At 67.1% G+C, this 57,311-nt stretch carries 52 protein-coding genes and 1 tRNA gene (1 of these 53 running past the window's edge); 23 read left to right on the top strand and 30 right to left on the bottom strand.

The features are described 5' to 3' along the window. From ACIBK2_RS33445 to ACIBK2_RS33430, 4 genes are all read left to right on the top strand, one after another. Positions 1-563, top strand: partial view of a flavin-containing monooxygenase gene (locus ACIBK2_RS33445; RefSeq protein WP_396973173.1) — the 3' end only. 967 nt of this gene lie to the left of the window's left edge; 563 of the gene's 1,530 nt are visible here — the last part of the coding sequence; its start codon lies off the left edge, out of view; the stop codon is at positions 561-563. 25 nt (positions 564-588) lie between these two features. Next, positions 589-1,404, top strand: coding sequence for a mycofactocin-coupled SDR family oxidoreductase (locus ACIBK2_RS33440; protein ID WP_396973171.1), 816 nt, complete (start codon positions 589-591; stop codon positions 1,402-1,404). A 118-nt stretch (positions 1,405-1,522) separates the two neighbouring features. Then, a complete protein-coding gene (locus tag ACIBK2_RS33435) occupies positions 1,523-2,179 on the top strand; it encodes a VC0807 family protein (RefSeq protein WP_396973169.1) in 657 nt (218 codons plus the stop codon). Between the two features lie 120 nt (positions 2,180-2,299). Further along, entirely contained in the window at positions 2,300-2,653 is a 354-nt protein-coding gene (locus ACIBK2_RS33430; protein ID WP_396973167.1) for an HPF/RaiA family ribosome-associated protein, read from the top strand. Between the two features lie 3 nt (positions 2,654-2,656). Here the strand turns inward: ACIBK2_RS33430 and ACIBK2_RS33425 are convergent, their stop codons facing one another. Next, positions 2,657-3,106: a hypothetical protein gene (locus ACIBK2_RS33425; protein WP_396973165.1), complete on the bottom strand. Its 450-nt coding sequence runs from the start codon at positions 3,104-3,106 to the stop codon at positions 2,657-2,659. Between the two features lie 152 nt (positions 3,107-3,258). Here ACIBK2_RS33425 and ACIBK2_RS33420 point away from each other — a divergent pair, with 152 nt between their 5' ends. The 3 genes from ACIBK2_RS33420 to ACIBK2_RS33410 all read left to right on the top strand — a co-directional run bounded on the left by ACIBK2_RS33420 (position 3,259) and on the right by ACIBK2_RS33410 (position 5,726). Next, positions 3,259-4,215: a GlxA family transcriptional regulator gene (locus tag ACIBK2_RS33420; RefSeq protein WP_396973163.1), complete on the top strand. Its 957-nt coding sequence runs from the start codon at positions 3,259-3,261 to the stop codon at positions 4,213-4,215. A 108-nt stretch (positions 4,216-4,323) separates the two neighbouring features. Continuing rightward, on the top strand, positions 4,324-5,040 hold the full coding sequence (locus ACIBK2_RS33415) for a class I SAM-dependent methyltransferase (RefSeq protein ID WP_396973161.1): 717 nt from the start codon (positions 4,324-4,326) through the stop codon (positions 5,038-5,040). 77 nt (positions 5,041-5,117) lie between these two features. Next, positions 5,118-5,726 carry a dihydrofolate reductase family protein gene (locus ACIBK2_RS33410; RefSeq protein ID WP_379285238.1) on the top strand — a complete coding sequence of 203 codons (609 nt, stop codon included), beginning with the start codon at positions 5,118-5,120 and terminating at the stop codon, positions 5,724-5,726. On the opposite strand, the gene ACIBK2_RS33405 is transcribed toward ACIBK2_RS33410, so the two are convergent. Then, positions 5,723-6,436 (bottom strand): SGNH/GDSL hydrolase family protein, encoded by a 714-nt coding sequence (locus ACIBK2_RS33405; protein WP_396973159.1) that lies wholly within the window; start codon positions 6,434-6,436, stop codon positions 5,723-5,725. The genes ACIBK2_RS33410 and ACIBK2_RS33405 overlap by 4 nt on opposite strands. 44 nt (positions 6,437-6,480) lie before the next feature. After that, on the bottom strand, positions 6,481-6,918 hold the full coding sequence (locus ACIBK2_RS33400; RefSeq protein ID WP_396973158.1) for a MarR family winged helix-turn-helix transcriptional regulator: 438 nt from the start codon (positions 6,916-6,918) through the stop codon (positions 6,481-6,483). An 83-nt stretch (positions 6,919-7,001) separates the two neighbouring features. Here ACIBK2_RS33400 and ACIBK2_RS33395 point away from each other — a divergent pair, with 83 nt between their 5' ends. Beyond that, on the top strand, positions 7,002-8,180 hold the full coding sequence (locus tag ACIBK2_RS33395; protein WP_396973156.1) for an MFS transporter: 1,179 nt from the start codon (positions 7,002-7,004) through the stop codon (positions 8,178-8,180). On the opposite strand, the gene ACIBK2_RS33390 is transcribed toward ACIBK2_RS33395, so the two are convergent. The 5 genes from ACIBK2_RS33390 to ACIBK2_RS33370 form a co-directional block, all read right to left on the bottom strand. Beyond that, complete coding sequence (locus ACIBK2_RS33390; RefSeq protein WP_396973154.1) at positions 8,177-9,100, bottom strand: hypothetical protein; 924 nt, start codon at positions 9,098-9,100, stop codon at positions 8,177-8,179. The genes ACIBK2_RS33395 and ACIBK2_RS33390 overlap by 4 nt on opposite strands. Before the next feature lie 82 nt (positions 9,101-9,182). Continuing rightward, positions 9,183-9,728, bottom strand: coding sequence for a thioredoxin family protein (locus tag ACIBK2_RS33385; RefSeq protein ID WP_396973152.1), 546 nt, complete (start codon positions 9,726-9,728; stop codon positions 9,183-9,185). 88 nt (positions 9,729-9,816) lie between these two features. Beyond that, a complete protein-coding gene (locus tag ACIBK2_RS33380) occupies positions 9,817-10,746 on the bottom strand; it encodes a threonine/serine dehydratase (RefSeq protein WP_396973150.1) in 930 nt (309 codons plus the stop codon). Between the two features lie 8 nt (positions 10,747-10,754). Beyond that, positions 10,755-12,146, bottom strand: a complete 1,392-nt coding sequence (locus tag ACIBK2_RS33375; RefSeq protein WP_396973148.1) for a bifunctional lysylphosphatidylglycerol flippase/synthetase MprF — start codon at positions 12,144-12,146, stop codon at positions 10,755-10,757. A gap of 213 nt (positions 12,147-12,359) precedes the next feature. After that, positions 12,360-13,130, bottom strand: coding sequence for a dienelactone hydrolase family protein (locus tag ACIBK2_RS33370; protein ID WP_396973146.1), 771 nt, complete (start codon positions 13,128-13,130; stop codon positions 12,360-12,362). 228 nt (positions 13,131-13,358) lie between these two features. On the opposite strand from ACIBK2_RS33370, the gene ACIBK2_RS33365 reads away from it, so the two are divergent. Together ACIBK2_RS33365 and ACIBK2_RS33360 are read left to right on the top strand one after the other, a co-directional pair. Next, on the top strand, positions 13,359-13,865 hold the full coding sequence (locus ACIBK2_RS33365; protein WP_396973144.1) for a hypothetical protein: 507 nt from the start codon (positions 13,359-13,361) through the stop codon (positions 13,863-13,865). 81 nt (positions 13,866-13,946) lie between these two features. Then, positions 13,947-14,708 (top strand): helix-turn-helix domain-containing protein, encoded by a 762-nt coding sequence (locus ACIBK2_RS33360; RefSeq protein ID WP_396973142.1) that lies wholly within the window; start codon positions 13,947-13,949, stop codon positions 14,706-14,708. Here ACIBK2_RS33360 and ACIBK2_RS33355 read toward each other — a convergent pair whose 3' ends face one another. From ACIBK2_RS33355 to ACIBK2_RS33345, 3 genes are all read right to left on the bottom strand, one after another. Continuing rightward, positions 14,709-15,110, bottom strand: coding sequence for a VOC family protein (locus tag ACIBK2_RS33355; protein ID WP_396973140.1), 402 nt, complete (start codon positions 15,108-15,110; stop codon positions 14,709-14,711). It abuts the gene before it with no gap. A 122-nt stretch (positions 15,111-15,232) separates the two neighbouring features. Continuing rightward, complete coding sequence (locus ACIBK2_RS33350) at positions 15,233-15,646, bottom strand: arsenate reductase ArsC (RefSeq protein ID WP_396973138.1); 414 nt, start codon at positions 15,644-15,646, stop codon at positions 15,233-15,235. Between the two features lie 430 nt (positions 15,647-16,076). Then, a complete protein-coding gene (locus tag ACIBK2_RS33345) occupies positions 16,077-16,973 on the bottom strand; it encodes an oxygenase MpaB family protein (RefSeq protein ID WP_396973136.1) in 897 nt (298 codons plus the stop codon). A 127-nt stretch (positions 16,974-17,100) separates the two neighbouring features. Here ACIBK2_RS33345 and ACIBK2_RS33340 point away from each other — a divergent pair, with 127 nt between their 5' ends. After that, the gene (locus ACIBK2_RS33340; RefSeq protein WP_396973134.1) at positions 17,101-17,853 is read left to right on the top strand and encodes an SIR2 family NAD-dependent protein deacylase; all 753 of its coding nucleotides are present in this window, start codon (positions 17,101-17,103) and stop codon (positions 17,851-17,853) included. A gap of 79 nt (positions 17,854-17,932) precedes the next feature. On the opposite strand, the gene ACIBK2_RS33335 is transcribed toward ACIBK2_RS33340, so the two are convergent. Together ACIBK2_RS33335 and ACIBK2_RS33330 are read right to left on the bottom strand one after the other, a co-directional pair. After that, on the bottom strand, positions 17,933-19,231 hold the full coding sequence (locus tag ACIBK2_RS33335; RefSeq protein ID WP_396973132.1) for a D-arabinono-1,4-lactone oxidase: 1,299 nt from the start codon (positions 19,229-19,231) through the stop codon (positions 17,933-17,935). Between the two features lie 53 nt (positions 19,232-19,284). Further along, positions 19,285-19,956, bottom strand: coding sequence for a TetR/AcrR family transcriptional regulator (locus ACIBK2_RS33330; protein WP_396973130.1), 672 nt, complete (start codon positions 19,954-19,956; stop codon positions 19,285-19,287). A 117-nt stretch (positions 19,957-20,073) separates the two neighbouring features. Here ACIBK2_RS33330 and ACIBK2_RS33325 point away from each other — a divergent pair, with 117 nt between their 5' ends. Then, a complete protein-coding gene (locus tag ACIBK2_RS33325) occupies positions 20,074-21,573 on the top strand; it encodes an MFS transporter (RefSeq protein WP_396973128.1) in 1,500 nt (499 codons plus the stop codon). Between the two features lie 139 nt (positions 21,574-21,712). Here the strand turns inward: ACIBK2_RS33325 and ACIBK2_RS33320 are convergent, their stop codons facing one another. Then, positions 21,713-22,888 (bottom strand): lipase family protein, encoded by a 1,176-nt coding sequence (locus tag ACIBK2_RS33320; RefSeq protein ID WP_396973592.1) that lies wholly within the window; start codon positions 22,886-22,888, stop codon positions 21,713-21,715. 226 nt (positions 22,889-23,114) lie between these two features. Between ACIBK2_RS33320 and ACIBK2_RS33315 the strand changes: the two genes are divergently transcribed. The 4 genes from ACIBK2_RS33315 to ACIBK2_RS33300 are packed head-to-tail and all read left to right on the top strand — an operon-like array spanning position 23,115 to position 27,223. After that, positions 23,115-23,762: a DUF190 domain-containing protein gene (locus ACIBK2_RS33315; protein ID WP_396973590.1), complete on the top strand. Its 648-nt coding sequence runs from the start codon at positions 23,115-23,117 to the stop codon at positions 23,760-23,762. Next, a complete protein-coding gene (locus ACIBK2_RS33310) occupies positions 23,759-24,058 on the top strand; it encodes a fluoride efflux transporter FluC (protein ID WP_396973126.1) in 300 nt (99 codons plus the stop codon). The genes ACIBK2_RS33315 and ACIBK2_RS33310 overlap by 4 nt, the downstream gene beginning before the upstream one ends. Positions 24,059-24,105: 47 nt before the next feature. After that, on the top strand, positions 24,106-25,746 hold the full coding sequence (gene pgm / locus ACIBK2_RS33305; RefSeq protein WP_396973124.1) for a phosphoglucomutase (alpha-D-glucose-1,6-bisphosphate-dependent): 1,641 nt from the start codon (positions 24,106-24,108) through the stop codon (positions 25,744-25,746). Beyond that, a complete protein-coding gene (locus ACIBK2_RS33300) occupies positions 25,739-27,223 on the top strand; it encodes an MFS transporter (RefSeq protein ID WP_396973122.1) in 1,485 nt (494 codons plus the stop codon). The genes pgm and ACIBK2_RS33300 overlap by 8 nt, the downstream gene beginning before the upstream one ends. A 131-nt stretch (positions 27,224-27,354) precedes the next feature. Here the strand turns inward: ACIBK2_RS33300 and ACIBK2_RS33295 are convergent, their stop codons facing one another. The 11 genes from ACIBK2_RS33295 to ACIBK2_RS33245 form a co-directional block, all read right to left on the bottom strand. Further along, the gene (locus ACIBK2_RS33295) at positions 27,355-28,995 is read right to left on the bottom strand and encodes a long-chain-fatty-acid--CoA ligase (protein WP_396973120.1); all 1,641 of its coding nucleotides are present in this window, start codon (positions 28,993-28,995) and stop codon (positions 27,355-27,357) included. A 107-nt stretch (positions 28,996-29,102) separates the two neighbouring features. Further along, on the bottom strand, positions 29,103-30,395 hold the full coding sequence (locus ACIBK2_RS33290) for a wax ester/triacylglycerol synthase domain-containing protein (protein ID WP_396973118.1): 1,293 nt from the start codon (positions 30,393-30,395) through the stop codon (positions 29,103-29,105). Then, the gene (locus ACIBK2_RS33285) at positions 30,392-31,543 is read right to left on the bottom strand and encodes an acyl-CoA dehydrogenase family protein (protein WP_396973116.1); all 1,152 of its coding nucleotides are present in this window, start codon (positions 31,541-31,543) and stop codon (positions 30,392-30,394) included. The genes ACIBK2_RS33290 and ACIBK2_RS33285 overlap by 4 nt, the downstream gene beginning before the upstream one ends. A 95-nt stretch (positions 31,544-31,638) precedes the next feature. Then, positions 31,639-35,100, bottom strand: coding sequence for an amino acid adenylation domain-containing protein (locus ACIBK2_RS33280; protein ID WP_396973114.1), 3,462 nt, complete (start codon positions 35,098-35,100; stop codon positions 31,639-31,641). 128 nt (positions 35,101-35,228) lie between these two features. Then, positions 35,229-36,689: a condensation domain-containing protein gene (locus tag ACIBK2_RS33275; protein ID WP_396973112.1), complete on the bottom strand. Its 1,461-nt coding sequence runs from the start codon at positions 36,687-36,689 to the stop codon at positions 35,229-35,231. Positions 36,690-36,862: 173 nt separating this feature from the next. Then, positions 36,863-37,114 carry an acyl carrier protein gene (locus tag ACIBK2_RS33270; protein WP_396973110.1) on the bottom strand — a complete coding sequence of 84 codons (252 nt, stop codon included), beginning with the start codon at positions 37,112-37,114 and terminating at the stop codon, positions 36,863-36,865. A gap of 136 nt (positions 37,115-37,250) precedes the next feature. Next, a complete protein-coding gene (locus tag ACIBK2_RS33265; RefSeq protein WP_396973108.1) occupies positions 37,251-38,564 on the bottom strand; it encodes a lysine N(6)-hydroxylase/L-ornithine N(5)-oxygenase family protein in 1,314 nt (437 codons plus the stop codon). After that, positions 38,557-40,098 (bottom strand): pyridoxal phosphate-dependent decarboxylase family protein, encoded by a 1,542-nt coding sequence (locus ACIBK2_RS33260; protein ID WP_396973106.1) that lies wholly within the window; start codon positions 40,096-40,098, stop codon positions 38,557-38,559. The genes ACIBK2_RS33265 and ACIBK2_RS33260 overlap by 8 nt, the downstream gene beginning before the upstream one ends. Beyond that, positions 40,088-42,613, bottom strand: coding sequence for a penicillin acylase family protein (locus tag ACIBK2_RS33255; protein WP_396973104.1), 2,526 nt, complete (start codon positions 42,611-42,613; stop codon positions 40,088-40,090). The genes ACIBK2_RS33260 and ACIBK2_RS33255 overlap by 11 nt, the downstream gene beginning before the upstream one ends. Next, on the bottom strand, positions 42,610-44,427 hold the full coding sequence (locus ACIBK2_RS33250; protein ID WP_396973103.1) for an IucA/IucC family protein: 1,818 nt from the start codon (positions 44,425-44,427) through the stop codon (positions 42,610-42,612). The genes ACIBK2_RS33255 and ACIBK2_RS33250 overlap by 4 nt, the downstream gene beginning before the upstream one ends. Before the next feature lie 12 nt (positions 44,428-44,439). Next, a complete protein-coding gene (locus ACIBK2_RS33245) occupies positions 44,440-46,557 on the bottom strand; it encodes a GNAT family N-acetyltransferase (protein ID WP_396973101.1) in 2,118 nt (705 codons plus the stop codon). A gap of 412 nt (positions 46,558-46,969) precedes the next feature. Between ACIBK2_RS33245 and ACIBK2_RS33240 the strand changes: the two genes are divergently transcribed. Both ACIBK2_RS33240 and ACIBK2_RS33235 read left to right on the top strand, forming a co-directional pair. Beyond that, positions 46,970-47,707, top strand: coding sequence for a DsbA family protein (locus tag ACIBK2_RS33240; protein ID WP_396973099.1), 738 nt, complete (start codon positions 46,970-46,972; stop codon positions 47,705-47,707). A gap of 109 nt (positions 47,708-47,816) precedes the next feature. After that, positions 47,817-48,620: an SAM-dependent methyltransferase gene (locus ACIBK2_RS33235; protein ID WP_396973097.1), complete on the top strand. Its 804-nt coding sequence runs from the start codon at positions 47,817-47,819 to the stop codon at positions 48,618-48,620. Positions 48,621-49,015: 395 nt separating this feature from the next. On the opposite strand, the gene ACIBK2_RS33230 is transcribed toward ACIBK2_RS33235, so the two are convergent. Beyond that, positions 49,016-50,422, bottom strand: coding sequence for a DUF222 domain-containing protein (locus tag ACIBK2_RS33230; protein WP_396973095.1), 1,407 nt, complete (start codon positions 50,420-50,422; stop codon positions 49,016-49,018). 122 nt (positions 50,423-50,544) lie between these two features. Between ACIBK2_RS33230 and ACIBK2_RS33225 the strand changes: the two genes are divergently transcribed. Then, positions 50,545-50,617, top strand: a tRNA-Ala gene (locus ACIBK2_RS33225). Positions 50,618-50,715: 98 nt separating this feature from the next. On the opposite strand, the gene ACIBK2_RS33220 is transcribed toward ACIBK2_RS33225, so the two are convergent. After that, the gene (locus ACIBK2_RS33220; protein WP_396973093.1) at positions 50,716-50,883 is read right to left on the bottom strand and encodes a hypothetical protein; all 168 of its coding nucleotides are present in this window, start codon (positions 50,881-50,883) and stop codon (positions 50,716-50,718) included. A gap of 37 nt (positions 50,884-50,920) precedes the next feature. After that, positions 50,921-51,823, bottom strand: coding sequence for a LysR family transcriptional regulator (locus ACIBK2_RS33215; RefSeq protein WP_396973091.1), 903 nt, complete (start codon positions 51,821-51,823; stop codon positions 50,921-50,923). 152 nt (positions 51,824-51,975) lie between these two features. Between ACIBK2_RS33215 and ACIBK2_RS33210 the strand changes: the two genes are divergently transcribed. Next, positions 51,976-52,287, top strand: coding sequence for an EthD family reductase (locus ACIBK2_RS33210; RefSeq protein ID WP_396973089.1), 312 nt, complete (start codon positions 51,976-51,978; stop codon positions 52,285-52,287). A 260-nt stretch (positions 52,288-52,547) separates the two neighbouring features. After that, entirely contained in the window at positions 52,548-52,997 is a 450-nt protein-coding gene (locus tag ACIBK2_RS33205) for a GNAT family N-acetyltransferase (protein WP_396973087.1), read from the top strand. A gap of 55 nt (positions 52,998-53,052) precedes the next feature. Here ACIBK2_RS33205 and ACIBK2_RS33200 read toward each other — a convergent pair whose 3' ends face one another. Together ACIBK2_RS33200 and ACIBK2_RS33195 are read right to left on the bottom strand one after the other, a co-directional pair. Beyond that, on the bottom strand, positions 53,053-54,066 hold the full coding sequence (locus tag ACIBK2_RS33200; protein ID WP_396973085.1) for an NADPH:quinone reductase: 1,014 nt from the start codon (positions 54,064-54,066) through the stop codon (positions 53,053-53,055). After that, positions 54,063-54,965, bottom strand: coding sequence for an aldo/keto reductase (locus ACIBK2_RS33195; protein ID WP_396973588.1), 903 nt, complete (start codon positions 54,963-54,965; stop codon positions 54,063-54,065). The genes ACIBK2_RS33200 and ACIBK2_RS33195 overlap by 4 nt, the downstream gene beginning before the upstream one ends. A gap of 152 nt (positions 54,966-55,117) precedes the next feature. Between ACIBK2_RS33195 and ACIBK2_RS33190 the strand changes: the two genes are divergently transcribed. Further along, positions 55,118-55,705: a TetR family transcriptional regulator gene (locus ACIBK2_RS33190; RefSeq protein WP_396973083.1), complete on the top strand. Its 588-nt coding sequence runs from the start codon at positions 55,118-55,120 to the stop codon at positions 55,703-55,705. Between the two features lie 71 nt (positions 55,706-55,776). After that, entirely contained in the window at positions 55,777-56,070 is a 294-nt protein-coding gene (locus ACIBK2_RS33185) for a hypothetical protein (RefSeq protein ID WP_396973081.1), read from the top strand. The last annotated feature ends 1,241 nt before the right edge of the window (positions 56,071-57,311 follow it).

The raw sequence follows: 57,311 nt of genomic DNA, 5'->3' as shown, positions 1-57,311 counted from the left end.
ATCCGATCGAGCGAATCACCGCCGACGGCATTCGGACTGCCGACGGCACGCAACGTCCGTACGACCTCATCGTCTTGGCGACGGGCTATGAACTGTTCACCGATCCCGAGACCTACCAGGCCGGAAAAACTCTGGGCCCCAACGGTTTCGATCTAGCCGACGAATACCGCAGCAACGGACTGCGCAGCTACGGCGGCTCGGCCCACCCCGGCCTGCCCAACCGCTGGTCGCTGGTCGCGCCGCAGGGGTTCGTCGGCGCGGCCTGGCATACCTTCGTCGACCTCACCGCGCGCCATGCCGTCCGGGTCATCACCGAGGCCGGACGACGGAAAGCCACTGTGGCACAGGTCCGTACCGAAGCGTTCGGTCGCTGGGTCCGCAAGATGAACCGGCACGGCAAGCTCATCAGCACCTACACCGTCGACTGCAACCCCGGCCTGCGTACCTATTTCGTCAACTCGCAAGGCGAGGCGCTCTACTACCGGCCGCAAACCATCAGTGGCGCACTGTGGTTCAGCCGGTTCTCGCCCATCGACGACTACTCGTTCACAGCACACAACTGAATCCATCGAGAATCGAGGGAACACTATGACCGCACTCGCCGGAAAAGTCGCACTGGTGACCGGAGCCGCTCGCGGACAAGGACGTTCGCATGCGGTCCGGCTGGCCAGGGCCGGCGCCGATATCGTCGCCATCGACGTCTGCGCGCAGGCCGCGCCGTTCAGCGGATATCCGATGGCCGAGCCCGAGGACCTGGCCGAGACCGCCCGCCTGGTCGAGGGCGAGGGACGCAAGATTCTGACCAAGCAGGTGGACGTGCGCGACCTGGCCGGGCAGCAGGACGTCGTGGCCGACACCATCGCCGCCTTCGGCCGCCTCGACATCGTGGTCGCCAATGCCGGAGTGTGCAGTTGGGGTCGGCTCTGGGAGATCTCGGCCGAACAGTTCCAGGAGGCCATCGACGTGAACCTGGTCGGGGTATGGAACACGCTCAAGGCCGCGGTGCCCGCGATGATCGAGGCGGGCAACGGCGGATCCATCATCACCGTCAGTTCCGTGGCGGGCGTCAAGCCGCCCCCGGGCTGCGGCCATTACGCCGCAAGCAAATTCGGCGTCGTCGGCATGACGAAGTCGCTGGCGATCGAGCTCGGTGAATACGGCATCCGGGCGAACACGGTGCTGCCGTACGGCACCAACACCCCGCTCGGCAACGACACGTCGATGTACTCGATGTTCGAAAAGCACCCCACCTTCGTCTACAGCTTCCAGCCGAACCTGCTGAAGACCGACGCACTGGTGGAACCCGAGGAGATCTCCGAGGTGGTGGTGTGGCTGGCGGGCGATTCGTCGGGTGTCATCACCGGCGCCCAGATCCCCGTCGACAAGGGTTACCTGGCCAGGTAACCCCCCATGACATCTGTCATGCCGCAGTCGTGATGGTTGACAGATCTGCTCACTCGTCGGCGTCCGTAGCGTCAATTCTCATAGCGCACCGCCGAATACACCGACGAGGAGCACCCCGATGACCACCATCACCAACACCAGCACGGTCGATCAGCCCACCGAGTCGTCCGGCGGCGTGCGCACCTGGCTCGCGCCGCTCGCCCGCGATATCGCCATCCCGGTGGGCGCCTACTTCGCCATGCACAAGCTCGGTTACAGCGATTTCGCCGGCCTGCTGGCAGGCACCGTGCTCTCCGCCGCGATGCTGATCTTCCTGGCGATCCGGTCCCGGCGCCTCGAGGTGATGTCGGCAATCATCCTGTGCGGCTTCGTCGTTGGGCTTGTCCTCTCGTTGATCACCGGCGACCCCCGGCTGATGATCGCCAAGGATTCCGCGGCGACGGTGCTGATCGGTCTCGCCTTTCTGATCAGCGCCATGATCGGCAAACCGCTGATCTACCTGGCGGCGCGCAAGGGGATCGCCGCGGGCGGCCAGGCAAAGTTGGCCGAATTCGAAGAGGCCTACCGCACCAATCCCGACAAGCGCAGGGCGTTCACCGTGCTCTCCGTGATGTGGGGCGCGGGCCTGCTCGGCGAGGCCGTGCTGCGGATCGTGCTCGCCTACCAGCTGCCGATCCACACCATGGCGTGGCTGTCGCCGGTGCTGATGATCTGTGTGATCGCGCCGCTGTTCACGGTCTCCATGCTGGCCCGCAAGCGCGGCCAACGCCCCTGATCAGTGGCGGAAAGGCCCGGTCCACGCGGACCGGGCCTTTCCGTTATGACATCGACCACAGGGTTCGCGCAGGTAGTGTCGGTTTCGTGGAGTTTGCTACCTAACGGAATGGAGAAAGCTGTGCAGATCCAGATCAATACCGGAAGCGGCATCCACGGCGGCGAAGACCTGATGCGGTGGGCGGAAGCCGAGATCGCTTCCGTGCTCGACCGTTTCAGCGATCAGCTGACGCGGGTCGAGGCCCACCTGACCGACCTGAACGGCGAGAAGGGCGGGCCGGAAGACAAGCAGTGCGTGCTGGAGGCGCGGCCCGCCGGACAGCATCCGGTGGCGGCCACCCATCGTGGGGAAACCCTCGAGGAGGCGGTTCGTGGCGCGGCGGACAGCATGGCGCACCTGCTCGACAGCAAATTCGGCCGACTGCACCACGCCAAGGGCGGCGAGACGATCCGGCATATGGCCGCGCCGGAATAAGCGTCAGGCCCCGGTCGTCGAACCCGGCCGGACGATCATCAGCACGGTAACGGCGACCCACAGCAGGTTGAAGATGCCGGTGTCCATGCCGAGTCGGCGGATCAGCGTCGGCGTGGTGCCGGGCAGGTCTGCGAGGATCTTGTGCTGGCCGGGCAGGATGAGCAGCACGAGCACGCCGGCGGCGGCCGCGGTCAGGCCGATCGAGACGACGAGCCAGGTGTTGGTGAGCACGCCGAGGCTGACCGCGGTAAGTGCGCCGAAGATCGGGACGAGAATGCCGAGATAGGCGTAGACCCGGCAGATGCGGTGCAGTGTGGCGAGCACGGCGGGTTCGCTACCGGGCTCGGCCAGGGCTCGGCGTGTGGTCGGCGCGAACATGCTCGCGGCGACCGTCACCGGTCCGACGGCGAGGATCACGGCCAGCACGTGGACCGACAGCAGAAACTTCGTCACAGCGGCGAGGCTAACGGTGAATCGGCCGGTGCGGAATAGGCGAAACTGCCACACGCCGGTTGATTCTCGCCAACCGCTTCGACATCGTCTTTTGTCGAATGGTGCAGGTCACAGGCATTGGCTCGAATCGGGTGGTCGCCTACGCTTGGGTCATGCATGTCGTGGCTGTGCTCGCGCTGGACAAGGTCATCCCCTCCGACCTCACGACGCCGATCGACGTTTTCGGCGCGGCCAGGCTGCCCGATGGTCGAGCCGCCTATCGGGTGCGGGTCTGTGGTGTCACGGAGACCGTGGACGCCGGGGCGTTCACGCTGCGGCCGCCGTTCGACCTGACGGCCTTGGCCGACGCGGACACCATCATCGTGCCCGGCCTCGCCGATCTCACGCTGCCGGTCCCGGACGAGGTCCTCGACGAGCTACGGGCGGCCGCGGACCGAGGTACGCGCATCGCATCGATCTGCGTCGGCGCGTTCATTCTCGCGGCCACCGGTCTGCTGGACGGACACCGCGCGACCACGCACTGGGCCGCCGCCACCGAGTTCGCGGCCCACTATCCCGCCATCGAGGTGGACCCGGACGTGCTCTACGTGGACAACGGCCAACTGCTCACCTCCGCGGGCGCCGCCGCGGGAATCGACCTGTGCCTGCACCTGATTCGCCGTGATCACGGCTCTGCCGTCGCGGCCGACGCGGCCCGGCTGTCCGTCGTGCCGCTGGAACGCGAAGGGGGACAAGCGCAATTCATCGTGCACGACCAGCCGCCGACCCCGCGCGGTTCGGTGCTGGAACCCGTAACACGCTGGCTGCAGGACAATTTCGCGAAGGATCTGACCCTCGACGAGATCGCCGCGCAGGCCGGGATGAGCACTCGCACGCTCAACCGGCGCTTCCGTGAACAGACCGGAACCACGCCGCTGCAATGGTTGTTGCGAGCGCGAATTCGCCAGGCGCAGTACCTACTCGAATCCACCGCCCACCCGGTGGACCGGATCGCCGGGCAGGTCGGTTTCGGTTCACCCACCGCGTTCCGGGACCGCTTCAAGCGGGTTGTCGGCACCAGTCCGCACAGCTATCGCGCAGCCTTCCACGGGTCCACCGTCGGGGGCTGAATCGGCGGAAAGCATGACACGTCAAAACGGAGACACTTACTCCGTTTCTGGTTAGAATTCATCCGTCGAATTTCCCGATCCACCATCAAGGCGAGGGACAGGTTAGCTATGACTGCCAATGACGGAACACCCGAGCTCGACCCATCGACCATCGATTTCGAACAGGCTTATCAAGGCGGCACCATCGTCGAGGGCCTGACCATGGACCGGCTGCCGTGGGAGATCGGCAGGCCGCAACCGCTGCTCGTCGAGTTCGAGCAGGCGGGCCGGATCACCGGCGACGTGCTCGACATCGGTTGCGGCCCAGGGGATACCACGATTTATCTGGCCGGCCTCGGTTATCACGTGACCGGGCTGGATTTCGCGCCGACCGCGATCGAGAAGGCGCGTGCCAAGGCGGCCGAGAGCGGTGTCACCGCGGAGTTCGCCGTCGCGGACGCGACCGTGCTCACCGGCTACGACGGCCGGTTCGACACGGTCGTCAGCAGTGCCCTCGCGCATTGCCTCGATCCCGAGCAGCGCAAGGCACACGTGGCCGCGCTGCACCGGGTGATGCGGCCCGGCGCGCGATTGATCCAATTCTGTTTCTCCCAGGCCGACTACTCTGACACGTACGCCCCGTACTCGATCGGCGAGGACGAACTGCGCGCGACCTTCGTTGCCCCGGACTGGCACCTCACCGAGCTGCGCGCGGGCAAGCTGACCGCGATCAAGCCGTCACCGGAGTTCAAGGCGGTGATGGACCGCAGCGGGGCGCAACTCGAGTTCGACTCGGAGGGTTCGATGCTGCTGCCGATCTGGGTAGTGGAGGCTGAACGGGTCTGATGCCGCGACCGATGATTTTCCGATCACCGCTCCGTCAGATCAGGCAACACCGGCACTACTGATCCAGGAGATGGACGATGAGGAAAATCACCGCAGGCATGTTCGTTGCGATCGACGGCGTCGTCGCGGACCCGCAGGACTGGCACTTCCCGTACTTCAACGAGGAGATGGGTGCGGCGGTCACCGCGCAGCTGGGGACCGCCGACACGCTGCTGCTCGGGCGGGTCACCTACGAAGGCTTCGCGGCGGCCTGGCCGGAGCGCGAGGATGCCGGCGGCGAGGACGCGGGCATGGCCAAGTCGATGGGCGATGCCCGCAAGATCGTTGTCTCGCACCAGGACCTGGACCTCACCTGGCGTAATTCCGAGGTGTTGAAGGGTGATCTGCTCGAGGCGGTGGCCGCGCTGAAGAACGAGCCCGGCGGCGATATCGGGATGAGCGGTTCGGTCTCCATCGTCCGTCAGCTGCTGGCGGCCGGGCTGCTGGACGAGCTGCATCTGCTGGTGCACCCGATCGTGGTGGGTAAGGGCCTGCGGCTGTTCGACGATCGCGACTCGACGTTGCCGCTGCGGCTGCTCTCCTCGGAGACGTTCACCACCGGTGTGCTGCACCTCGTCTACACCAAGGACGAGGCGGCGCCCACCGGCGGCTACGAGGAAGCGAAAGCCGCGCTGCCCAAGGATTAGTGGTTGATTCGATGCGGGCCGTCGTGCCCGGCCCGCATCGTGGGGGCTTCCAGTAGGTGCGCGAGTTGTTTGACTACTTCGGCCGCCATGACCGCCTGGCCGGAAGTGCTGAAGTGAATACCGTCCGCGCTCAACAGGTTCGGGCGATCGTTGATCGGGTGGTCCCACATGTCGATCACCGTGGCGTCGAATTCCGCGGCCAGCGTGCGGGTGAGGTCGTTGACCCGGCGGACGCGGTCGCGCCAGTCCGGAAAGACCGGCACGACATAGGCTTTGCCGAGGGTGAAGACGGTCAGCCTGGCTCCGGTGCTCGCTGCCATGCGGTACATGTCGCGCAGGTTCTGTTCGATCTCGCCGAAATCGGGTGTGCGGCGGACGATATCGTTCGCGCCGGACGGTAGGTGCAGGAGGTGGGGGGCGAACTCCAGTATTCGATCTGCTTGGCGCCGTAGGGTTTCCAGGGTGGTCGCCCCGTCTACCGCGGTGTTGAGATACTCGAGGTCGGGACGCACGCGGCGCAGGATGTCGGCGACGCGGTCGGGCCAGCCGAGGGTGGCGTAGCCGGGGCTCGGGTCGCCGGTGCCTGCGGAGAGGCTGTCTCCGATCACGCCGAATCGTTGCCACGGGGCGTCGTAGAGCAGTGCCGCGGCCTCCAGGGGTGGCAGGCAGAACGGGTCGGTTTCTTCGGTGGTGGGGATCGCCACGGTCATGAAACAAACAATACGTGCGTACGTATGCCTAGATCAAGTGGTGGTCAGTCCTGGGTTTCCGCCATGGCGTGCAGTAGATCGCGCAGGGCTTGCTGCTGCGTGGCGGTGAGCGAGGTGAGCGGGGACTCGGCTCCGAGCAGCTCGACGGCGGTGGCGCGGCGGCGCTTGCCTGCCGGGGTCAGCATGATCTGTTTGGCGCGACGGTCGGTCGGGTGTGGTTCGCGGCGGATCAGTTCCAGCTGTTCGAGTTTGTCGAGGACGAAGGTCGCGTTGGACGGCTCGCAGGACATGCGGGTGGCCAGTTCGCGCGCGGTGATCGGCTCGGACAGTTCGCGCAGGGCGATGACCTGTGACGGGGTGAGTTCCAGCTGTTCGGCGACGCGGCGGACGTGCACGTCGAGCCGGTGGGTGAACTGGTGCACCAGCTTGCAGACGTCCCGGTCGAGTTCGGTGTCCACGTTCGTTGCGGGCCGGCGCGTCATTTTTCCGAGTCTAGCGCTCTTGGTTCGAACTGTGATAGTTCTAGTTCATATCATTTGAGTTAGAACTACATGAGGATGCTGTGATGCGGCCTGCTGTGTTTTCGTTGATGTTGGTGGTCTTCAGTCTCACGACCGGGGAGTTCGTGATCGCTGGGATTTTGTCGGAAGTCGCTGGGGGACTGGATATCTCGGTCTCTGCGGCGGGAATGTTGGTGACCGCGTATGCGATCGGCATGATCGTCGGCGGGCCGGTGGTCACCGTGTTGACGGCGTGGGTGGCGCGCAAGCCGCTCGTTGTCGGGCTGGTGCTGTTCTCGGTGCTCGCCAACCTGGGATCGGCGGTCGCGCCGAATTACGCTGTCCTGCTGGTGATGCGGGGTGCGGCGGGGTTGGTTGTCGCCACTTTCTTCGCGGTGGCGATCGCTACCGCGGTGTCCACTGCCGAGCCGGGCAGGGAGGTCGCCGCTGTCGCGCGGGTGGCGCTCGGGATGAATCTCGGCATCGTGCTCGGGACGCCGATCGGGGCTGTTATCGGCCAAAGTTTGGGCTGGCGGGCGACTTTCGTTGCGGTGGCGGTGTGTGCGGCCGTCGCGTTGCCGTTGGTGCTTCGGTTCATGCCGGATCGGCCCGGTGCGGACGGATCGGTGTTCGGTGAGTTGCGCGTGTTCGGTGACCGCGAGGTGTGGTGGGCGATCGCGCTTACCGCGCTCGGCAATATCGGTGTGGTCACCGTTTTTACGTTCATCACGCCCCTGCTCACCGATATCGCCGGCTTCGCCGAGAGCACGGTTCCGGTGCTGCTGTTGGTGTACGGCGTCGGTGCGGTTGTCGGCAACCAGGCCGGCGGGTGGCTGGCCGACCGGGCATTGCTGCCTTCGGTCACGGGCCTGCTCGCGGCTCTGGTCGGTGCGCTGTTCCTCTTCTGGCTGGTCGGCAGCAATCAAATAGGCGCCGCGGTACTGACTTTCGTGATCGGCGCGCTGGCGTTCGCGATCATCCCCGGCATGCAGACGCGGGTTGTCATGGCGGCCGCTGCCGCGCCGACGCTGGCTGTCGCGGTCAACGCGTCCGGGTTCCAGCTCGCCGCGGCGTGCGCGGGATGGTTGGGCGGCGCGGTGACCGGCGACGGATCGGGCGTGCGGTCGATCCCCCTGGTCGGGGCGGTGCTCACCGCAGCAGGATTGGTTTTGGCGGTGTACCTGTTGCGGCGTGATCGCCTGCGCGGCGCGGTATCCGAGCAGGCGGTTGCCGAGAACCGTTAGCCCGTCAGTGCTTTGGCGACGATGCCACCGGTGATCTCCTTCGTCAGATAGTTCGTGGAGTCGTGCGGGCTCGCGCCGTTGTCCACCGGTTCCTCGGTGATCGGGGCGACATCGGCACCGGGGAACGGCGGGAAGAACGGGACGAGGTCGAGGTGGGCGGCGACCAGGTCGTCACGGTCGACCAGATTGTGCCAGCTGGCAACGGATTTGGGGACGGTGGAGGGTTTCGGGTGGAGCCGGTCGTAGATGACGGTGCGCAGTCCGAGCGGCGAGCCCATGGTCAGCAGGGTCACCTCCTGGTCGACCCGGTGCAGTGCCTCATAGGCCACCACCGAGCCGAGGGAGTGGGCGACGACGAGCTTGGTCTCCGGGCCGACGTGGGCGAGCACCTGCTGTTGGGCGTACTCCCGGACGGCCTCGTCGGTGAAGTAGCGGGTCACTTGAGAAAGGGCCCGTACCACGAACTTCTCGGCGAGCCCGATGCCGAACGGGGCGAACCAGCGTAACCGGACCAGTGCGTTGAGTGCCGGGCGCAGCGCGGCTTGGGGGCCCTGCGGTCGAGCGTCCGGTGGTGGCACGGCGACCAGCCGCTGGGCCGTCGCCCGGTCGCGTTGATCGCCCGCGTACTCGGCGGCGGTCGCCAACCACTCCTCGGCGAGTTGCTCCATCAGCTCGAGCTGCTCGTCGTCGAGGTCGCCCACCGCGGTGCCCTGGGCGCCCTTGGCCAGGAACTGATTGCCGTAGAACGCCATTCTGGTCGAGATGTCGCCGGGTAAACCGTTGCGCCACAGGCGATCAGCCAGGTCGTTGTCACCGTGATTGCGTACCCCGCCCGCGAGTCCTGGCAGCCACTGCGCTTCCAGTGTGTCGGCCGCGGCCTGTTCCTGCGCGATCCCGTGTACGAGAACGATGGTTGCCAACGTCCCTCCCCTTTCGTCGGACGGTCGGGTCCTGCGACGGTGCTATTTTCGCCCACCGGGCACTGCTTGTCGCCGCGGAATGTCAGTCGGCCCGCCACTTGATCGAGCAGCCCATGCTCGGCCGGTGCGGTTCCGGCACCGGCTTGCCGTCCAGCACGGCCTCGATGGCGGCACGCAACTCGGTGCCGGTCAACGGTTTTCCGTTGCCGGGGGTGGATTCGTCGAAGGCGCCTCGATACGCGAGCGTGAGGGCCGCGTCGTAGAGGAAGAAGTCCGGCGTGCACGCGGCCTCGAAGGCGCGGCCTACCTCCTGTGCCTCGTCGACGAGGTAGGGAAACGTCCAGCCCGCGCGAATGGCCTGGTCGCGCAGCCGGATCGGCGCGTCGTCGGGATAGGTGGCGGCGTCGTTGGTGCAGATCGCCACCGTCGGCATGGGCAGCGAATCGACGACCTCGCCGAGCGCCGATTCGAGATGCTTGACGTACGGGCAATGGTTGGACGCGAAGACGACGAGCAGGCCGGGCCCGTCCGCGAAGTCCGCGCGCGAATGCGTCCGGTGATCTAGATCGGGCAGCGTGAAGTCCGGTGCCGGTGTGCCGAGGGGAACCATGCGGGATGCGAGCGCCATGGAAGTGCTTCCGTCGGGATCGAAGACGGTACGAGCCTAACGCCGCTCGGCGGTGTTCGCCGGAAATCCGGGCGGCACCATCGCGCGCTTACGTCGTCAGATCGGCCGGGTCGGTATTCGCGCCACACACCACGACACACACCCGCTCGCCGGGCTCGGGCCGGAACGGCGGATTGTCGCCGCGCAGCGCGGCAAGCGCTGTGGCGGCACCGTATTCGACGACGAGGCGGCGGTCTTCCCAGCTGGCGCGCCGGGCCGCGATGATGTCGGCGTCGTCGACGAGGACCGAGGTGACGTTGTAGGTCTGCGCGGCGTACAGCGCCAGTTCGGTGGCCCGGCGGGCACCGAGAGAGTCCGCGGCGATCGAATCGATGTCCACGTCGACCAGCTGCCCCGCCTCGATCGACGCGTTCAGGGCGCGGCAGCGCGACGGCTCCACCGCGATCGTCCGGACGCCGTAATGATCCGCGGCGGTAGCAACTCCGGCGAACAGCCCGCCGCCACCCACAGCGACCACCACGGTGTCGAGGTCGGAGAGTCGCTGATGGATCTCCTCCATCAGCGTGCCCGCGCCCGCGGCGATCAGCGGGTTGTCGTAGGCGTGCGACAGCAAAGCGCCTGTCGTAGCCGCGAATTCGCGACTGGCCGCGAGCGCGTCGGCGTACTGCGTGCCGATCAGCGTGACCTCGGCGCCATAGGAGTGCAGCCGGTCCACCTTCACCTTCGGCGCGGTGGTCGGCAGGAACACGGTGGCCCGCACGCCCTGACTGCGCGCGGCCCAGGCACAGGCCAGCCCGGCATTGCCGCCCGAGGCGATGGTCACGCCCGCGTCCGGCAGCGTGCCGTTCTCCCGATGGGTGAGCAGGAAGTTCAGCGCGCCACGCGCTTTGAAGCTGCCGGTGTGCTGCAGGAACTCCAGCGCGAGGCACAGTTGCCCGTCGTCGGCGAGGGCGATCGGCCGGACCTGGCCCGCTACCCGCGCGACGGCGGCCTTGATATCGCTGTGCGTCAGTTCCATCGGCTTCCTCAGTGTTCGCGGCGGTGCGGTGCGAACTCCAGGGTAAGCAGCGCGGCGGCGGCGATGATGACCTCGCGCCAGCGGATCAGCACGTACCGCTGATCGGTCAGCGCGTGGAACTTGCGCAGGAACCGATACAGCGACTCCAGCCGGATCAGCGGATCACCGAGATGCACCGCCACATAGATCAACTTCGCCGTGCGCGACTTCTCCTTGTCGGCGAATAGCTCGGGAAAGGGTGCGAAGGCCAACGAGATCCGGTGGATGTCGTGCTCGCGGGCGTAGTCGACCAGGTCGATGATCATCCGCTCGTCCAGGCCGTTCGGGGCGTCCTTGCTGCGCCACGGCACGTCGAGGGTGAGCTCGCGGCCGCGGTTGGAGACGCCGTAGCGCTGGAAGCCGGACAGCGTGCCGTCCTCGTCCTTGGCCATCACCACCAGCATGTTCGGGTTCCGGCCGTCCAGCAGGTGGTCCAGGATCATCGAGAAACCGCGGGTCTGCCTGCCCCGGCCCCACGAGTCGACGATGGCGAGCAGCCCGTCGCGTTGCGCGTCGGTGAGCGCGGACTCGTCCACGATCTCGGTGCTGACGCCGAAATTGCGGGTGCGGCTGACGGCTTGGCGCAGGTTGCGGAAGTGCCTGCCGACCAGGGCGAACTTGTCCACGTCGATCACCACGTCGCGGCCGATCGGAACGGCGTGCAGCCCACGGTGATCCAGCGCGCGGCGCTGCCACATCTCGGCCAGGTCCGGGCTCGCGCCGAGGACCGCGATCCGCCAGCCCTGGTTGATCGCGAATTCGGAGAAGTCCGTGAGCAACGCGGGGAACGCCGCGCGGTCGCCGATCGGATCGCCCGCCACCACGGCGATGCCGAAGCGAGTGCGGTAGCCGATCCCGGCGGTCGAGTTCGCGTTGAAGAAGTAGGTTTTCGAGGAGTGCAGGGCGAACGGCGCCAGGGGGTCCAGTTCGGTCCGGCCGACCAGTTCGGCGACGCGGTAGAGCTGTTCGGGCTGCGGCTTGCTCGACTGCGGCAGCACCATGATGAATCCGCTGGAGGCGAGCAGTACGAAACCGATGCCGGGGTGCTCCGCGCGGTAGGCGAGGCTGGCGATCGCCAGCACCAGGACGGCGACTGCGAAGTGCGCCAAGGTGATCGGACGTCGCAGGTGCAGACCGCGGGCGACGAAGACGCCCGCTACCGCGATGCCGACGAACCATGCGTGGTCCGCGCCGTCTTTCGCTGCGGGATGCGCGGCGTACACCAGGAACACGCTGACGATCAGCGCGACGCCGATGAAGACCGGACGGGTAGAAGGGGTGGTCGTGAGCGCGGCCTGCCGGTACCCGGTGAAGCCCGAGTAGCGCTGAGCCGCCGCTGCCATGCCCCGTTCGTCACTCACGCCTGGACTCCGCCCCGTTGTCGCGTTCCTCCATCCACACCAGCATTGCCATGTGGTCCTCCCGATGATCGCCTACTCACAACACTATGCGGAACCGGCGGTTCCAGCGGCAACGGCCCCCGTAAACCGGCCGGTTGGTCGCGTTGTCGCACAGTCCAGCCTGGCGGCTGGAGTCGATGCCGACTCCAGCCAAAACATCGGATGAATAGTCCTTTATTCCGCGTTGACGGTGCGATTCAGCAGAGCCAGGAGATCATGCAGGTGGCGCTGGTATGCGTCCTCGCGATAGGCGGGCGTGTCCCGCATGGTGAAACCGTGCTGGGCGTCGGGATACACGACCGAGGTGTAGCGCACGCCCGCCTTGTCGAGCGCCTGCTCGAGGCGGGTGATGTCCTCGGCGGGCATGGACGAGTCGTGGTCGGCGTGCGCGGTGAACAGTTCGGCGGTGATGTCGGCCGCGGTGTGGTGCGGGCTGTCCGGCCGGTCGTCGGCCGCGAGAAAGCCGCCGTGGAAACTGGCCGCGGCGGCCACCTGGTCACCGAAGGTCGCCGCGGTGCGCAGCGCGAGCCTGCCGCCCATGCAGTAGCCCGTCGTCGCCAGCGCGCCGGGCGCGACCAGCTCGCTGGCGGACAGCCATGCGAGGTAGCCGTGCGCGTCCTGCATGGCCTTGTCAGGGGTGAGCGCTTCGCGCATCGGGCCGAGGGCCACGAAGAACTCGCCCATCGCGTTCGGCTCGCTGAAGTCCGGCACGGGCACCACCGGGGCGTGGCCGGAACGGTAGAAGACGTTGGGCGCGAGTACGGCGAAACCGTGCGCGGCAATGGTTTCCACCATCTCGCGCAACCACGGTCGCAGGCCGAGCGCGTCCGGATAGAAGAGCAGGCCCGGATGGGCGGCGCCGTCGTCGGGATGGGCGAAGTAGGCGTCGGCGGTGCCGTCGGGCAGTGGGATTTCGACCGCGTGGAACGCGACAGGTGAAGTCATCAGACGAGTCTCCGTGGAGTAAATGGTGACAACGAACGAGCCAACATTACTCCGGCAAATTACTGAATAAATCGGCGATTTCGGGCGCGTGTACTCTCCATTCGACTCCGAAGTTGTCATGCTCTGTCTGTCGGGCGGCGTGCACATGATCACGACGAGCACCCCGCAGTTCGATCGCTGATCCGTACCAATCGCCGGGTAAGTGGGCGCGACGAGAGGGTTTGATCTGTGAAATTGATTTGGCTGGTGGGTCCGGCGCTGGTCGCGGTCGTCGTGTCGGGGTGTTCCGACGACAAGTCGGCGAGCAAGGAATCGTCCTCGTCGAGTAATCCGGGGACCTCCAGTTCGGAAGAGAGCACGTCCGCCGCGGGCGACGACGGCGAAACCGGTGGTGGCGTGCGGATCGCGCTCGGCGAGACCAAAAAGGTCGCCGTTCCCGCCGACGCCGTGATGGATATCCGGATGCCCGCCGAGTGGGGACCGGCCGCAAATGAGCTGCGCTGCACGGTGGTCGACAGTTCCGGCCGGAACGAAGATCTCCGTTCCTCGGATGTGAAAAAGACCGAATCGGTGAATGGCAAGGACTGGATGACGGTGTGGACTTTTTCCGCAGCCCCGGTCGGCGATGTCACGGTCGGCTGCACCGACCCCGACTCGAAAATCGCCGCCGCACACCCCGACGCCTTCGTCCGGGTCGTCCCGCGCGGCGTGTTCCCGACCCCGGCACCACGCTGAGCCCGCTGGTTCGGAACCACTGAATCCGTCGACCACCGCTGTTCTTCGAGCATGTCGGAGGGTGGCGGTAGCGTCGAGGACATGGACGATGCCTGGGATGGTCTGGGGTATCGGGAGCGGCCGTCCAGGTTCGGGCAGGCCGTGGTGTGGACGCGGACGGTTACTGGGGACGATGCTGGGGCGGCGGTGTTGCCGGACGGGTGTATTGATCTGTTGTGGGTCGGCGAGCGGCTGGTTATTGCCGGACCGGACACTCGGGCCTATCGGCCGGTGGCTGCGGTGGGGACGCGGTATGTGGGGCTTCGGTTCTTTCCAGGGACGGCGCCTGCGCTGCTCGGGGTGCCTGCGGATGCATTGCGGGATCAGCGGATAGAGCTGGCCGATGTGTGGTCGTCGGGGACGGTGCGGCGGTTGAGTGAGCAGCTCGGCGCGGCCGACGATCCGGTGTCGGCGTTGGAACGGATTGCGTTGCGGCGGGCCGCGGAGGTCGAGCCGCCCGATCCGGTGTTGCGGCGGGTGGTCGCGGCGTTGGACGCGGGGTGGTCGGTGGGGGCGACCGCTGAGGCGGCCGGGCTGAATGCGCGGCTGTTGCATCGGCGTTCGCTGGCCGCGTTCGGTTATGGGCCAAAGACGCTGGCGCGGGTGTTGCGGATGCAACGCGCGTTGGCGGCGGCGCGGCGGGGGATGCCGTTCGCCGACACCGCCGCATCGACCGGGTTCGCGGATCAGGCCCACTTGGCACGGGAGGTGCGTGATCTCACCGGAATGCCGTTGGGGCAGGTACTGACTCGGTCAGGTGCCGCGGCGCCGGACGGAAGCGGCCTGGTGTCGGCGGCGGGCTGATCAGTCGGCGGTCGGCAGCGCCGCGTAGAGGTCGATGCCGTTGCCGTCCGGGTCTTGGACGACGGCGTAGCGCTGGCCCCAGAAGGCGTCCCACGGCTTCATCTCGCCGTGGTAGCCGGCGTCGATGAGGTCGGTGTAGACGGAGTCGACCTCGGCGGGGTCGGCGCAGCGGAAGGCGAGTCCGATGCGGCCCGCACTGGTCGGGGGTTGCCAGTTGGGGTGGAAGGACTGGACGGTGGCCTCGGTGTCGAGGGCCAGCCGGAAACCGTTGGGCAGGGCGGCCTCGGCGTGCGGCTCTGCCTCGGAGCCTGCGGGGAAGTCGAGGCCGAGGCGGCGGTAGAAGGCGACCGAGGCGGGCATGTCGGTGACGACGATGCCGATGACGTCGAGTTGTGGAGTCATACCCGCACGGTAACCAGCCACGCCCCGGCCGGTCTTGAACGAATCGGACAGCACGCTGTTCTTCGCACACGCGATTCGCGCTGCACGGCCGCGCCTGCCGTGTAGGTGGTGTGCGAAGACGGTCAGCGGGCGAGGGCTGGGACGAGTTCGGCGATCAGGTTTTCGACGAGGATTTGGATGCGGTCGCGGATGGTGCGGACCACGTCGATGGTTTGCCCGGCCGGATCGGGCAGCACCCAGTCGCGGTAGCTGATGCCGGGGAAGAACGGGCAGGCGTCGCCGCAACCCATGGTCACCACCACGTCGGAGATGCCCACCGCGTCCATCGTCAACGGCTTGGGGGTCTGGCCCGAGATGTCGATGCCGACCTCGGCCATCGCGGCGACCGCGACCGGGTTGAGCGCGGCGGCCGGTGCGCTGCCCGCGGTCCGCACCTCTATCCGGTCGCCCGCGAACGCGTTGAGGAACCCGGCGGCCATCTGCGATCTGCCCGCGTTGTGCACGCAGATGAACAGCACACTGGGCTTGTGCGGCATAGAGGCGCCTTTCGGTGAGCGGATCTGAAAGCTTGGACTGTGTGCTGCCAGATAAGGGTTATCCGGCGTGTTGAGGCCGAAACGCTGTCGAAGCGTACGGGATACGTATACCAGCGCGGCGAAGATCGTTACTGCGGACAAGTCCTCGTCCGCATTGACGCCCGTTGCGGTGCAGGGGATAGGGCTCGAAAATTGTTGCTGCACAGCCGTTGCGCGGACGAGCCTTGGTTGCTGTGCTGCTATGCCTGACGGGATCGACCGGAAGTTGTCGGCGCGGAATCGACCGATGTCCAAACTGGACGGTATCTCCCGCGTTCGCGCCAACCGAGATGATGGCATCGCATGCCTCGGTGATTGCCGAAAGCTACTGCCGCACAACAAAAACGGCGCCGCAGCCGGTTGTGGCCACAGCGCCGTCGTCAGGAACTGCTCAGATCGGACGGAAGTCGATCATCTTGCGCAGCCGCGCACGATCACGCTCGAGACGCCGGGCCTCATAGGCGATCGGGAAGTACCGCACCCGTTCCGGAAGCAGCGGAACCGCCCGGGCGATCATCCAACCCAACGCCCGCAGCTTGCGCTCATCGGATTCGCTCCAGGTCAGCCCAAGCTTTTCCCGAGCGACCTCGGGCGTCGTACCCACCGTCACGAAGTACTGCATCCGCCCGACCGGGGCAACAGCCCGCCGCCAGAGCGGCGCGAGGACCCGCGGCAACTGCTTCGGCGGCGCGACCGACCGGATCACCCGCAGGTAGTCGCGCGCGGTCCCGGTGGCCTCCAACTGGTTCGCCACCATGTCGGTGAAGAACGTCTCGAACTCGGCGTAGCTCGCCGGAATCTCCTTGGGCGCCACCGAGAAGTTGCGCATCAACTGCACCATCTCCTGGTAGACCGCCTCCTTCTCGGCCGAGGAGAGCGGGCTGCGGGCGAAGTACTTGGCGTTCTCGGCGAAGGCGAACGTTCCGGTGTGCAGCACCCAGGCCCACGGCCCCGAGGCCAGCGCCTTGTGCCGGACGCCGTGCGCGTCGGTGGTGTTGAGCGAGGCGTGCATGGTGCGCAGCCGATCGGCCTCGGCGAGCGCCTCCTCGCCGCCGTAAATCCACATCATCACCGACGCGATACTGCGCAGCGCGCGCCCCATCGGATCGGTGCGGAAGGTGGAATGTTCGTCGACCACCGCGGCGATGCTCGGCTCCATGGTCTGCAGCAGAAAGGCTGAACCGGCGGTCAGCGAGAAGGTGATCAGTCCGGTCTCATCCCACAGGCGGGTGCCCGGCTCGAACGGATGGCGCGTACGCGCGCTGGTGGTTTCGAGAGCGGCGGACATCGTGATCTCCTTTGATCAACACCCGTAAAGCGATGAGAGGATTAGCGTAACATTCTCTCATTGTCTTGTGTAGGGCCGACCGAGCGCGGATGACGCGAAGGTTCCGCGCGCCCTAGGCTTTGCTGCTATGACGAGCGAGTGGCGCAGCCGCGACGGCCGCATCGGGGTGCTCACCGGGGCGGGTATCTCCACCGACTCCGGCATTCCCGACTTTCGCGGCCCGCGCGGCGTGTGGACGAAAGACCCGATCGCCGAACTGCTTTCGACCTACGACAACTACCTGGCCGATCCGGAACTGCGCCAGCGCGCGTGGCTGGCCCGGCGCGACAACCCGGCCTGGGCGGCGCGACCCAATGCCGCACACCTCGCGCTGGCCGAGTTGGCGCAGGCCGGGCGCGCGGTCACGATCATCACCCAGAACATCGACCGGCTGCATCAGCGCGCCGGTTCGCCGGCGGACCGGGTGATCGAGATCCACGGCAACATGTTCGAGGTGGTCTGCGTCGAATGTGATTACCAGACAACGATGGCCGTGGTGCTGGATCGCGTCGCGGCGGGCGAGGCGGACCCGCCGTGCCCGCAGTGCGGCGGCGTGCTGAAGTCGGCGACCATCATGTTCGGCCAGCAGTTGGACCGGCGCACCATGATGAAAGCTGCGCTCACGGCACAAACCAGCGCCATCTTCCTGGCGATCGGCAGCTCGCTGCAGGTCGAGCCCGCAGCCTCGATGTGCGCCATCGCCGTCGAGAACGGCGCGGACCTGATCATCGTCAACAACGAAGCGACGCCGTACGACTCGATGGCCACCGAGCTCGTCCGCGAACCCATCGGTGCCGCAGTCCCGCGTCTGGTCGCCGAGATCCTCGCCGCCCGCGCATAACCGACGCACGCCTGCTGATTTCCGGCACCGAGAATCGCATGCGAATCCCGGTGCGGGACATCAAGAAGCGTGCGTGTGTTCAGTCGATGGGGCCGAGCACCCGGTTCAGGTAGGCGTTGCTGAAGCGGCCCTTCGGGTCGAATCGGCGGCGCACCTCGGCGAAGCGGTCCCAGTCGGGGTAGCGCTCGCGCAACGTGTCCGCTGTCTGGAAGTGCCGCTTACCCCAGTGCGGGCGGCCGTTGTATTTGTCGAACACGGCCTCGCAGGCGCGGAAGTACGGCTCGTACGCCATGCCTTTGTACTGGTGCACGGCGATGTAGCAGGTGTCGCGTCCGGTGGCGGGGGAGAGGAACGCGTCGTCGGGGGCGACCCAGCGGACCTCGATCGGCATCGCGGTATGGAATTTCGTGGAGAGATCCTTGATTTCGCGGATCGCCGTCGCGGCGTGCTCGCGCGGGATCGCGTATTCCATCTCGGTGAAGCGGAGCAGGCGCGGGGACGCGAAGACCCGATAGGAGCGGTCGACCTGGCGACGGTAGCTGCCCGCGTAGGCGGCGCCGCGCTGGATGTACGGCACCAGCCGCGGCTGCCAGCGGGCGAGCTTGCACAGCGCGTCGAAGGTGTAGTTCGACATCAGGATGTCGGTGAGCCAGTCGACGGCCTTGCCGCGCGGCTGCTCGGGCAGTTCGACGGGATTGTTGCGCTTGGTCATCGCCAGCGGGCTGTGCCCGAACATGTAGAACTCGAAGTGCTCGTTGTCGTCGACGTAGGAATCCAGGTCGGCGAGGATGTCGTCCACGGGGACCGGCCGCTCGATGCCCTCGAGCACGAACGACGGCACCAACTGCAGCGTCGCGGCGGTGATCACGCCGAGCGCGCCGATGCTGACCCTGGCCGCGCGCCAGCCCTCGGGATCGGTCTCCGCGTTCAACTCGACCCGGCTGCCGTCGGCGAGCATCAGTTCGATGGAATGCAGTGCGGCCGAAAGGTTTTGCAGGGTGGACCCGGTGCCGTGGGTGCCGGTGGCGGTCGCGCCCGCCACGGTCTGCACGTCGATGTCGCCCAGGTTGGGGAAGGCGAGGCCGTGCTCGTGCAGCGCGTTGCTCGCGGCGTTGAGGGTGATGCCCGCCTCGACCCGGACGCGTCCGGTGGCGGTGTCGACGTCGAGGACGCGGTCGAGGTTCGCGAGGTTCAGCAGCACGCCGTCGGTCAGGACGGTGTCGGTGAACGAATGCCCCGCTCCTGCCACGCGCACGATCTGTCCTGCGTCGCTGGCTCGCCCGAGGATCTCGGCGACCTCATCGGCGGTGCGCGGGGAGGCGATGGTCGCCGGCGTGCACTGTTGATCGCCAGCCCAGTTCACCCACGAGTTGGTCATGTGACCAACTGTAGGGGATCGGCGTGTGATATGGCCTGCTAATAACGCAGTTGTTACCTTTTGCGTCCCGCGCAGGCGCCTTTGGCCTGCTCTACCTCGCTGTCGTTGAGTGGCGGCAGCAGCAGCTGCTGCGGCGGCGTGCCGTCGGCCCGCACGCCGTTGAGCACGATCGCCATGTAGCGCTGCCAGACATCGGGATTGACCGGCCTGGCGAACTCGGCGATGCCGTCGACCATGTGGATCAGCGCGAAGAAGTCGGAGGGCTCGATACCGGGGGCGAGCACGCCGGCGTCGCGGGCCCGGTCGACGATGGCCATGACGGTCGGCTTGATCCGGTCGCGGACGACGACGAACCGGTCGACGTCGTCCTCCAGTTCGAGCATTACCTCGCTGAAGCCGCGATTCTTCGCCATGTGCCTGCAGGCGTACTCGAAGAACTCGACGAGCCCGAACCAGGGATCGGCGTGCTTGTAGGCGGCATCGGCCGCCTCGGCGAACTCGCTGATGCTCTGTTCGAAGACCTCGGTGATCAGTTCCTTCTTGTTCGCGAAGCGCCGGTAGACGGTGCCGACGCCGACGCCTGCGCGTTCGGCGACGTCGTCGAGGGTGATCTCGAGTCCGTGATCGGCAAAGAGTTCGCGCGCCGCGGCGATGATCCGCTGCTGATTTCGTGCGGCATCGGCACGCAGGCGGCGGGGCGGAGAGAGGGCCGTGGCGTGATTCACACTCACATCCTATCAAGTATCGGGATTAAGCGGAGGCGTTCTCTCCGTTATGGTGGTAGCTTCTTACAGTAACCGGAGGCACCAACTCCGCATCAATACTTGAGACAAAGGGGACACATGACTACCACGTTCGACCGTGGGGCACCCGCCCCCGCTAAAACGGACCAGGGCCGTCGTGGCTCGCACGCCCTGCGTTGGTGGGTGCTCGCCGTCCTCGGCGTGGCACAGCTCATGGTCGTGCTGGACGCGACCGTCGTCAACATCGCCCTGCCTGCCGCCCAGCGCGACCTCGGCTTCAACGATGGCGACCGGCAGTGGGTGGTCACCGGTTACGCACTGGCGTTCGGCAGCTTGCTGCTGCTCGGTGGCCGACTCAGCGACCTCTTCGGTCGCCGCAACACCTTCATCATCGGCCTGATCGGCTTCGCAGGCGCCTCCGCGGTCGGTGGCGCGGCCACCAGCTTCGAGATGTTGGTCGCAGCGCGCGTCGGGCAGGGTGTGTTCGGCGCACTGCTGGCTCCGGCCGCGTTGTCGCTCCTTACCGTTACCTTCACCGAACCGAGTGAACGAGCCAAGGCGTTCGGCATCTTCGGTGCGGTCGCCGGTGCGGGCGGTGCGATCGGCCTGCTGCTCGGCGGCATGCTCACCGAGTGGGCCAACTGGCGCTGGGTGATGTTCGTCAACCTGGCCTTCGCGGCCGTCGCACTCGTCGGCGCGGTGCTGCTGCTGGCCAAGCATGTGACCACGAACCGGCCCAAGCTCGACATCCCCGGCACCATCGTGGTGACCGCCGCGCTGTTCGGCATCGTGTACGGCTTCTCGCACGCCGAGTCGACCAGCTGGACCAACCCGGTCACGCTGAGCTTCCTCATCGGCGGCGCCGTGCTGATCGCGGTGTTCGCCTGGCTGGAGACCAAGGTCAAGCATCCGCTGCTGCCGCTGCGCATCGTGCTGGACCGCACCCGCGGTGGTTCGTTCCTGACCGTGTTCGTCATGGGCATCGGGATGTTCGCGATCTTCCTGTTCCTCACCTACTACATGCAGCTGAGCATGGGCTACTCGCCGATCAAGACCGGCCTGGCGTTCCTGCCGATGGTGGCGGCCATGGTCGTCTCGTCCACCACGGTGCCCTCGTTCGTGCTGCCGAAGCTCGGGCCGAAGGTCGTCATGTCGGGCGGCTTCCTGATCGCCGCCGCCGGTATGGCCTGGCTGACCCAGATCGGCCTGGAGACCGGATACTCCTCGCACATCCTGCCCGCACTGATCCTGCTGGGCCTCGGCCTCGGTGGTGCGATGTCGACCGCGTTCCAGGGTGCGACCTCCGGGGTGCATCACGAGGACGCCGGCGTGGCCTCGGCGATGATCAACACCAGCCAGCAGGTCGGTGGCTCGATCGGCACGGCGCTGCTCAGCACCATTGCCGCCTCGGCCGCGACCAACTACCTGTCGACTCGTGCGCCGGATCCGCTGACCGTCGCGCAGTCCGCGGTGGAGAGCTACACCACCAGCTTCTGGTGGGCGACGGCGATCTTCGTGGCAGGCGCGGTGATCACCGCGATACTGATGCCGAACACGGTGCCGGTGCCGTCGGAAGGTGAGCCGGTGCTCGCGCACTGATTTTTCGGCCGCGTGGCCGCGAACGGCGCTCGCAGAACTCGCGCTGTTGTGGTCGCCAAAGCCTCTAGTGTTGCGTTCTGCTCGAACGACACAGCGCCCGCATTCGATGTCGAATGCGGGCGCTGTGTCGTGTGGGCTTTCAGCAGTTACTGGGTGCCGGGATACCGGCGAACCGGTCGCCGAGGTAGTTGAACGCGTTGATCGCGCCGGGGATCATCGCGGTGCCGTGGTCGGCGCCGGGAATCAGGTCGAGCTGGACGCGGACGCCCTGGCTGCAGTACCGGCCGAGGACGTCCCGCACCAGCTGCGGTGACACCTGGTCGTTGGCGCCGTGCCATTCGTAGATCGGGGTGCGCGGGACGCCGGGGTAGATCTCGATGCTGTTCTCGTGCAGGATGCGGACCACCGTCGGGTCGGCGTCCATCGCGCCGTAGAAGACATCGTTGAAGCTCTTGTTCGCGCCCGCGTTGATGATGTCGTTGGTGCAGGCGTTCGCGATCTGGCTGCGCAGCGCGAAGCCGGTCGGATTCAGGATCCGATCCATTTCCAGCTCGGCCGGGTACTCGCGCTCGAGCCCGATCGCGGCCGCGAAGCCGAGGCCGAACAGCGGGCTCCGCTGCAAGCCGACGTCCTGAGCCAGCTTGCCGATGTTCATCGGGACACCGCCCTGCGCCGCGCCGACGATCGGCAACTCCGGCGCGTACTCCGGCGCGAGCGCCGCGGCGAAACCGGTCGCCATGCCGCCACCCGAGTAGCCCGCCATGCCGACCACGCTGCCGCCGAGATCGGCTGGGCCGAAACGCTTTACGGCACGGATGCCGTCGAGGGTCAGCCTGCCGCCGAGGCGCGCGGCACCGTAGGCGCTGGTCGGTCCGAGATGATCGGGCACCGCGACCGCCCAGCCCCTGGCCAGCAGTGCGTTCAGCGCGGGGGCCTCCTGCATGGTGCCGTCGAAGATGCTGTGCGAGGGCGCGCACTGCAGGCCGAGCGAGTTGACGAACGGCTGATACGACACGATCGGCCGGTTCATGCCGCCACCCGGCGGCAGCAGCAGGGTCGTCATCGCGGCGATCGGCGCGTCGCCGGAATTGGTCGACCGGTACAGCAACTGCCAGGCGGTCGCGCCCGGGAAACCGTTCGCGGCCACCGGCCTGCTGCGCATCACGTCGCCCGGCTGGAAGTTCCCGACATCCGGTGGCGCGCTGTAGAAGCCGTCGCCGTCGGGTACCGGATAGATCGGTGCGGCCACTGCGGGCGCCAGGTGTCCGAGCCCGGCCGAGGCCGTCGCGAGTGCCACGATCGAGAGTCGACGCAGAGTGCGGCCGACGGCTAGCTGCCGTCTGCCTGAGGTTTGCTGTCGCGCCAGTCGGCGAGCTTCCGCCGGTTCCGGTTGCGCATTCGGTTGTGCCCGCTGTGCCGCCATCGTTGCTCCGACCTGAGTAAGTGGGGGGTGGAGGCAACTTCGGCCAAACCTTCAGGCCATTCGTACGCGGATCTCGGCCGGATGTCAACGAACAACGCTGTTCGCAGTGTCTTTCTCGATGGGGCAGGTCCCCTGGTCGACGCGCGCGGTAAATGTCATGGGATGCTTTGCTATCGGGATTCTGATGGTTCTGATCACGGCGAGATGGGTAGCCCAGAAACTGCTGCGTCCCTTTCCCGGTATCGGAGTGTTCGGCGGCTTCACCACCTTTTCCACCTACCGTGTCGCGGTTCGTAGACTGCTCGAATCGGGCGCCGCGGTCCAGGCGCCCGCTATCTCGGGGGAACGGTGGTGGCGTCGCTGGGCCGGAAACGGGAATCACTCGGCGGGCAACGGCAACGGCACGACGGAAGGGGGCCAGGCAGTGGGAGAAGCAGGACAGTGGCAACCCGCGGCGCGACTGACGGTGCTGCTCGACGAGGACGACAAATGGCGGCACACGCCGCTGTATGCCGAGATCATGGGGCGTGCCCGCGACACCGGCCTGGCCGGGGCGAGCGTGTGGCGCGGCATCGAAGGCTACGGCGCGTCCTCGCGGATCCACACCACCCGCGTCCTGGACATGGCCGACCATCTGCCGCTGGTGCTGATGCTCGTCGACGAGGCCGACCGGTTGCGTGCGTTCGTCGAACAGAACGCCGAGCTGTTCACCACCCTCAATGTCGCGCTCTCGCCGCTGGAGCTGTGGCAGGGAGCCGCCCGATGATCCTGCCGCTCGACGCGCCCGTTCCGCGTCGCGTAGATCCTGTCGTACCAGCACGTTTCGGTGCTCTGCTGCCACTTGGCACGCCGACCGTTAACATTGTCGGTTCGGCGCTGCTCGGTGGATTGATCGGCGCGAGTGCGGGCAATCGGCTGACAGCCGCCGCCGGTACGGGTTTTCGCGGCGCGCTGACCGGGTTCAGCACGTTCGGCCACGAGACGATCCGGCCGGTGACGGTCGCGGCCTGCCTGATCGCGGTCTTCGTCGCCGCGTCGACGACACAGTGGTTGTGGCCATGATCCTGATGACGAGCAGGGCGCAGCCGATACGGAAGGGAGACCCGAGCATGGCCCATGATCGAGCAGGGCGACTCGCGCGTCCCACCGATCTGGAAGACATCGCACATCTGGTCACGGCGTACTACAGCCGGATTCCGGATCCGTCGGATCCGGCACAGCAGGTGGTTTTCGGCACGTCGGGACATCGCGGCTCCAGCCTGGACACCGCGTTCAACGAGGCGCACATCCTCGCGATCACCCAGTCGATCGTGGAATACCGTGCGACCCGCGGGATTACCGGCCCGGTGTATCTGGCCAGGGACACCCACGCGCTGTCCGAGCCTGCCATGGTCACCGCGCTCGAGGTGCTGGCCGCCAACGACGTGACCGCGATGATCGACGCCCGCGACCGGTACACGCCGACGCCGGCGCTGAGTCACGCTGTGCTGCGGCACAATCGGGGCGGCACCCGCAATCAGGCCGACGGCATCGTGATCACCCCGTCGCACAATCCGCCGCGCGACGGCGGCTTCAAATACAACCCGCCGCACGGCGGTCCGGCCGACAACACGGCCACCGACGCCATCGCCGCGCGCGCCAACGAACTGCTGCGCAGCGGGCTCGCCGGGATCAAGCGGACCACGCTGCAGCACGCGCTGGAGACCAACGTCCAGCGCTACGACTACCTCGACCACTACATCGCCGACCTGCCGAATGTGTTGAACCTGGACGCGATTCGCGGCGCGGGCATCCGGCTCGGCGCCGACCCGATGGGCGGCGCCAGCGTCGACTACTGGGAAGAGATCGGGCAGCGCTACGACCTCGAGCTGGAGGTGGTCAACCCGTTCGTCGACCCCACCTGGCGGTTCATGACCCTCGACAGCGACGGCAAGATCCGGATGGATCCGTCCTCGCGCTACGCGATGGCCTCGCTGATCGCGATCAAGGACGACTACGACCTGTCCACCGGCAACGACGCCGACGCGGACCGGCACGGCATCGTCACGCCCGACGGTGGGCTGATGAATCCGAACCACTTCCTCGCGGTGGCCATCGAATACCTGGTCGCGAACCGGATGGGCTGGGACGCGCTCAGCAAGATCGGCAAGACGGTGGTCACCTCGTCGATGATCGATCGGGTGGTCAGCGTGCTCGGCCGTGACGTGCACGAGGTGCCCGTCGGCTTCAAGTTCTTCGTGCCCGGATTGTTCAGCGGCAGCCTCGCTTTCGGTGGTGAGGAGAGCGCGGGCGCGTCGTTCCTGCGGATGGACGGCACCGTGTGGACCACCGACAAGGACGGCATCCTGCTCGCGCTGCTCGCCGCCGAGATCGCCGCGGTCACCGGGCAGAGCCCGTCGGCGCGCTACGTCGAACTCGAACGTCGCTATGGCAGTCCCGCCTACGCGCGGATCGACGCGGCCGCGACGACGGAACAGAAAGCGCTACTGGCGAAGTTGACTCCGGACATGATCACCACCAAGGAGATCGCCGGTGAGCCCATCACGTCCGTGCTCACCAGGGCGAAGGGCAATGGCGCGCCGCTGGGCGGGCTCAAGGTGACCACCGAGAACGCGTGGTTCGCCGCCCGGCCGTCCGGCACCGAGGACAAATACAAGATCTACGCGGAGTCGTTCCACGGTCCCGAGCACCTCGCGCAGGTACAGGCGGCCGCGGAGGAAGTGGTGGGACAGGCGCTAGCCGGTGAGTAGATCCTCGGCAGTCGGCACGGCACGGTCCAACGGCCGGGCGGAGCCGCTGCCCATCGAGATCTGGGTGCTCGTCGGCGGCGCGTTCGTCATCGCCATCGGGTTCGGGCTGGTCGCGCCGGTGCTGCCACAGTTCGCCCGCAGCTTCGGCGTCGGCGTTGCGGCGGCCTCGGCGATCGTGAGCGCGTTCGCGTTGATGCGGTTGCTGTTCGCGCCGGTGAGCGGGCGGCTGGTGCAGCGGCTGGGGGAGCGGTCGGTCTACCTCACCGGTCTGCTGATCGTCGCGCTGTCCACCGGTGCCAGTGCGTTGGCCCAAAGTTACTGGCAGCTGATGGTTTTGCGGTCGCTCGGCGGGGTCGGGTCGACCATGTTCACCGTGTCGTCGCTGGCGCTGGTGATCCGGATGTCGCCGCCCGCCGCGCGCGGCCGGGTGTCCGGGCTGTGGTCGACCGGGTTTCTGATCGGGTCGGTCAGTGGCCCGCTGGTCGGCGGGGCGTTGTCCGGGTTCGGCTTGCGGATGCCGTTCGTGATCTACGCGGCCGCGTTGCTCGTGGTGACCGTCGCGGTGTATCTGGCGCTGCGGAATTCGCAGCTCGCCGCGCCGGAACCTGTTGGCGGCCTGCGGATGATGTCATTCCGGGAAGCGTGGGCCCGGTCGGAGTATCGGGCGGTGCTGTGGTCCAACTTCGCCAACGGGGCCGCGATATTCGGTGTGCGCATGGCGTTGGTGCCGCTGCTCGTCGTCGAGGTGCTGCATCAGACGCCCGGCATGGCCGGAGTGGCGTTGACCGTGTTCGCGGCGGGCAACATCGCGGTGCTCTTCCTGGCCGGTCGATACTCCGATCGCTGGGGGCGCAAGCCTTTTCTGATCACCGGGTCGTTGATCTGTGCGCTCGGCACGGCCGGTCTCGGCGTCGCCGACACGCTGCCGTGGTTGCTCGCCACCTCGTTCGTGGCCGGTCTCGGTGCGGGCATGTTCACGCCGACCCAGCAGGCTGCGGTCGCCGACATCATCGGCCCGAACGCCCGCGGCGGCCCGGTGCTCGCCGGCTTCCAGATGGCGGCCGATCTCGGCACCGTGCTCGGTCCGGTCGCGGTGGGCGCGCTGGCGCAGCAGGCGTCGTACGGTCTCGCGCTCGCGGTCACCGGTGCGCTGCTCGCCGTCGCGGCGGTGGCGTGGGCGGTGGTGCCGGAGCCGTTGCGTAAGCGGGAAGATCCGCTGGGCAAGTCGGCGGACGACTGCGACCACATCTGCGGTGCGGACGGGGCAGACCACCAGTTGGCCGGACACGATCCCGAGGTCGAGCACGCGGTGAACGACGCGGCAGGCGCGCCCATCGCCGACAGCCCGGTACCGCCGATCGCCGAGCCCATTACTGCGGAACGCGATGCGCCGGGGATCGATAGCCCTGCGCGGTGCGATGTCGAACCGGCCGAGGTGGACACAGAACCGACCGCCCGAGACTCGGTCGCGCGCTAACCGGCGCACGAGTCTGGTCATCCGCCACGCCCTCGACAACTGGAACCAGTTCGGCGAAACCGACCGCGACGTTCTCACCGAAGCGTTTGGAAACGCCGCGAACGCTGATCATCAAAGGAATCCTGGATGCTTCAAGCGAGGATCAGGCTCGCCGCCGAGGAGCGGCGCAGCTTGCCGGACGGGGTCTTCGGCAGTGCGCCCTTGTGCACGACCGTGACGACGGCAGGCGCTATGCCCACGTCGTCGTAGACCGCGCGCGCCACCGCTTTCCGAATTCGCTCGCTCTCGTCGGCGTCCGCAGCCTGATCGGATTCGACGATGACGGCGATGCCTTCCCTGGCCATGGTTGGCAGCCGGATGGCCACCGCGGCGGCGCTGCCGGGACGTACACCGGAGACACCCACTGCGGCGCGCTCGACGATGGTCGGAGAGATGTTGCGGCCCGCGACGATGATGATGTCTTTCTTGCGGCCGGTGACCACGATCTCACCGGTGCCCGCGACGAGGTAGCCGAGGTCGCCTGTGGACAGCCAACCCTCGGCGTCCACGGCGGATATGTATCCGTCCGGGCCGAGGTAACGCTTGGTCACAGCCTCGCCGCGCACCAGGATGTTGCCGACGCGGTCGGCGGGCAGGACTGCGCCGCTGTCGTCGAGCACCTTCAGCTCGATTCCCGGGACCGGAACGCCCAGCCGCATCAGTGTTCGCGACCGTGTGATTGCGTTGCGCTGAACAACGCCCTCGGTCTCGGCTCGGTCCGCGTCGATGATGTCCACCGTGTAGCGGTCGGCGGACGCGGTGAACGATACGGCGAGGGTGGTCTCGGCCATGCCGTAGGCCGGCATCAGCGCCTCGGCTCGGAAGCCGAAACGCGAAGCCGCACCGACGAATTCCTCCAGTGTGTGCTCATCAACGGCCTCCGCTCCGTTGACCGCGACGCGCATCGTTGACAGGTCGTAGGCGCCGTCCGGGGCTCGGCGCAGCCGGCGGGCGAGGATGGAATAGGCGAAATTGGGTGCGGCGGTTTGGGTTCCGCCGAATCGGGTGATGAGTTCCGCCCAGGACAGCGGATTCGCGAGAAAGCCGACTGGTGTGGTGATGACCGCGGTGGCCTGCGCGAACATCGGCGTCATCAGCATGCCGACCATGCCCATGTCATGGTAAAGGGGCAGCCAGCTGACCATCACCTCGTCGGCAGTCACTCCGGCCGCAGCGGCCATCGCGACCTGGTTCTGGTGCATATTTCCGTAGGAGATCGCCACCGCCTTCGGAACTCCGGTGGTGCCGGAGGTCAATTGCAGGATCCCGATATCGTCTTCCGTGGTGGCCACGTGCGGCAATTCCGCGGACCGAGCGGTCAATTCGTCGATCGACACGAACGCGGTACCGAGGTCCAGACCCCGCACCGCGTCGGTGAAGGGCTCACCCACCACGACTACGCGGGCGTTGAGCATCTCGATCACCGCGCGTGTATCCGCGACCCAGGTTTCGAGATTGGTGCGCGGGGTGGGCTGATGGAGCATTGTGAAGGCCGCGCCGCGCATCCAGATGGCCTGCACGGTCACGACGACGTCTGCGGGGCAGCCCGCGAGGATCGCGACGGAGTCGCCGGGCAACACGCCCGCCTCGGCCAGTCCGCTCGCGACTCGGTGGGCCGTCGACCGCACCTGCGCCCATGGTCGAAACGTCAGATCCGACGAGTCGGTGCCGCTCCAGAGACCGTTTACCTCGGAGGCAGGCTGCTCGAAAAGTAACTCGGTGATTCTGCTCATTGGTGCTTTCATCACTTCCCGCACGGCGATTGCCCGCGCATAGAACACCCGGCGTCGAATACGGTTCAGCATCGGAAGAAGTTTCCGGAGGCCGGGATGCAGCCGAATTATGCTGGTGTAGCTGCCTCACGGAGCACCAGGTCGAATTGCTCAACGAACGTGGCGGCGTATCCCACCGGCAAGGCGGCAGGGTCCGTGACGACGCCGAACGAGGTCGTGTTGCCCAGGATCAGCGAAGTCACCGAAAGGGAATAGCCCGCGAGCGGTGACAGTGGCGTCAATTCGACGATCGCTTTTCCGAGCACGGAACGCACCCGCGTGAAGCCGGGATTGATGCCGATATGGATGTCCGGGCTCATATGCGCCAGGCCCGCGCCCGCGATCACCCGCCGCAATGCCCACGGCAGGCCGGGGGCGGTGGCAGGGGCGGCAGTCGCGAGTTCCGGACGGTGCTTGTCGATGGTGGCGAGCTCGGACCGGCACCGGTCGAGGTGGCGGGCGAGATCGGCCTCGTTGCCCAGCAGGTTGAGCGGGGAGACCAGCACCGCGTTTCCGGTGTGGCGGAAGGCCGGATCGTTGGTGACGGGCAGCGTGACCCGGATGACCTCGACTTGTGTCGCGGCGTCGGGCGGCGCGATGCTCACGGTGCGGCCTATCGTGGCGAGCAGGAACTCGTGCACGGTCGCGCCGTTCCGCTTGGCGGCACGGCGCAGATCGCGGGTGGACGCACTGTAGAGGGCGTACTCGCGCTTGCCGGTTTTGCTGAGCGCGGGCCAGCCGCGACCCTTACGGCCCGCCGCCCACTGCTCATTGAACGCGGCCTTGGATTCCTTCAGCGTCGTCGCCTCGACGGCGGGGGTGCGGAAGCGCGGGCTGGTCGCGAATCGCTCGAACTCCGAGAGTTCCTCGGACGTGCCGTCGGCCAGCAGGGCGGCGAAGGCGGCGCCCGCGATGCCGTCGGACACCGCGTGGTGCACGCGCAGCAGGAAGAACTGGAAGCCGTCACCGGTCGGTGTGAACATCGTGATGTGCCACATCGGCTGCGGCCGCGGGAGCGGCGTCTCCAGCAGCACGGTGACCTGCCCGCGCAGGTCGGCCGCATCGGCGTATTCGATGGCTGTGAGATGCCCGTCCACCTCGACCTTCTCGGCAAGCACCACCTCCGGCGCGCGCCACCGGCCTTCGCGGATGCCCATCCGGAAGAGGTCGAACAGCTCACTCCGCTCACGCACCCGTTCGCGTACGTCCGCGACGGTCAAATGTGGGCCGTCGGCTGCCAACTTCAGCATCATCGACCAGTGCATCGGGCGACTTTTCGTGTCCAGATGCAGGTACGTGTGGTCCGACGGCGTCAGCTCGGCGACGGCGGATGTGGTGTCGGTACTCATCGGAGTGCTCATGACTGTTCCACCTTCGCGAATATCTGCTCGTAGCGTTTGTTGTCGGGCTTCATGGCCGCGGCTACCAACTCCCACAGCACCTCGTCGGTGCCGCCGCCGACGCGGGCCAGTTTCATATCCCGGTACCAGCGTTCCAACGGCAGACCGGTTTGCAGGTAGCCGATGCCGCCGAAGATATGTAGGCACTCCGAGGCCACTTCCTCGCCGAGCTTGGCGGCGGAGGCCTTCAGCGCAGCCGCGGTGCGCACGTTGATACGTCCCCCGGCGGCGACCCCGGTCAGCGCGTAGCGCAGCACGTCGACGCGCGATTGCAGATCCGCCACTCGCAGCCGCAGCGCCTGGTGGTCGTAGAGGCGCTTGCCGAACTGGGTGCGGTCGTACATCCGAGCCAGGGTGACGCCGAGCATAACGTCGCAGGCCGCGGCGATCTGGCCGGCCACGGAATAGCGCTCGTGGGCCAGACCCCAGCTGATGACCGCGAGCCCGGTCGCGGGACGGGCGATGAGCGCCTCCTGCGGAATCCAGGTGTCGATCGTCACCGGCGCGGTGTCGAGCGGGCCCGCGCCCAGCTTCTCGTACGGTGTCCCGATCCGGACCTGCGAGGTGGGTATCACCGCGAGCGCCACATTGCCCTCCCCACCCGAGGAGCCGCTGGTGGCGCTGCGGCCGACGACGAGGATGTAGTCCGCGATCGGCGCGAGCGAGACGAACTTCTTGTGCCCCACCACCCGGTAGCCGTCGCCCTCGGGCTCGATGGTGGTCCGGGCATTCTGCAGATCCGATCCGCCCGATTCCTCGGAGGCTCCGATGCACAGCACCTTCTCGACGGCGATGGCCTGCTCGGCGAGGTTGCGCAGGAAATCGTTGCGCCCGAACCGGCGTAAGATCGCGATCGCCGAATCATGCAGGCTGACACCGACTCCGATGGCCGCAGAGCCGAGCGCGCCCAACCGGTAAGCGAGGGCGAAGTGGTGTTCGAGGTCGGTGAGCTTCCGGTCTTCCCACTTGCGCGCGAAAACCCCTGTTGCGCCGAGGTGTTCGAGCAGCGCGCGCGGGAACTTCTTGTCCAGCTCGGCCTGCTCGGTCCAGACGACCACACGGTCGTCGAACGCCTCGGCGAGCACGTTGTCATACGAATTGTCAGTCACTGGTGAGCTCTCTGTGGTCCGCCGTGACGTTCGCGAGGGCCCGCATCACGGCCTGCAGCTTCGCTGATGACGGCACTGGAACGCCGCTGGCCGAATCACGCTCGCGCCGCGGCCATGACGGCCGCTGGCGCGGGAATTCCGATGACCTCCAACAAGATTCGCGCCACCTGGGTCAGCTGACCCGGCACCTGCTCGCGTTCGACGAGCCGAGCCGCGAGGCCACGCACGGTTTTCGTGCTGAACACGTCGGCGACGCCGACGCCCTCGACGGCGAGCAGGCCGCGCACGTTCGCCACGAACGTGGTGGCCAGGATGGAATTGGCGCCCGCGTCGAAGAAGTCGGTGGTCACGCCGATCTGCTCGATGCCGAGCACCTGCGCGGCGATGTAGGCGAGCGCCGCTTCCACGGCAGTCTCCGGCGCCACGTACTCGGCGGTCACGCGGCCCTCGGCCGCGCGCGCCAGCACCGCGCGGATGGCCGCACGGTCGATCTTGCCGTTGCTGGTCAGCGGCACCTGGTCCACCGCGTGGATGACGTCGGGAACCATGTACTCCGGCAGCAACTCGATCAGGGCGGCGGCCACCGTGACGGTATCGACCACCGATCCGGGCTCCGCGCGGACGACGGCCAAGCTCAGCCGTCCGGAGACGACCGCGGCCACCGCCTCACCGACCTCGGGCCGGGTCTTGGCCGCGGCCTCGACTTCGCCCAACTCGACCCGGTAGCCGCGGATCTTGACCTGGTGGTCGGCCCGGCCGAGGAAATCGATGGTGCCACCGGGCAGGTAGCGCGCGAGATCGCCGGTGCGGTACCAGCGGATGCCGTTCATCGTGACGAACCGGTCCGCGGTGCGCTCGGGATCGCCTCGGTAGCCGTCGGCGACGCCGACGCCGCCGATCCACAGCTCACCGGTCACCCAGTCGGGTGCGTCCTCGCCCCGTTCGTTGACGACGCGGCAGTGCGCGCCCGCCAGCGGACGGCCGTATGGCACGGCGGTCAACTCGGCGGGGAAATCGTCGGTGACCTCGTACACAGTGGAATGGATCGCGGTTTCGGTGGTGCCGCCGAGCCCCGCGAAGCGCAGTCCGGGGACCTGGGCCCGCGTCCGGGCGGCCAGTGCCGCGTTGACACGGTCGCCGCCGGTGATCACCACGCGCAGACTGCGCAGCTGTTCGGCGGTCGCGGAGTCGAGCAGCATCCCGATCAGGCCCGGCGCGCAGTTGAGCACCGAAACCCGATGCGCTGCTACGAGTTCCGCCCAGGAGGCAGCGTCGCGGACTGTGTCGGCATCGATGCAGACCAATGCGCCGCCGAGCGACAGCGGGCTGAAGATATCGAACACCGAAAGGTCGAACTCCAGCGCCGAGAGGCCGATGGTGCGGTCCTCGGCGTTCAGCGTGAATTCCTCGGCGATCGCGTCGATGGTGTTGGCGGCCGCGCGATGGCTGACCTCCACTCCCTTGGGCTCACCGGTGGACCCGGAGGTGAACAGTACGTAGGCGAGCGCGTCGGGAGCTGTCACCACGGCCGACTCGGCGCGCGGGCCGGTGACAGCCTGGTCGAAGACGATCCGCTCGATTCCCTCGGGTACGTCGACCGTGTCGCCGGCGACCACGGCGCGCACCCGGCCGCGCGAGAGGATACGGTCTCGACGCGCCACCGGCTGATCTGCGCCGATCGGCAGGTACGCCGCGCCCGCCGCGAGGACGCCCAGCACAGAGATCACCTGCTGATGCCCCTTGGGCACGATCACGGCGACCGTGTCTCCGGGATTCACCCCGGTGGTGGTCAGCGCGTTCGCGATCGACAGCGCCTGTTCCGCGACCGTGCCGTAGGCCAGTTCCTGGCCCAGTGACGAGACGATCGCGGCGCGCTCGGGCCGGCGGGCCGCGTGCTCGAAGAACTTGCCGTGCAGGCTGCGGGGCGTGATCGAGGCCGAGGCGGGCTCGGCGTACTCGCGAGCGCTGCGCTGCGCGGCGGGCAACGCGATCGACAGCGGTTCGTTCCAGTCCGCGCCGGGGGCGAGCAGACCGTCGAGCAGCGCTCGGAACTCGGCGAACATTGCCGCCATGACGCCGTCGGGCAGCGCGTCGCGGCGTGTGTCCCAGTTCACCAGTAGCCCGCCGCCGACCTCGGCGACCTGGGCGTCCAGGTCGACCTGCGGCCCCTGCGACAGAATCCACACCGGGTTGCCGAACAGGCGCGTCACCCGCTCGGAGAAGAGTTCACCGAGACCGAGGCCGGAGGTGAACACCAGCGACGGGGTGACCGCCGAGCCACGCAGCCTGCCCAGATCGCGCAGCACGTCGAGGCCCTCGTAGGTTGCGTGCGCGGCGCTGCTGTGCAGTTCGGATTGCAGACGGCGGGCGCGCGCCACCAGTGATTCGGTCTCGCGCGCGTCGACATCGATCAGCACGGAGTTGGTGAAGTCACCGACCAGTTGGTCGATTTCGTCGTGCACCGGTTCGCGGTCGAACAGCGGTAGGTTGAGCAGGAATCGCTGCCGGGCCGACCATCGCGCGATGACCTCGGAGAACACCGAGGCCAGGGCCACCGCCGGGGTGATGCCGTTGCCGTGCGCCGAGGCGTACAACCGTGCCTTGGCCTCGGGCTCGAGCCAGTGGTGGTATCGCACGCTACGTGCCGGATCGGGACGCCTGGCCTCGGGGATCGTGGGCAGTTCGGCGGTATCGGGCAGGCTCGGCAGCTTGTCGGTCCACCATTTCCTGGCCGCCTGGTGCTCGGCGGCCGGAACTCGGTCGCCGCGCTCGGCCAGATACCGGCGGAACGTGTAGCCGACCGGGGGCAGGGTCGAGTTCGACTCATAGGCGGCGGCGAGATCGTCGAGGATGCGCCGGTAGCTCATGGCGTCGGCGGCGAGCATGTCGACATCCAGGTGCAGCCGATGCTTGCCGCCGGGCAGCAGGGTGAGCACGAACTCGACCACCTGGCCCTTGGCCACATCGAGGAGCTGATGGCTCATCCGGTCGCGCGTGCGCTCCAGTTCGGCGTCCGCGTCGGCGACCTCGCGCAGATCCACCACCCGGAACACCGACTGCGGCGGCTGCGGCAGAATACGCTGCCGACCGGCTTCGCCGAAGGCCGCACGCAACGATTCATGCCGCGAAACCACCTGTGCGACAGCATTTTCCAGTCGCTGCGCGTCGGCACCCGCACCATCGAACTCCACGTACAGGTGCGCGGCGACACCGCCGAGCGCCTGCCCGGACTGGCGCCCTATCCAATAGGCGTGCTGCATGGTGGCCAATGCGAATTCGTCGTCCTCGGCCGCATCGGCGACCGGGGCGGACGCCGCGGCGGGTGCGGTGGGCGGCACACTTTCGGCGAGCAGGCGCGCCCACGCTTCGATCGTCGGCTCCAGCGCCAATTGCGAACTCTGCACCCGGTGACCCTGGCGACGCCAGGTGCCCGCGAGCTTCATCAACAGCATGGAGTGCAGGCCCACGCGGACCAGATCGTCACTGTCACCAAAGGAATCACCGGGAACATCCAGCAAGGCCGCGACATCAGCACGGAGCTGGTCTTTCGAAATCACGTGACTCCTTCAACGTCAACACTACTTATTAGTAAGGGTAGGCTTACCTAGCCTAACATGATGAAATCTTTCACCGGAATCGCCGAGCGTCCCTGCACGACCGCCAGGATCACCCGGCCACTGACCGGCTAGACGCCGACCGCCGACCGGATCTCATCGAACAGCTCCGCCACCGGACGATCGAGCGAGCGCGGCACGCGCGCGACGAGTTCGGCGACCACGTTCGCCGCACGGCGGGCATAGGACGTGTCGAGAACATCGGTCCGATACTCGATCTCCAAGTGCACTCGGTCGTCCTCGCTGATCTCGAACGCGAGGGAGAGCGGATAGTGCACAACACCTTTGAAGACGGTTTCGCAGCTGACGCTCGCGCCGTCGGGAACCGGAACACCGCGCAGCGGCGCGTTCCGCACCAGTACCATCACCTCGGCCACCGGGAAACGCCCGCCCGCACCGCGCAGCGCAGTGAGGATCGGCCCGTAGTCGACGGAGGAGAATTCCATCGCATCGTAGACCGTCGAAACCGCAGCGCGGAGCGCGTCTTTCGTACTCGCCGCCGGATCGATCGTGAAGCGCATGGGCACGACATTCCCGCAGTAACCGACCTGGTCCGGCGCGTCCTCCGGCTGCCGGTTGTCTGCGGGCACCAGCAGGACGTAGTCGTCCGCGCCGGTCATGGCGGCGATACTCAGCGCGGACACGACGATGAACACCGCGTTCGGGGTCGCGCCGACCGTACGGGCAACTCCGGCGAGCGCGCTGACATCGGACCGATCGATCGGGTGCGTCAGGTAGGCGCCCGACCCCTCCGTCATCGCCGACAACCAGCTCTGCTCAGGGCTGGTCTCAGGAAGCGCTCCGGACAACGGGTAGCGGATGCCCTCAGCTGCCCAAGTCTCGGTCGCGTGCCGCACCGCGCGGTCGAGCGCGGCGCCGCGGCGGGTCACGGTCCGGGGCGCGCGAGTCTCGCTCACGGCGGCTTCCGGACGAGCCACCAGACCGCCGATAATCCGCGGCAGCGCCGTCTCGTCAAAGGCGAGGTGGTGCAGCACCAGAACCATGGAAACACCGCCGTTCGGCCGCGCGTAGACGCGCGCGCGAATCGGCGGGTCCTGCCGCAGCCGAAACGGTGCTGTGGACAACACCGAGGCGGCGCCCCGGACAACCTCCGCGTATTCCTGCCCTTCGGCGGCACCGGTCTCCGGCATCGAGCCCCACTCCCAGACCTGGCCGTGCACGACCCAGCGGCCGTCCCAGCGGTTCGGCGCTCGCCGCGGTAGGCCGTCGTCGCCGTCGGCGATCACCGAGCTGAGTACTGCGGAGGCGTTGACCAGTCGCTCGAACGAGGCGATCACCGCTTCCACAGAGTAGGCGTCGTCGAATTCCAGGAAGACCCCATGGTTGTGCGAGATCGACTCCGGGTCCAGTTCGTAGATCTTCCACATCCGCCGCTCGGCGACGCCGAGATCACCGTCCGAGGGCTCCGGCCGCGTATCCTCGGCGACGGCCGCCTCCTGATCGCCCGCGATACCCGCGTCGGCCAGCCGCCGTCGCATGAGTTCCATCTGGGCGTCGGTCAATACATTCATTGTTTCTCCTAGCCGTGGGGGATGGTAGGTCGATCGCCGCCCGGCTCAGTAGTCGAACTTCGGGTCACCCGCGCACGCGGCGTTCTGGCAGAACGCCTTCCAATCGAACTTCCACAGACCGCCGTCGCGGATCAGGTAGTAGGTCGACTAGGTCGGATGTTCAGCGGCGCTGGCTACTGAGCGACGCTGCCTGCCTTCGAACGGATGAGATCTTCGAGATCGCCCACCGAAGCGGCCTCGGACATCTCCTTCTCGGTCAGCTGGACGCCGAGCCGCTCTTCGATGGCGACCACGCCGATGGCGAACGCCACCGAGTCGATGCCCAGATCCTCGACGAGCAGGGAGGACCGGGAGACTTCGGTGAGCGAGAGGTCGAGATCTTCTTCCAGGATGCTGTTGAGCGCGTCGTGGATAGGGTCGGACATCAAGTACTCCTCAGAGACGAAGCGATTGTTTACGCCGAGGCCGGGCCCCGGAAAGCGCACCACCTGGGTGCCATGTCGCCAGGTGAGGCGCGCGCGGCGCAGTCCGGGTAGGTGGGCCGACGCGCCGGAGCGTGCTCTACTCGAATACCTCCTCGTCCGTCACGCCGAAGCTGGTGAACGCCGTGTTGCGCGGTAGGCGGTACACCTCGCGGCCGAGCACGGAGTTGAGGATCTTGGCGTTGCGGACCGCGCCGATATCCAAATTCGGGGCCGAGACGCCGACGGCATGCGCCTCGGCGTTGGCCACGAAGATCCGGCCGGACAGCGCGTCGTCGGCCGCGACGGCGTGGTTCGACTCGACGACCAGGCGGCCGCGCGAGTCGCGCCGCAGCCGGTCGGCGACCGGGGCCAGGAAGTCGGTCTTGCGGTCCTTATACCCGGTGGCCGCGATGACGAGGTCCGCGATGTGCGCGATCAGCGATCCGGTGTCCAGGTGCCGTCCGCGGATGCGCAGCCGCCCGTCGGCCATGGTGTCGACGCCTTCGACCGCGACGCCGTTGCGCACCTGCACCGGTTGCGGCTTCTCCAGCAGTTGACGACGGTAGAGCAGGTCGTGCAGCCGTGCGAGCGTGTCGGCGGAGATGCCCTTGTGGAACTGCCAATGACCTGCTCGCACCCGGTCGCGGGTGTCCTCCGGCAGGCTGTGGAAGTAGTCCATGTAGGCGGGAGTGGTCATTTCCAGCGACAGCTTGGTGAAGTCCAGTGGCGCGAACCAGGGGGTGCGGGTCCACCACTGCACCGCAGGACCGCCCCGCAGGTTCGCCTCGAGCAGGTCGATGACGATCTCGGCGCCGGACTGGCCGGAACCGATCACCGTGACCGAGTCGGCCTGGTGCGCGGAGTCCTGGTGGAACAGGTACTGCGAACTGTGCACCAGCGCGGGCGAGGTGGTCGAGAGTTCCGGTGGGATAGCGGGTTCCGTGCCGACGCCGACCACGACGTGGCCCGCGTGGATCACCGAGGCGTTCCCGCCGCTGGTGACCGACACCTCGAAGTGCTGCTCGCTCTCGTCCCATCGAACTGTCTCGACGGTCGTGGCGAACCGCAACGAGGTCAGACGATCGACCGCCCACAGCAGGTAGGCCTCGTACTCGCGCCGTGTCGGGAAGAAGTCCTCGCGCACCAGGAACGGGTACAGCCGGTCGACGTCGGCCAGGTAGGCCAAGAACGACATCGGGTGCGTCGGATCGACCAGCGAGACCAGGTCGGAGAGAAAGCTGACCTGGAGCTTCGCCTCGTCGAACATGAGGCCGGGGTGCCAGCGGAACTCGTCGACGGAATCGACCACCAGCACATCGAGGTCGTCGACCGTCGAAGCCATCGCCGCGAGACCGATGTTGAACGGGCCGCACCCGATCGCCAGGATGTCGACCTTGTGGACCTCACTCATAGATCTTCACCATCTCGTCGTGATCGCTCTGCAAGCCTTCCGACTCCAATTCCAGACCGACGCGCAACAGCTCGTCGAACAGCGAATCGATATCGAGCTCACTCGATTCGGGGTTGAGCAAGGTGAGTTTCAGGCAGGTGCGCGGCTCACCGCCGCCGTGCACCCGCACCTGGGTGCGCCCGATCAGCGCCTTGCCGGAACTGATCAGGCGTCGCCGCAGTTCGGCGTTCACCTGGTCCAGGTCCAGCTCCTCGCAGCGGTAGCGGAACACCACCGTGGTCAGGGTGACCGGCGCGATCAGCTCGAGCTGCATTTCGGTGCCGATGCGGCGTTCGGCGTAGCGTGCCAGCTCGTGGCAGGTGTCGAGCATGTCGCCGAGGCCCTCGCGGCCGTAGGCCAGGAATGTCGCCGCCACCTTCAGCACGTCCGGGCGGCGGGTGGTCTGCAAGGTCTGACCGAGCAGGCCCCCGAAACCGGCCTCCACATCGTCGTCGGGGTTGAGGTACGCGACGGAGCGGCTCAGCGAGGCGAAACGCTCCCGGTCCGACAGCAGCAACACGCTGGCTGCGGCCGGCTGCCAACCGACCTTGTGCAGGTCCAGCGTCACCGAGTCGACGCGCTCGATGCCGGTCAGCAAGCCGGACAGGTTGTCGGAGAACAGCGAGCCGAAACCGTAGGCTGCGTCGACGTGGAACCAAACGTTGTGCCGCGCCGCGATATCGGCGATCTCGGGCAGCGGATCGACGGAGCCGAAATCCGTGGTACCCGCGGTCGCGACGATCGCGACGGGGGTATGACTGGCGCTGAGCTCGGTCAGCAGTTCCTCGAGGGCTTCCGGGATCATCCGGTGCTCGGAGTCGACCGGCACAGAGATCGCGGCCGCTTCACCGAGACCCAGTGCGGCGCACGCGCGGTGGATGGAGAAGTGCCCGACCCGTGAGCACAGCACCACCGGCCGGGGCAGTGCGCTTACGCCGTTCTGCCGGATATCGATGCCCTGCCGCGCCGCGCCGTAGTCGCGGGCGATCAGCAGTGCGAGCAGGTTCGAGTAGGACCCACCGGGGCCGAACACGCCACCGGCGGTTTCGGGAAAGCCCGCCAGTCGCGCCAGCGCGTTGATGGTCCACTTTTCGATGGCCAAGGTCGCCGGGCCGGAGTCATAAGTGTCCAGTGAGGCGTTGGTGGCGCTGGCCAGCGCGTCGGCGACCACCGCCACCGTCAGCGGCGGCGGCTGCAGATGCGCCGCGCTCAGCTTGTGGGTCAGGTCCAGACCGTGCCGGGCGATCAAGTCGGCCAGCTGCCCCAGCGCGGCGGCCTCGCCGACCCCACTTTCCGGGATGTGCTCGGACCCCAGCGCTTTCGCCACGGCGGCGAGCACGTCGGCGGGATCACCTGACGGCAGCGGCGACCGGTGATGATTCCCTGCGGTCGCCGCGGCCAGCAGCGCCAGTCCGCTACCAGCGGCGGCCCAGCCGTCGCCCGGATCGGCGAACCTGGATGGCCTCCCCCATGGGGAAGTGAGTTCATGTGACACGGAAAGCCCCACTACGTTTGAATTGCATCGAAAACGAACCTGTTTCGGCGAAGGTGCTCGGGTCGCGCGGACTTCCCTTGGGGCGACTTGCGCGAACACCCTGCCGTGGCCACCCCGACGTTCGGGGCTTCGTGATATGGGAATTCGGAAATGGTTCTCCTAACGTCGGGTCGCCCGAGGACCGCGGTCGATCCGTTCGCGCAAGCTGGTAGGCGGACACCGAATCGTTTTCGGCGGTGTGGACCCGGTCGAAGACCTCGTGCCGTCGAGCGGACTCGCGCAGACTTGCCCAGTCGCTGACGATGGGGATCAGCTCCCCGCGTGCCCAATGCGGTGCCTGATCCTCGAAGTTCGGCGACTGCGGATCGCCGCTGACGCCCAGCGGGACGATCCAGCGACTGGCGTCACGGTCGGCCAGATCCCAGACGTATCGGGCCGCCGATCCCAGGCTGCACGCATGCGAGAACCCGATGGCGCTCGCGTTGGCGAAGACACACTCGGCGTCGCCCCCCAGCGGCAGCCGGGTCGGCCGGACCTGTGCGGACATCTCGGGGTGCTTCGGCGACACACCGGCGAGATCCATACCGTGCAGCGGGGCGAGGACGTGGACACTGCCCCACGTCGGGACAGTGTCGAGTTCGCCGAGATGCACCGCGACTGCTTCGAGGGCCTCGCCCACCAACCGGTCGACCTCGACGCCGATACCGGGCGCGAGTCGCAGCACGGCCTCCAGTGCCGCCGCTAGCCGCGTCTCCACCACGAACCAGGGATCGAGTACGCGCGAGAACACGTGTGGCTCAGCGAGTCCGGCGAGAGCCTCGTGGCGAGCGATGGCGCGCACCAACCGGGTGCGCACCTCCGCGAAAACGTAGGCGTCGGTGCTGTCCGCCCGCATAGCGCCGTCCCAGGCGAGCAGCCTGCGGCGAACCTCCGCAGCGGCCTGGCTCAACCCGGTCAGCGAGGGCAGCAGCCCACGGATCAGCTCGGCCTGCTCGTTGGCGACGTCACCGTGGATGCGTTCGCAACCGTCGACGGACACCGCCGGATCAGCGTCCAGTAGTTCACCGATTCGCGCGGCGCGCGCCGGCGGCGCGCATTCGGTGGTGACCGGCTGCAGCGCGAGCGAATCCGGGATGCGCTGGTTGGCGATCACCGAGTAGTCGGCCACACTCGCGTCGACACCGTCGCTCACCGACGGCGTGACATAGCCCCGCCATTGATAGCGCTCGTCCCAGCCCGGCACCGGCAGCCAGTAGTTCGCGTGCGCCCGCACCGGGACCTTGCCGACGACGTGATGGGTCACTCGGCCGCTGGTGTCGGCGATGACGATCCGGTTCACCGGCTCGACCCACTGCCGCATGGCCTGCTCGACATCGCCGACAGTCTTGGCGAACAGCACATCCAGCGTGGCGTCGAAGGTGACTTCGGGATCGTTGAGCATAGGACTGCGCAGGCTCAGCGCGAACGACGCCTCCGGCCCGCCGAACAGCACCGGGCCATTGTCGGTGGTGATGATCTCGATCTCGACCGGATTACCGCCGCGCACCAGGATTTCCTCACGCCGGACACCGGCCGCCCGGCTGCCTCCCACCGATTCGGCGAACACGTCCGTACCCGACCTACTGAGCCGTTCCAGATATACGTCCTGGTAATCGGCCATCGCATTGGTGATCCCCCATGCCACCGTGCCGGAATGGCAGAAGTGCGGCACGCCTGGCACGCCCGCGAAGGAGAACCCGACAACGTCGAACTCCGGGCAGGCGAGATGGAACTGCTGGTAGACCCCGGGTAACTCCAGGAAGCGGTGCGGGTCACCAGCGATCAGCGGCGCCCCGGTCGCCGTGCGCGACGCCGCGACGCCCCACGCGTTGCTACCGGACAGGGGTTCGCCGAACGATTCGCGCGCCGCCTCGGTCCCCGGCACGACGCCCTCGGTGAACCCGCTGAGCAGGTCGGTGAGGAACGCCTCCTCGGGATAGTCGGGAACGGTCGCCGAGGTCGCGTCGACGCCCTCACAGTCGAACAGGGTCAGCGCCTGCGACCCGAGCGCGCGGGCAGCGTGCAAGCGCCACAGTTTTGTGGTGAAACGCCCGAAAAGGATGTGGTGCAGAAGGAAGATGGCGACCGGCGTCCAGGGCTGCGACGCCGTGGGACGATGCCCGAGTTCGGTCAACTCGATGGCCTCCGCGGTCTCGAGCGTGGCATTCACGCCACCGACGTAGGCCCGGATCAGCCCCTGCGAACGCGGGGACGACGCTTCGTAGATCCGGCGAGCGGCCCGGTCGAGCTGGGCGCGGCGGGCGAAGTCGTCCCAGCCGACGCCGTCCGCGCCGAAGACCTCCGCGCTGCGCCCCTCGGCCCGCAGGCGCAGGAACTCGATCTGCCAGGCGCGATCGACCCCGCACACATAACCCTGACCGAACAGCGCGCCCTCGGCCGAATCCGCAACGATGTGCGGGACGCCCTGGGCATCCCGGATGATTTCCAGGTCCGCAAGCACGGTGCGGGTGGTCACGAGACCGCCGTCTCTGCGACACGCGCCAACGCGGCCGGGGGCCGGTGGCACGCGATCGGATTCACGAGTTCGTGCTCCGCGTCGATCAGCGTCGCATACGAATCGCCGAGATTGACCATGCGCCGGTTGTTCGACAGCTGCAGACGATTCATGTGGATCGCCTTGAAAGTCGGCGCGAATAGATCCCACTTGCGGAACTTCTCGGACATATCGGGATGCTGTTCCTGGAACTCGATCACGCTGCGCGCGACGACGGTCCAGAAGGTCTCGTCCGCGACCAATCCGCTCGAATGCATGATCAACGCGAGATGGCGCAGGTAATCGTCGAACACATCCGAGAGCACGCCCATGTTTCGGATCTCGTCGGCCTCCTCGGTCACCACGCGGCGGCAGGAGTCCGGAATATCCGCCGGCGCGGCGAAAATGGACACCTCTTCGCCGATGTCCTTCAGGATGCCGCGCACGGGGACCCCGCCGTCGAGCACGAGAATCAGGTTCTCGCCGTGCGGGGAGAATTTGAACTCGTATTTGTACAGCAGGTAGATGATCGGCTGGAGGTAACAGCGCAGGTACCGCGCCAGCCATTCCGGCGCGGCCAGGCCCGACCGGCCGATGATGGCCTCGACCAGCGGCGTGCCGTGGTGGTCGACGTGCAGCAGCGCTGCCATGGTTGTCAGCTGCTCGCGCTCGTCAACCCGCGGAATCGGGCTCTCGCGCCACAGCGCCGACAGCAGCTTTCGATACTCCGACCCTGGCTCGGTGATGGTGGTGAAGCTGGTGTTGCGGTAGCCGATCGCCGCGACCTCGTACAGCATCTCGAAGCCCAGCGATTTCAAGTACGCGTCGCCGCTCACCTGGGCGCGGACCCAATCGTTGATCAGCGGTGTGGTCCGCATGTAGTCCGCGGACATGCCTCTGGTGAAGCCCATGTTGACGATCGACAGTGCCATCTTCACGTAGTGGCGGGCCGGATTCGTGATGTTGAACAGGGTCCGAATGGACTGCTGCGGCTGATATAGGTCTGGCGCTTCGCCGAGCTTCACGATCTTCTGCTCGGCAATGTCGACCGCGTAGATTCGCGCGATCTTCTGCGTCCACTGCCACGGGTGCACCGGCATGTAGTAGTACGACGCCGGGTCGAGGCCGCGGCCGGTGAGCACGGCATCGAAACGCTCGAGGGTCCGTGCACAGAGTTCGTCGCGAACCAGGCTGTCGTAGTCGACGCCGGAAACCCCTTGGAAATCGGTGTTCTCCCGCAACACCGCCACCCAGGTCAGCGGGAATCGACCACCCGATTCGGGTGCGTAGCGCTCGATGTCGTCCGCGCCGAAACCGAGGCGGCCTGCATTGGCGACGATGCAGGGGTGTCCCTCGGTCATCGTCTGCTCGATCGTCTGGAAATCCGCTTCGGCGAGTTCGGCCGCCGCGATCCGGCGCGTGTCGGGGCGATTCGTGCTGATGGCGAGGGTGTTGGTGAATTCCTCGAGGTACTCGGGCAGTGCCTCCGGGGAGATGCCGAGGGAGTTGCCCAGGTCGACGATGAGGTTGATCGAGTCGATGCGTGTTTGCACGCCGTCGCAGATCCGCACCAGCGACGACTCGTCGATGCTCCAGCTGTCCAGCGACAGGATTTCGGCGCGGAAGCGATACTCCGTGCGGCGGTCGTCGGAATAGACCACGTACAGACCGGGCGACAACTCGACGGGGCGCAGGAAACGCTCGTGGCAGAATTCGGAGAGGACCTTCTTCGCGATTCTGGTGTCATAGGTGTGCCAGAAGGCATAACTGTCGGCCGAAGCCTCGATATTATTCAAAACGCTGCCTTCTCAGAGATAAAACGTTGTATCGACGGCGGCGAGAGACCGTCCGTTGTCCGTCATGCGAATGAAATTCGCGCGGGTGCAATAGCTGAGTCGTGCCACCTTGCCTGCCACTGGATAGTCACCGGCGACCACGAATCCGACCGCGGCGTTGAGCCGCTGGACGTCCAGGTTGCGCACATCCGGCTCGACGACGACGCGCTGCGCGCCGAGCTCGAAGAACGCGGTCTGCATGATGTGCAGCATCACGTTTCCGGTGAACGCGGGCAGCCGGCGATCGGTGCTGGCGACCAGCAGATGCATACCGATGTCGCCTGGCTCGTGCGAATACCCGGTGCCGGGCTTGGCAAGTTCGCTCGTCACGGGGTTGTACAGTTCGAAAAGGAACTGTGGTTCGCCTTCGAAGTCGCCGATGCGCATGCCGAAACGCGAATCGGGGTCGGTGCCGGCCTCTCGAATCAGTTCCACCACATCGGCCAGGCTGCTGTTGAGCATGCCCCAGTACGCCGACTTCGGGTGGTTGAGCCAGCGATGCGCGATCACGGCATCGCCCTCGATGTCGATCGGCCGGGACTCGAAGTGGTACTCCGGCGCCGACATTCTGCCCGGAACAGGAGCGAGACTGTCCCACTCGCCTGCGATCAGCAGATCCAGCAGTCCCACGTAGTAGTCGAACATCGACCGCGCCGTGACCGGGGCCAACTCCGGGGTGCGCACACCCCAATTGACCAGTAGACCACCGGAGACCTCGACAACCTTCGCGTCGAGCAGCATCTGCGGGCCGTGCGAGACGATCCAGGACGGCTCACCGAGCACCTCGGCCGCGACCGGCGAGAACAACTCGCCGAGCCCGAGCGCGCTGGTGAACACCACGGGCGACACCACCTGCTCACCGAGTTCGCGCAGCACGTCCAGGCCACCGGCCGTGCCGCGTCCGGCCGCCTCGTGCATCGCCACCTGCATACTGCGGGCGCGCTGGACCAGCGACTGTTCTTCAGCGAGATCGACGTCGACGACGATCGTGGAGGTGAACGCGCCGACCACCGCGGCGACGTCGGAATGCACCACGTCACGATCGAACAGCGGCACCGTCAGCCGGAATCGGTTGCTGGCCGACAATGCGCCCACCGCCTCGGCGAACATGGCCGCCATGGCTGCCGCGGGCGTCACCCCTCGCCTGCGGGCGCCCTCTTCGAGCCGTTGCTGGTCGGCGGTGTCGATCAAGTGGTGCAGGCGCAACGTCGAGGGCGCCACGTCACCACCGGCCGTGTTGACGGGGAGTTCGGGCGGGCCGGGCAGGTCGGCGATCCGGGCCTTCCACCAGGCGACGTCGGATTCCCGCGCGCGTCGCCGAGCCGACAGCGCCGGGAAGGTGACATCCAGCTCGGGCAGGTCCTCACCCAGGTACAGCCGCGCCAGGTCATCCACGATCACCCGGTAACTCATCGCGTCGGCGGCGATCATGTCCACGGCGAGATGTACCCGTCGGCGACCTTCTGGCAACAGCGTCAGTTCCGCGCGCAACACCGCGCCTTCCTCGATCGGCATCTCATGGCGCGTGCCGTGCTGCCGACGATGTTCCATGATCTGCGCGACCGACGTCGCCGACTCCTGGCGTAGATCGTGCACGGCGACCGCGTCTGCGTGGGCGGCGCCGATGACCTGGGTGCCGTCGTGCAGTGGGCGGACGCGAAGCATCGGGTGCCGCTCCAGCAACATCCACACCGCGGCACGGAAACGTCCCGGATCCAGTGCTGGACCGTCGAACTCGACGTACAGGTGTGCGCCGCCCAGCGCGCTGTCGCGTGAACGTCCGGTCCAGTACGCGTGCTGCGTCGTCGCCAGCGGGAACGCGGCGGCCACATCGGGCTCATCGAAATCTGAAGTGACGGAATTACTTTCGGCAATCCGACAATCTCCGAGCAGTGCCGCCCACGCATCGATTGTCGACTCGGCCGACAAACGCGCCAGGTCGATGTCGTAACCGAGTCGGCGCCACCGGCCGACCAGCCGCATCATGCGAAGGGAATCCAGGCCCTGCTCGATGAGGTCGACGCCGGGGTCGACCGCACCGGGCAAGATCCCGAGTACCGAACTGATTTCCGCCCGGAGATCGATCTCCATACTCACCCCTGGACTCGCAACCACCATCAGAACGCCTCTCGCAGATCAGGACCGCCACCCGGTTAGTGCACCCTAAAAAATTAGGGTGCACTAACTAGCCATCCGAGCATAGCCACCTGCGACTCCAGGGCAAGCGCGCTGGCGTGTGACAAATAGCTGCCGCTCTGAAGTCGACCCACAGGTAAGCTTAGGCTATACTAATGAACCACTCGCGCGGGTCGACTTCATGGCGAGGGCGGGAAATGCGAAACGGGACACGCGCCGCTCGTGCGGCCCGGCCGATGCACGCGCCGGCCCGAACCCGGCCAGCGACTGGTTGACGGCCGCGTGACGGGTGAACCCGGTGTGCGGAGTCTCGCAGCGGATGGGGGTTGGCGGCGGGGGTGTTGGTTGGTTGCGGCAGAGTGTTGGGGTGAGCGAATCGCGTTCGAACTACACCCCGCGGCCCATGTCCAGCAAGACCACGTATGCGTTGGGCGCCGTTGCGCTCGCGTTGATCGCGGTGATCGTTATCGTGGCGGTCCGCAGCGGGCATGACGAGGCGAGTGTGCGCAACGACGGGTACGGGTCCGCGCACGATCCCGGTGTGCACGTGATGCTGGAGCCGGATGGTTCGATTCTGCTCGGCAGGCCCGGTGCGCCGAAGACGGTCGATATCTTCGAGGATCCGATCTGCCCCGGCTGCGGCAACATGGAACGCATCTACGGTCAGGAGATCGCGCAGCAGATCGATGAGGGCAAGCTGGCGGTGCGCTACCGGCTGGTGAACTTCCTCGATCCCCGCTCACGCAGCAAGGACTATTCGTCGCGCGCGGTGGCCGCCAATCAGTGTGTCGCAGAGGGTGGTTCGGGCCCGGTGTACTCGAAGTTCCACACCGAACTGTTCACCACCAAGCGCCCGAGCGAGGGCGGCGCCGACCTCAGCAATGACGAACTCGCCGCGCAGGCCAGGGTCGCGGGCGCGCCGGAGTCGGTGCTGCAGTGCATCTCCACCGGCGCCAAGGTCGACGCGGCACGCACCAGCGCGACCGCGACGACCGATGCCCTCGGCGCGGCCCTCGGCGGCTCTGCGGCAACGCCCGCCGTGTTCGACGGCAAGACGAAGATCGAGGTGAACAACGAGGACTGGGTGGTCGCCCTTACCCGCTGATGACGACTTGACACGGATCGAGCAAATGCGCCGCGCGACATCGACTTGCGTGGCTAGGCTTTTTCGAAAGCGGTCAAGTGTCCGAGTATCGCGCGTAAAGGGATGAACGATGACGAATTCCGATTCGGCCCCAGTCGAGTTCGACGTATCGAAGCCGAGTATCTCGAGAGTCTACGATGCGCTACTCGGTGGTAAGGACTATTACCCGTCCGACGAAGTCGTGCTCGATCACCTGCGGGAAACCATGCCCGAGGTCGATGAGCTGGCCAAACTGAATCGGGCGGTGCTCGGCCGCGGGGTCAAGTATCTCGCAGGCGAAGCGGGAATGAAGCAGTACCTCGACCTTGGTGCAGGTCTGCCCACCATGGAGAACACCCACCAGGTCGCACAAGCGCTGCAGCCGGATTCCAAGGTCGTCTACGTCGACAAGGATCCGATCGTGTTGGCGCACGGGCGAGCGTTGCTTGGCGAGAACGGTCAGACGCGCGTCATCACCGCCGATCTGCGCGACCCCGCCGCGGTGCTGGCCCATCCGGACGTGCAGAAGATGATCGACTTCTCCGAACCGGTGGCCGTCATGCTCGTCGGCATGCTGCATCACCTGCACGACGACGAGGATCCCGAGGGCGTGGTCGACGGGTACCTGGATGCCGTGCCGGTGGGCAGCCACCTGTTCATCACGCACTTCCTCGACACGGGCGACGAATCGCGCGCGTTGGAGAAGTCGTTCCTCGACTTCCTCGGTACCGGGCGGTTCCGCACCCGCGACGAGATCATCCGTTTGTTCCGCGGCTGCGAACTGGTCGAGCCCGGCCTGGTGCCGCTGTCGTACTGGCGACCGGACAAGATCGTGCGCGACAAGCTGACGCTCGTCGAGGAGATCATCGTCGGCGGGATCGCCATCAAGTCCTGAGCGTGGGTGGGGGCCGGGCCGGACACACCACCCTGCCGCGGCCCGGCCCCGCTCGACGTGGGCGATCCGACTCCAGGAGTTCCCCGGGACCGCGGGCGCCGAGCATTCGGTTGGTTCGGGGGCCGAGCCAACGAACCCGTCGCGGACTCGGCCCGCTCGGCGGGATACCCGGCTTCCCCAGTCAGCCGGATCGCCGAGCATTCGGTTGGTCGCAGGGCGGTCGCGTTCGATGGTCCGGACGTCCCCTTGGCATCGAGTCGGTTGGTTCGTGGGCCGAGCCGCCGGCTCCACCAGTCGGCGGCTCGGCCCGTTCGACGGCGCGGTCCTGCTTCCCCAGTCGGCCGGGACCGCTGCGCGTCGAGTTTTCAGGTGGTCAGTGGGTTCTCTTCGGCGGTTCACCGCATCGTGCTGATCGCGGGAGTTGTTGCGTCGTCGGGGATTTCGTCCTCGGGAGCGACTCGGCACAGTTGGCGGTGGACCAGGACGTGGCCGCGGAAGGGGTAGGCGAGGTCGTCGGGGAGGTTGCTCTCGGGTGTCTGGGGTGGGGTGTCGGTCGGGCCGATCGGTACGTCGATGTCCTTGTGCGGGAAGAGGTATCGGGCCCCTTCGCGGGAGGTGGTGTGCACCTCGCCGGTCGGTGCGGTCCACTGCAACCGATCCGGGTCGGCCAACCAAGTTTCCCACGGCACTTTCTTGTTGTCTGCCAACGTTTTCAAGCGATGGTGACGCGCGCACAGCGCCGTCGCGGTCGCGTCGTCGAGTGACCGATCCAGTTCTGCTTCGGCCGCGGGAATCGTGCACCCCGGGAACCGGCACATCCCGTCCAGCGCTTGGAGTTCCCGATCCAGGCGTGGTGCATGTGCGCCCGATTCATCGTCCGACTGTTCCGGAATCACTTGGAACCGGGCATGTTCGGCGAGGATCCGGGCCAGCGCCGCATCGATCGGTCCGTACCCGGCCAGAAACGCGGGTGCGTCCCGCATCTCGAGCAACGTGTCCGCCGGAATCCCGATCTGGATCAACGGCCGCCGCGGCGGGTCGCCCACCACATCCCCCTTCGGACATCGCACACCGCGCCCACACGCGCACCGCAACTGCCCCGACCCGTCGGCCAACGCCACCAGCGCGTCGGCCCGCCGCTGCGGCATCGTCCGCGGATCCGACGCGCACACCTGCAAACTCATCTCCCGCAGTCGCATGGCCACCGTCTGCGCGCCGGGCGCGGGCAGCAGCCCGTCGAACACCGCCATGCTGTCCTGCACCGCCCGAATCCGGACGTCCCGATCATCCTGGCGCCGCTCCCGCCGCCGTTGCGCCCCACCGGGATCCAGCCGCGCCGCCCACCGCCGTGCCGTCTGTCGCAGCCGCACCGGCGTGGTCCGCTCCGCCGTCGCCAACAACCTCGGCTCCAACTCGCCGAGCACGTCCCTGGCCACCGCACGCGTGTTATCGATGATCACCCGCACCTTCGCCAGGTCGATCCGCCCCGCCGCGAACTCCGCCCGCGTGCGCGGCAACCAATCCTCCAGCGCCAACCCGATATCGATCATCGCCGCCGCAGACCCCTCATCGACCTGCAACGCCACCGCCGCCTCGGTAGCCGCGAACTCCCCGGCCCGCACCCCACCCGGCCCCGGCTCCGCATTCCCCGCCCGATGCCGCCGATACAACTCCCGTACCGCGAACACCTCCGCCGCCTGCGCCGCCGCCGACGCCCCATGCGCAGTCCGAAGGGCGTCGATCAGCCCCTCATCGCTCATGGCCTGAAAGTCCAGCACCGAGAGATCGTTTCCTTCGAACATGCGTTCGAGTCTACGACTGCCGGCCCCACACCGCCACCCCCGATTCAACGCGATTTGGCCGCCGCCATACCCGTGGTGTAACTTCGTTCAGGCAGTCAGGGAAACCTGAAAGCAACCCACTCGGGGCTATGGCGCAGCTGGTAGCGCACCACACTGGCAGTGTGGGGGTCAGGGGTTCGAGTCCCCTTAGCTCCACCCTTTACCCAAGTCAGGCCCGGCAATGCCGGGCCCGACTTGTTTATTATGGGCGATCCCCCATGGTTTCCCCCATCCTTCGATCCCCATGTTTCGCGCTAGCGGAGCTTGTCGAGGGCGGCTGTGGAGTCGGGCGCTTGCCGTGGCCGGTCGAGGTAGCGGTCGGTGATGTCGGCACCGGTACTGATCAGCGCGCGGCCACCTTGGCGGCTGGCCTGTTCGGTTCCGTACTCCTCCGCGACTGCGGTCAGATTCGTCCGGCGCATCGTCCACGCATACTCCGGGGGATAGACCTGCTGCGCGTCAGTCCGGCAGCCAGTGCAGTTCGTGTGCCAGGGTTTTGGCGACGGTACGGACACGGCGGTGTAGTGGTGACTGCACGCGCGGGAGGACCAGGTGGATCGTCAAGGTGGGTGCGCCCTGCAGCGGTCGCCACGTGAGGCCGGCCGGTGCGGCCGTGAGCGCGGTTTCACCGGCCGGGGCGAGGGTGAGCCCGTCGCGTAGGTCGCGCTGAGACATGTCGAAAGAGACTGCGGGCGTGTGGAATCGGGGGTTCGGCCGGGTGTCGCGGAACAGTGCGGACAGCTGATCGTGGATCACGGGGTTGGCCGTACGGTCGGGGAGTCGCAGCGGATACGCGGCCGCATCGGCGATCTCGATCTCCGGGTGTTCGGCCAGCGGATGATGCTGTGCCAGTTGGACCCCGACGCGCACACGCCGCAGCAGGAACCGGCGCACGCCACGACCCGGCTGTTCACCGCGGGTGATCCCCGCATCGATGCGGCCGTCGGCGACCGCGGGGGAGATCTCCGGTGTCGCCATCGGGACGGCGCCGACCTCGAGTCCGGGGCTGCTGCGAATGAGCCTGTCCACCAGGGCCGGTGCCGTCTCGGCCCCCGTGCTGAGGCTGTATCCGATGCGGAGCGTGCCCAGTTCACCGGCCCCCGCATTCCGGGTGGTGTCCCATGCCCGGTCCAGCGCCGCCAGCGCGGGCGGCGCGGACTCCGCCAAAGCCGCACCGGCCGTGGTCAATACGACGTTACGCGTGTTACGAACCAGCAGGCTCGTACCGAGTTCCGCCTCCAATCGGCGCATCCGGGCACTGAGTGCGGGCTGCGCGATACCGATCCGTGCGGCCGCGCGGGTGAAGTTCAACTCCTGCGCCAGCACCAGGAAGTACCGCAGGCTCACCGTATCCGGCGCCACATGCCCTCCCGGTCGATTGATAACGATCCGTTCTGAGTCTATCCCGTCCCGGTCTTTCCCTCGACCACACATCAAGCCCTAACCTGCGCATATGACGATTCAAGCGACCGCGGTACCGGACACCGCACGCACACACGATGCAGGAGGCAGTCATGCATAAGCTGGTGGTCCTGTATCCCGAGCCCGCCGACCCTGATCACTTCCGCGACTACTACGTGACCAACCACCTTCCACTGGTCATGAATTGGCCCGGCTTGCTTGCGTGGCGGTACAGCTTCGACGTTGCGGCGACCAAGGGAGAAACGCCGTATTTCGCGGTCTTCGAAGCCGACTTCGCTGACGCCGCCGCCATGGCCGCGGCACAGGCGTCGCCGCAAGGCCAGCGCGTGTCCGCCGATGTCGTCAACTACGCCACCGGCGGTGCGGTCGTCATCCACTATCCGGTGCAGGACAGCATCGGCTGAGGCGCGACGGGACGCGTTCGGTACGAACGATTTGGTGTTGCTGCCGATCCGGACATACCCGCGGTCGGGAAATCGTGCGCCGGTGGCGACCACCGCGTCCAACTCCCGTCGGATCGCGACCCGACCCGCTTCCGCCTGCGAATCCCGCGACGGCACAGTCGAATCCGCACCGCACGCCGTGACAGCACACGATCTGCGTTCGGCCAACTACCTAGCAAATCCCGTCGCCGTCGCTGGTGTCGATCACCTAATGTGCGTCTGTGCTCAGCGACATCTCGATCCGCAGATACCAAGCGAGTGACGAGGACAGGGTGATCGACGTGTGGTCGCGTGCCGTGCGGCGTGCTCACCCGTTCATCCCCGGCGAGGGCGATGGCGAGCGCGCCCGCACAATGCGCGAGGTCTACCTCATCCACGCCGAGAATTGGGTCGCTGAGCAGGACGACGTCATCGTCGGGCTACTCGGCATGCTCGGCTCGGAAATCGGCGGGCTGTTCGTCGCCCCCGAAGCACAGGGCCAGGGCATTGGCCGGCTGCTGGTCGAACACGCTGTCGCCATGCACGGCGACCTGACCCTCGAGGTGTACGAGCGCAATACCTCGGCCCGCGCGGTCTACGACCGACTCGGTTTCACCGTGACCGACCGCCGCAGCGACGAGGAGACCGGACACTGTCTCCTCGCCATGCACCGAATCGCCGTCAGCGACTGATCCTCCACCGGTCTACGCGTCCGGTCTCGAGTCTGACGAGCGGGCCGGAGGACCGTCACGACATAACGTCGACCAGGACCTTGCCGACCGAGCGGCCCTCGACTGCCCGGTGGGCATCGGCGGTGCGGTGGAGCGGAAACCGGAGCAGGGGCAGGCCGTGCTCCTCACCGACCGGCAGGGCGCCGTCCCGGGCGGCGGCGGCGACGTCTGCGACCGCCGCGGCGCGGACATCAGGACCGGCGGTGTAGAGCACCACGAACTGCATGCGGGTGTTGCGCACCATGTGCTGCCCCACGTTCAACTCGACCGGATGACCACCGTCGTTGGCGTAGGTCGAGATCGTGCCGCGCGGCCGCAGCACGGCCAGATCCAGGGCGAGGTTCGCGCCGAGCGCCACCTCGGCGACGATGTCCACGCCTGCCGGGGCGATCGCGCGGATCTCGGCGGCCGGGTCACCCTCGCGGTAGTTGACCACGTGGTGGGCGCCGGCGGCGGTGGCCAGCCGAGCCTTCTCCGGGCTGCTGACTGTGCTGATCACGGTGGCACCGGCCCAGCGGGCGAGCTGGATCACCGCATGCCCGACCGCCCCGGCCCCGCCCGCAGCGAGTACCACTTTGTCCGCCAGCGCGCCGGGCCGAAGCCGGCGCGGCCCGTCCTCGGCGACGGTGAGTGCGCGTTGCGCGGTGAGTGCGGGAACACCGAGGGCAGCGCCGACGTCGAAACCGGCCTCGTCTGGCAGCGGCACGGCCTGCCCGGCCGGCACGACGGTGAACTCTGCGGCGGTGCCGGTGGGCCGTCCCGCAGCGGCCATGAACAACCACACCCGCTGGCCGACCCGACTCTGATCGACCCCGTCGCCGACGGCATCGATCACACCTGCGCCGTCCAGGTGCGGCGTGATCTCCGGGAACGCCATGGTCTGGGCGGCGCGGGCCTGCGAGTCGGTGGGGTTGACCCCGGACACGGCCACCCGGACGCGGACCTCGCCGGGAGCAGGCATGGGCGGTTCGCGGTCGACCAGTTGGAGCACGTCGGGACCGCCGTTGTCGCGGTAGACGACGGCCTTCATGACGCCGCGCCGATCACGACGTTGTTGGAGCGGGACTCGACGGCGTCGAGAGTGGCCAGCGTGTCCGCGTCGAAGGTGATCTCGCCGACCGCCATGTTGGCCGCCAGGTGGGTGGGGTCGCCGGTGCCGGGGATGAGCAGGATATTCGGCGCGTGGTGCAGCAGCCAGGCCAGGCCGACCTGCGACGGGGTCACGTTCAGGGACTTGGCCACGGTGTGCACGGCCGGTTCGTCGGTGACCTTGGGCAGGCTCGGGAATCCTCCGCCGAGCGGGAAGAACGGCACCCACGCGATGCCCTCGGCTGTGCACAGCCGCAACGTGTCCTCGTCGTCGCGGGAGGCGAGGCTGTAGGCGTTCTGCACGCAGACGATGCCGGCCGGCAGGGCGCGGCGCAGGACATCGCGGGTGACGCTGCTCAGGCCGATCGCGCCGATCTTGCCCTCGTCACGCAGGGCGATCATGGTCGCCAGCTGGTCGTCGAGGTCGACCACTTGGTCGCCCTCGGGGCGCAATCCGGGACCGGTGTCCAAGCGTCGGAGGTTGACCGCGGAGAGCTGGTCGACGCCGAGACTGCGCAGGTTGTCCTCGACGCCGGCCCGCAGCTGTTCGGGGCGCTGCGCGATCCGCAGCGGCACCGGCCCGCCCGGGTTGGGTTCAGCGCCGACCTTGCTGACGACCAGCACGTCGTCCTCGGGGCGCAGGGCTGCACGGATGACTGCGTTGGCGAAGCCGAAGCCGTAGAACTCGGCGGTGTCGACGTGGTTCACGCCGAGCTCGACGGCATGCCGTAGCAGGGCGACGGCCTCGTCGTGGCGGTCGTGCAGCCGCGGGAGTTGGGCCGCGCCGTAGCCGATCCGGGACACGGAGCGGCCTGCAAGGGAAGCGGTGGAGGTGTTGATGACGAGTCTCCTTGGTCGGTGATACCGATACCTTATAGAATTGTGCTGACAGATTTCAATAGTTGTCAGTCAGATGACAAGGTTTGACCGCTGACTCGGTGGCGACATAGGTTCACGAGGCCGATGACGTGACTAACAGGCAAGGAGGCGCGATGCGCGGGGAGCCGCTCGACGCGGAGACGATCGTGTCGGCCACCGAGGACATCCTTCGCCGGCACGGTCCGGACAAGACGACGGTGCTCGACGTCGCACGGCAGCTGGGCGTGAGTCACGGCAGCGTGTACCGGCACTTCGCGTCCAAGGCCGCGCTCCGCGAGGCCGTGATCCGGCGCTGGCTCGACCAGGTGCGGAACGAACTCACCGCCGCGGCGCACAACTCCGAACTGCCCTCGGCCGAGCGGTTGCGCGCATTGCTCACCACCATGTTCGCCATCAAATGGGCGAAAGCCAGGGAGGACCCGGAACTGTTCGCCACCTTCCGAGTGCTGGCAGCCGAGCACAGCACCGTGTCAGCCGGCCATGTCGACTTCCTGCTCGCCCAGGTCCGCGACATCATCATCGACGGTGTCGCCACCGGCGACTTCACCACTGACGAGCCGGAAATGATCGCACAGGCCGTCTTGAACGCGACGAGCCGCTTCCACGACCCGACACACGCCGCGGAATGGCACTCCCCCGAGACCGAAGCAGACTCCGCGGCGGTCGTCTCGCTCATCCTCGACGGCCTCCGGGCCCGATGATCGACCCGGATGATCTCTGACGAGAAACGACCGTGACCTCTGCGGCGGGCCGGGTGGCTCGGGTAATAAGAATGGGTACGTGTCGGAACAGGTCCAGGTCGGCGCTCCTCGCGCGCGCAACCGCTGGGGGGGAGGGCGAGCGGCTGCGCGGGGAGATCCTCGCCGCGGCCAGCCGGTTGCTGTCCGAGCTCGACGGCGAGGACGGGCTGACCATCCGTGGCGTCGCCCGCGCCGACCAAGACAACCGGCTCGCCCGTTGCCGGCAAATGCGACGGTACGCGGACGCCATGGCTGCGGCGCCGACACCGTTGTCCCATGTGGGAATGCCTGAACTGGCTCCACAACAGCCGAACCCGTCCGGTTGAGCGGCAATAACGCGGTGTTTGGTTGGGGTCATGGGTTGGGTGTCGATTCGTTCGATCTGCCAGCGGGGGTGGTGTGACTCCGGTGTGGTGCAGGGTTGGTGGGGAGCAGGCTCGAGGCCGAGTCCCGAAGTGGTGGTGACTGTTTCGCTCTGCGGACACCTGTGAGCACCTCGCTGTAACGGCACGCGAGGACCCCCGATGGTCGAGGCATGCACACCAAAAGGTCTGTTCTATGTCGTACCGTCGGAACCCTCATCGCAGTTGCCGCGGTGGGCTCCGCGTCCGCGGCGTGCGGTGGGGAATCGAACGGTCCGTCGGCAGCGAGCTCCACGACACCCTCGGCAATCCCAACCTCCGCCTCCACCACCACGTCTCCGCCGGCGCCTGCGGATACCGGAAGCCCCGCACCGCCCCAGCAGCCGGCACCGGCCCCACCCGTCAAATCGACCAGTCCGGCGAAGCCGCCCCAGGCTACGGCCTCACCGGCTCCCGCAACCGGCATAGTCGACGGTGCGCCGTGCACCGCATTTCAACAGTTCGGCAAGCGCGCCGACGGCACACTGCTGGTTTGTCTCGGCATTGCACCCGGGCGCTATTACTGGCGGGACGTCCCACAGCTCGTTCCCGAGATCGTGACTATCGGTGAGCCGTGCTCGTACCCGGAAACATTCCTTGGACGGACCGTCGACAACAGAGCCGCGGTCTGCGTCAATACCGGCAAGAGCCAAGTATGGAAGCTGTGGGCTCATGACTAGACGCTGCCGCACACCCGTGCGCGACCGCTGACCGGCGGTGCGGGTCTGGCTCATCGGGCGATGGCAGGGGTGATTGCTTGATGATGTGAGCGCGCTCACCGGTAACCGCGATGGGCAAGATGTCGGGCCTCTGGCCTGCGAATTCTCGCGCTGCGCAGGCGATTTGACGTAGCGTTCGCCGCCGCGTAACTTATTCCAGGTCAGAGCGACACGGACACCGACCCGGAGCCGAGAAGTCCAGCAGAAACGCTGAGCGGATGGACCGGGAAACGAGGTAGTACGAGGAGCGCCTGAATCACACTAGCTCTCTCGGAGACAGAATTTGTTTCTTAGCCGAGCTAAGCTGTATAGTTGCCTCACCGATCAAGCGGATTAAGTCCGTGCGATGGTGTGTGCGTGTGTTCTTTGAGAACTCAATAGTGTGTCGATGAATGTCAGTGCCAATTATTTAATTGGTTCCGGCCTCTCATACCCCCCGGTTGACGA

Origin of the sequence: Nocardia sp. NPDC050175 (genome assembly GCF_044459885.1) — a bacterium.
Classification (GTDB): Bacteria; Actinomycetota; Actinomycetes; order Mycobacteriales; family Mycobacteriaceae; genus Nocardia.
Note: the sequence above shows the minus strand (reverse complement) of the source record. Positions and strands in the feature narration are given on the sequence as shown.

Bases quoted from the DNA above. Each gene is read 5' to 3' on its own strand.
- ACIBK2_RS33275 (WP_396973112.1), bottom strand. From the start codon at position 36,689: ATGAATGTATTGACCGACGCCCAGATGGAACTCATGCGACGGCGGCTG.
- ACIBK2_RS33435 (WP_396973169.1), top strand. From the start codon at position 1,523: ATGACCACCATCACCAACACCAGCACGGTCGATCAGCCCACCGAGTCG.
- ACIBK2_RS33190 (WP_396973083.1), top strand. From the start codon at position 55,118: ATGCGCGGGGAGCCGCTCGACGCGGAGACGATCGTGTCGGCCACCGAG.
- ACIBK2_RS33370 (WP_396973146.1), bottom strand. From the start codon at position 13,130: ATGACTTCACCTGTCGCGTTCCACGCGGTCGAAATCCCACTGCCCGAC.
- ACIBK2_RS33295 (WP_396973120.1), bottom strand. From the start codon at position 28,995: ATGAGCAGAATCACCGAGTTACTTTTCGAGCAGCCTGCCTCCGAGGTA.
- ACIBK2_RS33440 (WP_396973171.1), top strand. From the start codon at position 589: ATGACCGCACTCGCCGGAAAAGTCGCACTGGTGACCGGAGCCGCTCGC.
- ACIBK2_RS33385 (WP_396973152.1), bottom strand. From the start codon at position 9,728: ATGGCGCTCGCATCCCGCATGGTTCCCCTCGGCACACCGGCACCGGAC.
- ACIBK2_RS33230 (WP_396973095.1), bottom strand. From the start codon at position 50,422: ATGTTCGAAGGAAACGATCTCTCGGTGCTGGACTTTCAGGCCATGAGC.
- ACIBK2_RS33245 (WP_396973101.1), bottom strand. From the start codon at position 46,557: ATGGAGATCGATCTCCGGGCGGAAATCAGTTCGGTACTCGGGATCTTG.
- ACIBK2_RS33340 (WP_396973134.1), top strand. From the start codon at position 17,101: ATGACGAGCGAGTGGCGCAGCCGCGACGGCCGCATCGGGGTGCTCACC.
- ACIBK2_RS33415 (WP_396973161.1), top strand. From the start codon at position 4,324: ATGACTGCCAATGACGGAACACCCGAGCTCGACCCATCGACCATCGAT.
- ACIBK2_RS33335 (WP_396973132.1), bottom strand. From the start codon at position 19,231: ATGACCAACTCGTGGGTGAACTGGGCTGGCGATCAACAGTGCACGCCG.
- ACIBK2_RS33345 (WP_396973136.1), bottom strand. From the start codon at position 16,973: ATGTCCGCCGCTCTCGAAACCACCAGCGCGCGTACGCGCCATCCGTTC.
- ACIBK2_RS33355 (WP_396973140.1), bottom strand. From the start codon at position 15,110: ATGACTCCACAACTCGACGTCATCGGCATCGTCGTCACCGACATGCCC.
- ACIBK2_RS33405 (WP_396973159.1), bottom strand. From the start codon at position 6,436: ATGACCGTGGCGATCCCCACCACCGAAGAAACCGACCCGTTCTGCCTG.
- pgm (WP_396973124.1), top strand. From the start codon at position 24,106: ATGGCCCATGATCGAGCAGGGCGACTCGCGCGTCCCACCGATCTGGAA.
- ACIBK2_RS33325 (WP_396973128.1), top strand. From the start codon at position 20,074: ATGACTACCACGTTCGACCGTGGGGCACCCGCCCCCGCTAAAACGGAC.
- ACIBK2_RS33400 (WP_396973158.1), bottom strand. From the start codon at position 6,918: ATGACGCGCCGGCCCGCAACGAACGTGGACACCGAACTCGACCGGGAC.
- ACIBK2_RS33395 (WP_396973156.1), top strand. From the start codon at position 7,002: ATGCGGCCTGCTGTGTTTTCGTTGATGTTGGTGGTCTTCAGTCTCACG.
- ACIBK2_RS33270 (WP_396973110.1), bottom strand. From the start codon at position 37,114: ATGTCCGACCCTATCCACGACGCGCTCAACAGCATCCTGGAAGAAGAT.
- ACIBK2_RS33290 (WP_396973118.1), bottom strand. From the start codon at position 30,395: ATGAGCACTCCGATGAGTACCGACACCACATCCGCCGTCGCCGAGCTG.
- ACIBK2_RS33200 (WP_396973085.1), bottom strand. From the start codon at position 54,066: ATGAAGGCCGTCGTCTACCGCGACAACGGCGGTCCCGACGTGCTCCAA.
- ACIBK2_RS33210 (WP_396973089.1), top strand. From the start codon at position 51,976: ATGCATAAGCTGGTGGTCCTGTATCCCGAGCCCGCCGACCCTGATCAC.
- ACIBK2_RS33310 (WP_396973126.1), top strand. From the start codon at position 23,759: ATGATCCTGCCGCTCGACGCGCCCGTTCCGCGTCGCGTAGATCCTGTC.
- ACIBK2_RS33220 (WP_396973093.1), bottom strand. From the start codon at position 50,883: ATGCGCCGGACGAATCTGACCGCAGTCGCGGAGGAGTACGGAACCGAA.
- ACIBK2_RS33360 (WP_396973142.1), top strand. From the start codon at position 13,947: ATGGACGATGCCTGGGATGGTCTGGGGTATCGGGAGCGGCCGTCCAGG.
- ACIBK2_RS33420 (WP_396973163.1), top strand. From the start codon at position 3,259: ATGCATGTCGTGGCTGTGCTCGCGCTGGACAAGGTCATCCCCTCCGAC.
- ACIBK2_RS33350 (WP_396973138.1), bottom strand. From the start codon at position 15,646: ATGCCGCACAAGCCCAGTGTGCTGTTCATCTGCGTGCACAACGCGGGC.
- ACIBK2_RS33315 (WP_396973590.1), top strand. From the start codon at position 23,115: ATGGGGCAGGTCCCCTGGTCGACGCGCGCGGTAAATGTCATGGGATGC.
- ACIBK2_RS33185 (WP_396973081.1), top strand. From the start codon at position 55,777: ATGGGTACGTGTCGGAACAGGTCCAGGTCGGCGCTCCTCGCGCGCGCA.
- ACIBK2_RS33410 (WP_379285238.1), top strand. From the start codon at position 5,118: ATGAGGAAAATCACCGCAGGCATGTTCGTTGCGATCGACGGCGTCGTC.
- ACIBK2_RS33265 (WP_396973108.1), bottom strand. From the start codon at position 38,564: ATGAGTGAGGTCCACAAGGTCGACATCCTGGCGATCGGGTGCGGCCCG.
- ACIBK2_RS33380 (WP_396973150.1), bottom strand. From the start codon at position 10,746: ATGGAACTGACGCACAGCGATATCAAGGCCGCCGTCGCGCGGGTAGCG.
- ACIBK2_RS33235 (WP_396973097.1), top strand. From the start codon at position 47,817: ATGACGAATTCCGATTCGGCCCCAGTCGAGTTCGACGTATCGAAGCCG.